Origin of the sequence: Sphingomonas sp. Sph1(2015), from assembly GCF_001970915.1 — a bacterium.
GTDB classification, from domain to species: Bacteria; Pseudomonadota; Alphaproteobacteria; order Sphingomonadales; family Sphingomonadaceae; genus Sphingomonas; species Sphingomonas parapaucimobilis.
The window spans coordinates 1-54596 of record NZ_MQUI01000025.1 but is presented as its reverse complement, the minus strand read 5'-3'; the positions used below and the strand labels follow the sequence as shown (position 1 = coordinate 54596).

61 protein-coding genes (1 of these 61 running past the window's edge) are annotated in these 54596 nt (G+C 67.5%); 39 read left to right on the top strand and 22 right to left on the bottom strand.

Annotated features, from left to right (window positions below):
- Positions 1-106, bottom strand: the beginning of a protein-coding gene (locus tag BSZ14_RS11615; RefSeq protein WP_076711038.1) for an esterase-like activity of phytase family protein. Its footprint begins 905 nt before the window's first position; 106 of the gene's 1011 nt are visible here — the first part of the coding sequence; the start codon lies at positions 104-106; its stop codon lies off the left edge, out of view.
- A gap of 178 nt (positions 107-284) precedes the next feature.
- Between BSZ14_RS11615 and BSZ14_RS11610 the strand changes: the two genes are divergently transcribed.
- Entirely contained in the window at positions 285-623 is a 339-nt protein-coding gene (locus BSZ14_RS11610; RefSeq protein WP_042487237.1) for a glycine zipper 2TM domain-containing protein, read from the top strand.
- A gap of 262 nt (positions 624-885) precedes the next feature.
- Here BSZ14_RS11610 and phbB read toward each other — a convergent pair whose 3' ends face one another.
- From phbB to BSZ14_RS11595, 3 genes are all read right to left on the bottom strand, one after another.
- The gene (gene phbB, locus BSZ14_RS11605; RefSeq protein WP_042487240.1) at positions 886-1608 is read right to left on the bottom strand and encodes an acetoacetyl-CoA reductase; all 723 of its coding nucleotides are present in this window, start codon (positions 1606-1608) and stop codon (positions 886-888) included.
- A gap of 84 nt (positions 1609-1692) precedes the next feature.
- Complete coding sequence (gene hemH, locus BSZ14_RS11600) at positions 1693-2706, bottom strand: ferrochelatase (RefSeq protein WP_042487242.1); 1014 nt, start codon at positions 2704-2706, stop codon at positions 1693-1695.
- On the bottom strand, positions 2706-4910 hold the full coding sequence (locus tag BSZ14_RS11595; RefSeq protein ID WP_076711037.1) for a xanthine dehydrogenase family protein molybdopterin-binding subunit: 2205 nt from the start codon (positions 4908-4910) through the stop codon (positions 2706-2708). The genes hemH and BSZ14_RS11595 overlap by 1 nt, the downstream gene beginning before the upstream one ends.
- Positions 4911-5223: 313 nt before the next feature.
- On the opposite strand from BSZ14_RS11595, the gene BSZ14_RS19655 reads away from it, so the two are divergent.
- The 6 genes from BSZ14_RS19655 to BSZ14_RS11570 all read left to right on the top strand — a co-directional run bounded on the left by BSZ14_RS19655 (position 5224) and on the right by BSZ14_RS11570 (position 10070).
- A complete protein-coding gene (locus BSZ14_RS19655) occupies positions 5224-5391 on the top strand; it encodes a hypothetical protein (RefSeq protein ID WP_158069203.1) in 168 nt (55 codons plus the stop codon).
- Positions 5388-6269 carry a prolipoprotein diacylglyceryl transferase gene (lgt, locus tag BSZ14_RS11590; RefSeq protein ID WP_076711036.1) on the top strand — a complete coding sequence of 294 codons (882 nt, stop codon included), beginning with the start codon at positions 5388-5390 and terminating at the stop codon, positions 6267-6269. The genes BSZ14_RS19655 and lgt overlap by 4 nt, the downstream gene beginning before the upstream one ends.
- Before the next feature lie 40 nt (positions 6270-6309).
- Positions 6310-7392 carry a class I SAM-dependent methyltransferase gene (locus tag BSZ14_RS11585; RefSeq protein ID WP_042487253.1) on the top strand — a complete coding sequence of 361 codons (1083 nt, stop codon included), beginning with the start codon at positions 6310-6312 and terminating at the stop codon, positions 7390-7392.
- Entirely contained in the window at positions 7389-7898 is a 510-nt protein-coding gene (locus BSZ14_RS11580) for a GNAT family N-acetyltransferase (RefSeq protein WP_076711035.1), read from the top strand. Before BSZ14_RS11585 ends, BSZ14_RS11580 begins: the two co-directional genes overlap by 4 nt.
- Positions 7895-8659 (top strand): peptidoglycan editing factor PgeF, encoded by a 765-nt coding sequence (gene pgeF, locus BSZ14_RS11575; RefSeq protein WP_076711034.1) that lies wholly within the window; start codon positions 7895-7897, stop codon positions 8657-8659. The genes BSZ14_RS11580 and pgeF overlap by 4 nt, the downstream gene beginning before the upstream one ends.
- A gap of 79 nt (positions 8660-8738) precedes the next feature.
- Positions 8739-10070 (top strand): cystathionine gamma-synthase family protein, encoded by a 1332-nt coding sequence (locus BSZ14_RS11570; protein WP_076711040.1) that lies wholly within the window; start codon positions 8739-8741, stop codon positions 10068-10070.
- Positions 10071-10074: 4 nt separating this feature from the next.
- Here the strand turns inward: BSZ14_RS11570 and BSZ14_RS11565 are convergent, their stop codons facing one another.
- Positions 10075-10647 carry a TetR/AcrR family transcriptional regulator gene (locus tag BSZ14_RS11565; RefSeq protein ID WP_042487263.1) on the bottom strand — a complete coding sequence of 191 codons (573 nt, stop codon included), beginning with the start codon at positions 10645-10647 and terminating at the stop codon, positions 10075-10077.
- 2 nt (positions 10648-10649) lie between these two features.
- Positions 10650-11111 carry a nuclear transport factor 2 family protein gene (locus BSZ14_RS11560; RefSeq protein ID WP_076711033.1) on the bottom strand — a complete coding sequence of 154 codons (462 nt, stop codon included), beginning with the start codon at positions 11109-11111 and terminating at the stop codon, positions 10650-10652.
- A gap of 251 nt (positions 11112-11362) precedes the next feature.
- Here BSZ14_RS11560 and BSZ14_RS11555 point away from each other — a divergent pair, with 251 nt between their 5' ends.
- On the top strand, positions 11363-11782 hold the full coding sequence (locus tag BSZ14_RS11555) for a globin family protein (RefSeq protein ID WP_076711032.1): 420 nt from the start codon (positions 11363-11365) through the stop codon (positions 11780-11782).
- Entirely contained in the window at positions 11782-12543 is a 762-nt protein-coding gene (locus BSZ14_RS11550; protein ID WP_042487272.1) for a methyl-accepting chemotaxis protein, read from the top strand. The genes BSZ14_RS11555 and BSZ14_RS11550 overlap by 1 nt, the downstream gene beginning before the upstream one ends.
- Positions 12544-12690: 147 nt before the next feature.
- On the opposite strand, the gene BSZ14_RS20205 is transcribed toward BSZ14_RS11550, so the two are convergent.
- Positions 12691-13545, bottom strand: a complete 855-nt coding sequence (locus BSZ14_RS20205; protein ID WP_042487276.1) for a cold-shock protein — start codon at positions 13543-13545, stop codon at positions 12691-12693.
- A 338-nt stretch (positions 13546-13883) separates the two neighbouring features.
- On the opposite strand from BSZ14_RS20205, the gene BSZ14_RS11540 reads away from it, so the two are divergent.
- From BSZ14_RS11540 to BSZ14_RS11505, 8 genes are all read left to right on the top strand, one after another.
- On the top strand, positions 13884-14504 hold the full coding sequence (locus BSZ14_RS11540) for a ribonuclease D (RefSeq protein WP_042487278.1): 621 nt from the start codon (positions 13884-13886) through the stop codon (positions 14502-14504).
- Between the two features lie 38 nt (positions 14505-14542).
- On the top strand, positions 14543-15169 hold the full coding sequence (gene lptC, locus BSZ14_RS11535) for an LPS export ABC transporter periplasmic protein LptC (protein ID WP_076711031.1): 627 nt from the start codon (positions 14543-14545) through the stop codon (positions 15167-15169).
- Between the two features lie 18 nt (positions 15170-15187).
- A complete protein-coding gene (locus tag BSZ14_RS11530; RefSeq protein WP_076711030.1) occupies positions 15188-15730 on the top strand; it encodes an LptA/OstA family protein in 543 nt (180 codons plus the stop codon).
- 66 nt (positions 15731-15796) lie between these two features.
- Positions 15797-16579: an LPS export ABC transporter ATP-binding protein gene (lptB, locus tag BSZ14_RS11525; protein ID WP_375244356.1), complete on the top strand. Its 783-nt coding sequence runs from the start codon at positions 15797-15799 to the stop codon at positions 16577-16579.
- Positions 16580-16639: 60 nt separating this feature from the next.
- Positions 16640-18124, top strand: a complete 1485-nt coding sequence (gene rpoN / locus BSZ14_RS11520) for an RNA polymerase factor sigma-54 (RefSeq protein WP_076711029.1) — start codon at positions 16640-16642, stop codon at positions 18122-18124.
- A gap of 71 nt (positions 18125-18195) precedes the next feature.
- Positions 18196-18567 carry a hypothetical protein gene (locus BSZ14_RS11515; RefSeq protein ID WP_076711028.1) on the top strand — a complete coding sequence of 124 codons (372 nt, stop codon included), beginning with the start codon at positions 18196-18198 and terminating at the stop codon, positions 18565-18567.
- A gap of 779 nt (positions 18568-19346) precedes the next feature.
- Positions 19347-19838: a MucR family transcriptional regulator gene (locus BSZ14_RS11510; RefSeq protein WP_076711027.1), complete on the top strand. Its 492-nt coding sequence runs from the start codon at positions 19347-19349 to the stop codon at positions 19836-19838.
- A gap of 309 nt (positions 19839-20147) precedes the next feature.
- Positions 20148-21116, top strand: coding sequence for an Abi family protein (locus BSZ14_RS11505; RefSeq protein ID WP_076711026.1), 969 nt, complete (start codon positions 20148-20150; stop codon positions 21114-21116).
- A gap of 27 nt (positions 21117-21143) precedes the next feature.
- On the opposite strand, the gene BSZ14_RS11500 is transcribed toward BSZ14_RS11505, so the two are convergent.
- The 13 genes from BSZ14_RS11500 to BSZ14_RS11440 form a co-directional block, all read right to left on the bottom strand.
- Positions 21144-22037 (bottom strand): flagellar motor protein MotB, encoded by an 894-nt coding sequence (locus tag BSZ14_RS11500; RefSeq protein ID WP_042487294.1) that lies wholly within the window; start codon positions 22035-22037, stop codon positions 21144-21146.
- Positions 22038-22040: 3 nt separating this feature from the next.
- Entirely contained in the window at positions 22041-22904 is an 864-nt protein-coding gene (gene motA / locus BSZ14_RS11495) for a flagellar motor stator protein MotA (protein ID WP_042487297.1), read from the bottom strand.
- Positions 22905-23005: 101 nt separating this feature from the next.
- The gene (locus tag BSZ14_RS11490) at positions 23006-23899 is read right to left on the bottom strand and encodes a flagellin N-terminal helical domain-containing protein (protein ID WP_042487300.1); all 894 of its coding nucleotides are present in this window, start codon (positions 23897-23899) and stop codon (positions 23006-23008) included.
- Positions 23900-23904: 5 nt separating this feature from the next.
- Positions 23905-25248 carry a flagellar hook-associated protein FlgK gene (flgK, locus tag BSZ14_RS11485; RefSeq protein ID WP_076711025.1) on the bottom strand — a complete coding sequence of 448 codons (1344 nt, stop codon included), beginning with the start codon at positions 25246-25248 and terminating at the stop codon, positions 23905-23907.
- A gap of 15 nt (positions 25249-25263) precedes the next feature.
- Positions 25264-25593 (bottom strand): rod-binding protein, encoded by a 330-nt coding sequence (locus BSZ14_RS19325; protein WP_083748219.1) that lies wholly within the window; start codon positions 25591-25593, stop codon positions 25264-25266.
- Complete coding sequence (locus tag BSZ14_RS11475) at positions 25590-26687, bottom strand: flagellar basal body P-ring protein FlgI (protein WP_042487306.1); 1098 nt, start codon at positions 26685-26687, stop codon at positions 25590-25592. Before BSZ14_RS11475 ends, BSZ14_RS19325 begins: the two co-directional genes overlap by 4 nt.
- 11 nt (positions 26688-26698) lie before the next feature.
- Complete coding sequence (locus BSZ14_RS11470) at positions 26699-27367, bottom strand: flagellar basal body L-ring protein FlgH (RefSeq protein WP_042487378.1); 669 nt, start codon at positions 27365-27367, stop codon at positions 26699-26701.
- Between the two features lie 74 nt (positions 27368-27441).
- Positions 27442-28230, bottom strand: coding sequence for a flagellar basal-body rod protein FlgG (gene flgG, locus BSZ14_RS11465; protein ID WP_042487309.1), 789 nt, complete (start codon positions 28228-28230; stop codon positions 27442-27444).
- A 13-nt stretch (positions 28231-28243) separates the two neighbouring features.
- Positions 28244-28999: a flagellar basal body rod protein FlgF gene (locus BSZ14_RS11460; RefSeq protein ID WP_076711024.1), complete on the bottom strand. Its 756-nt coding sequence runs from the start codon at positions 28997-28999 to the stop codon at positions 28244-28246.
- 30 nt (positions 29000-29029) lie between these two features.
- Positions 29030-30319, bottom strand: a complete 1290-nt coding sequence (locus BSZ14_RS11455) for a flagellar hook protein FlgE (RefSeq protein ID WP_076711023.1) — start codon at positions 30317-30319, stop codon at positions 29030-29032.
- Between the two features lie 29 nt (positions 30320-30348).
- Positions 30349-31044, bottom strand: a complete 696-nt coding sequence (locus BSZ14_RS11450) for a flagellar hook assembly protein FlgD (RefSeq protein ID WP_076711022.1) — start codon at positions 31042-31044, stop codon at positions 30349-30351.
- Between the two features lie 2 nt (positions 31045-31046).
- Positions 31047-31457, bottom strand: coding sequence for a flagellar basal body rod protein FlgC (gene flgC, locus BSZ14_RS11445; protein ID WP_076711021.1), 411 nt, complete (start codon positions 31455-31457; stop codon positions 31047-31049).
- Between the two features lie 3 nt (positions 31458-31460).
- Positions 31461-31805 carry a flagellar basal body rod protein FlgB gene (locus BSZ14_RS11440; RefSeq protein ID WP_076711020.1) on the bottom strand — a complete coding sequence of 115 codons (345 nt, stop codon included), beginning with the start codon at positions 31803-31805 and terminating at the stop codon, positions 31461-31463.
- A gap of 234 nt (positions 31806-32039) precedes the next feature.
- Here BSZ14_RS11440 and BSZ14_RS11435 point away from each other — a divergent pair, with 234 nt between their 5' ends.
- The 9 genes from BSZ14_RS11435 (at position 32040) to BSZ14_RS11395 (ending at position 39881) form a co-directional block, all read left to right on the top strand.
- Positions 32040-32735 (top strand): motility protein A, encoded by a 696-nt coding sequence (locus tag BSZ14_RS11435; RefSeq protein WP_076711019.1) that lies wholly within the window; start codon positions 32040-32042, stop codon positions 32733-32735.
- Complete coding sequence (locus BSZ14_RS11430; protein WP_241823731.1) at positions 32732-33283, top strand: hypothetical protein; 552 nt, start codon at positions 32732-32734, stop codon at positions 33281-33283. The genes BSZ14_RS11435 and BSZ14_RS11430 overlap by 4 nt, the downstream gene beginning before the upstream one ends.
- Complete coding sequence (locus tag BSZ14_RS11425; protein ID WP_076711018.1) at positions 33280-33777, top strand: flagella basal body P-ring formation protein FlgA; 498 nt, start codon at positions 33280-33282, stop codon at positions 33775-33777. The genes BSZ14_RS11430 and BSZ14_RS11425 overlap by 4 nt, the downstream gene beginning before the upstream one ends.
- 78 nt (positions 33778-33855) lie before the next feature.
- On the top strand, positions 33856-34173 hold the full coding sequence (gene flgM / locus BSZ14_RS11420; RefSeq protein WP_241823730.1) for a flagellar biosynthesis anti-sigma factor FlgM: 318 nt from the start codon (positions 33856-33858) through the stop codon (positions 34171-34173).
- A complete protein-coding gene (locus BSZ14_RS11415) occupies positions 34170-34481 on the top strand; it encodes a flagellar protein FlgN (protein ID WP_042487332.1) in 312 nt (103 codons plus the stop codon). Before flgM ends, BSZ14_RS11415 begins: the two co-directional genes overlap by 4 nt.
- Positions 34482-34701: 220 nt before the next feature.
- Positions 34702-35559, top strand: coding sequence for a flagellar biosynthesis protein FlgJ (locus BSZ14_RS11410; RefSeq protein WP_076711016.1), 858 nt, complete (start codon positions 34702-34704; stop codon positions 35557-35559).
- A gap of 3 nt (positions 35560-35562) precedes the next feature.
- On the top strand, positions 35563-37644 hold the full coding sequence (gene flhA, locus BSZ14_RS11405; protein ID WP_042487337.1) for a flagellar biosynthesis protein FlhA: 2082 nt from the start codon (positions 35563-35565) through the stop codon (positions 37642-37644).
- Positions 37641-38459, top strand: coding sequence for a sigma-70 family RNA polymerase sigma factor (locus BSZ14_RS11400; protein ID WP_076711015.1), 819 nt, complete (start codon positions 37641-37643; stop codon positions 38457-38459). Before flhA ends, BSZ14_RS11400 begins: the two co-directional genes overlap by 4 nt.
- 195 nt (positions 38460-38654) lie before the next feature.
- Positions 38655-39881 (top strand): ABC transporter permease, encoded by a 1227-nt coding sequence (locus BSZ14_RS11395; protein ID WP_076711014.1) that lies wholly within the window; start codon positions 38655-38657, stop codon positions 39879-39881.
- Positions 39882-40015: 134 nt separating this feature from the next.
- Here BSZ14_RS11395 and BSZ14_RS11390 read toward each other — a convergent pair whose 3' ends face one another.
- Together BSZ14_RS11390 and BSZ14_RS11385 are read right to left on the bottom strand one after the other, a co-directional pair.
- Positions 40016-40861: a flagellin N-terminal helical domain-containing protein gene (locus BSZ14_RS11390; RefSeq protein ID WP_076711013.1), complete on the bottom strand. Its 846-nt coding sequence runs from the start codon at positions 40859-40861 to the stop codon at positions 40016-40018.
- A gap of 213 nt (positions 40862-41074) precedes the next feature.
- A complete protein-coding gene (locus tag BSZ14_RS11385; protein ID WP_076711012.1) occupies positions 41075-41962 on the bottom strand; it encodes a flagellin N-terminal helical domain-containing protein in 888 nt (295 codons plus the stop codon).
- Between the two features lie 286 nt (positions 41963-42248).
- Between BSZ14_RS11385 and BSZ14_RS11380 the strand changes: the two genes are divergently transcribed.
- From BSZ14_RS11380 to fliP, 13 genes are read left to right on the top strand one after another with little or no spacing between them, the layout of a single operon-like run.
- Positions 42249-43532, top strand: a complete 1284-nt coding sequence (locus BSZ14_RS11380) for a sigma-54 interaction domain-containing protein (RefSeq protein WP_042487348.1) — start codon at positions 42249-42251, stop codon at positions 43530-43532.
- Positions 43529-43903 carry a flagellar hook-basal body complex protein FliE gene (gene fliE / locus BSZ14_RS11375; protein WP_007406156.1) on the top strand — a complete coding sequence of 125 codons (375 nt, stop codon included), beginning with the start codon at positions 43529-43531 and terminating at the stop codon, positions 43901-43903. Before BSZ14_RS11380 ends, fliE begins: the two co-directional genes overlap by 4 nt.
- A 1-nt stretch (position 43904) precedes the next feature.
- The gene (gene fliF / locus BSZ14_RS11370) at positions 43905-45719 is read left to right on the top strand and encodes a flagellar basal-body MS-ring/collar protein FliF (protein ID WP_042487351.1); all 1815 of its coding nucleotides are present in this window, start codon (positions 43905-43907) and stop codon (positions 45717-45719) included.
- Positions 45719-46732 carry a flagellar motor switch protein FliG gene (gene fliG, locus BSZ14_RS11365; protein ID WP_042487354.1) on the top strand — a complete coding sequence of 338 codons (1014 nt, stop codon included), beginning with the start codon at positions 45719-45721 and terminating at the stop codon, positions 46730-46732. The genes fliF and fliG overlap by 1 nt, the downstream gene beginning before the upstream one ends.
- Positions 46725-47522: a FliH/SctL family protein gene (locus tag BSZ14_RS11360; RefSeq protein ID WP_076711011.1), complete on the top strand. Its 798-nt coding sequence runs from the start codon at positions 46725-46727 to the stop codon at positions 47520-47522. The genes fliG and BSZ14_RS11360 overlap by 8 nt, the downstream gene beginning before the upstream one ends.
- Positions 47516-48865 carry a FliI/YscN family ATPase gene (locus BSZ14_RS11355; RefSeq protein WP_042487361.1) on the top strand — a complete coding sequence of 450 codons (1350 nt, stop codon included), beginning with the start codon at positions 47516-47518 and terminating at the stop codon, positions 48863-48865. The genes BSZ14_RS11360 and BSZ14_RS11355 overlap by 7 nt, the downstream gene beginning before the upstream one ends.
- Before the next feature lie 23 nt (positions 48866-48888).
- Positions 48889-49326, top strand: coding sequence for a hypothetical protein (locus BSZ14_RS11350; protein WP_042487364.1), 438 nt, complete (start codon positions 48889-48891; stop codon positions 49324-49326).
- Positions 49327-49336: 10 nt separating this feature from the next.
- Positions 49337-51193: a flagellar hook-length control protein FliK gene (locus BSZ14_RS11345; RefSeq protein WP_076711010.1), complete on the top strand. Its 1857-nt coding sequence runs from the start codon at positions 49337-49339 to the stop codon at positions 51191-51193.
- Positions 51194-51203: 10 nt separating this feature from the next.
- Positions 51204-51908: a flagellar basal body-associated FliL family protein gene (locus BSZ14_RS11340; RefSeq protein WP_076711009.1), complete on the top strand. Its 705-nt coding sequence runs from the start codon at positions 51204-51206 to the stop codon at positions 51906-51908.
- 3 nt (positions 51909-51911) lie between these two features.
- Positions 51912-52889, top strand: coding sequence for a flagellar motor switch protein FliM (locus BSZ14_RS11335; RefSeq protein WP_076711008.1), 978 nt, complete (start codon positions 51912-51914; stop codon positions 52887-52889).
- Positions 52886-53176, top strand: coding sequence for a flagellar motor switch protein FliN (gene fliN, locus BSZ14_RS11330; protein ID WP_042487397.1), 291 nt, complete (start codon positions 52886-52888; stop codon positions 53174-53176). Before BSZ14_RS11335 ends, fliN begins: the two co-directional genes overlap by 4 nt.
- 7 nt (positions 53177-53183) lie before the next feature.
- Positions 53184-53555: a FliO/MopB family protein gene (locus tag BSZ14_RS11325; RefSeq protein ID WP_042487399.1), complete on the top strand. Its 372-nt coding sequence runs from the start codon at positions 53184-53186 to the stop codon at positions 53553-53555.
- Positions 53552-54427, top strand: coding sequence for a flagellar type III secretion system pore protein FliP (fliP, locus tag BSZ14_RS11320; RefSeq protein WP_076711007.1), 876 nt, complete (start codon positions 53552-53554; stop codon positions 54425-54427). Before BSZ14_RS11325 ends, fliP begins: the two co-directional genes overlap by 4 nt.
- The last annotated feature ends 169 nt before the right edge of the window (positions 54428-54596 follow it).

Here is a 54596-nt window from a genome sequence, read left to right as displayed (position 1 = left end):
GGCGCACGTCCATCTGCGGCCTGCCCTCGAACAGCGGCAGGCGCTGCTCGCCCGACCATCCCGGCACCAGGGCCAATATCAACAGGCAGGACAACAGGATACGCATGCCGCCTCATAGGCGCTGCGGCGCAGCACGACAGCCCCTCGTCCGGGGCCGCCGTCCCGCTTTTGCATGAACGGCGGATAACGGCGGCATTCAGGAAACGCTCAACGCGAATCGGCCAGAAGCGGTGCAACGACGACGGACGGGACCGTCGATCGACACGAGTTTCGGGAGTGAGACCATGATGAAGACCCTGACCCTGGCGGCGACCGCAATGGCGATGATCGGTGGCGCCGTGCTGCCCGCGACCGCTGCCGATGCGCACCGCTATCGCCGGGCGCCTCATTCCGATCGCTATTATCGCGGCTATAACGACGGCGCGCGCGCCGAATATCAGGCCAGCAAGTGCCGCCGTTCGGGTACGACCGGCACGATCGTCGGCGCGGTGGCGGGCGGCCTGCTGGGCCGGACCATCGACACCGATGGCGACCGCACGCTGGGCACGCTGATCGGCGGTGCGGGTGGCGCATTGGCGGGCCGCGCGATCGAGCGGTCGGGCCGTCCGGGTTATTGCCGCTAAACAGTTCGGGCGGGCGGAGCCTGTATCTGCCCCACCCGCCCCCGTTTTCTCGCGTAGCGTATCGAGGCGGAACGCCGATCTCCCCCCGGAGGTCGGCGTTCTTGCTGCTACCTACCCCTGCCCCGAGGGGCGAATGTAACAAAACCTCCGTTCAGCCTGAGCGAAGTCGAAGGCCAAGGGACAAGACCTCGCCAAGTGGCAAACGTCTGGCGTGCGCTTCGACTTCGCTCAGCGCGAACGGCTTGTGAGGATGGTATCAGACTCAATACATATGCTGGCCGCCGTTGATCGACAGGGTCGAACCGGTGACGAAGCCCGCCTCGTCCGAGCAGAGGAAGGCGACGCCGCGCGCGATCTCATGCGCCTGGCCGAGCCGTCCGACCGGGATCTTGGCGACGATCTTCTCCAGCACGTCGGCGGGGACGGCGGCGACCATATCGGTGTCGATATAGCCCGGCGCGATCGCGTTCACGGTCACGCCGACCCGCGCGCCTTCCTGCGCCAGCGCCTTGGTGAAGCCATGGATGCCCGACTTGGCGGCGGCATAATTGACCTGGCCGTACTGGCCCGCCTGCCCGTTGATCGAACCGATATTGACGATCCGACCCCATTTGCGCTCGCGCATGCCGGGGAACACCGCCTTGGCCATGTTGAAGCAACCGCCCAGGTTGGTGTCCATGACCTCCTTCCACATCTGGTAGGTCATCTTCAGCAGCGTGCCGTCGCGGGTGATGCCCGCATTGTTGACGACGATGTCGACCGGGCCGAGGTCCTCGGCGACTTGTGCGACACCGGCCTGCACCGCGTCATAGTCGGCGACGTCCCATTTATAGGCCTTGATCCCGGTGCGCTCCGAGAATTCGCGCGCGCGCTCGTCATTGCCCGCATAGTTGGCGGCGACGATGATGCCCGCCTCCTTCAGCGCCAGGCTGATCGCCTCGCCAATACCGCGCGTACCACCCGTCACAATCGCGACCCGTGCCATTCAACCTCTCCCAAATGAGATTGTGGCTTAAAAGGGGCACACGCCATCCGCAATGGCGAACACCGGGTGAAACGCAATATTACGTTACGGCAACCAGCCCTGAAGCTCGCGTTCGATCAATCCGCGTAGCATCGCGACACCGACATCACTGTCGTTAAGGCACGGGAGATAGGCGAAATGGGTCCCGCCTGCCCCCTCGAAACTTTCGCGTCCGCGAATCGCCAGTTCTTCCAGCGTCTCGATACAGTCGGCGGAAAAGCCCGGTGCCAGGATTGCCACCTTGCGGATGCCGCGCCCCGGCAGCGATTCGAGCACCGTGTCGGTCGCGGGCTCCAGCCATTTAGCGCGCCCGAATCGCGACTGGAACGCGACCAGCAGTTCGCGGTCGCCCAGCGTATCCTTCATCGCCTCGCCCAGCAGCCGTGCGGTCTTGCGGCAATGGCAGTGATAGGGATCGCCCAGTTCCAGCGTCCGCTGCGGCATCCCGTGGAAGCTGGCGACCACCGCCTCGGGCTCGAAGTCGAGCGCGGCGAGTTGCCCCTGCAATTGGGTCTTCAGCGCATCGATATAGAGCGCATCGTCATAATAGGGCGGCAGGGTGCGGATCGCAGGCTGCCAGCGCATCGTCGCCAGATGCGCGAAGGCCCGGTCATTGGCGGTGGCGGTCGTCGCCGCGCAATATTGCGGATAGAGCGGGGCCAGCAGGATACGCTCGCATCCCGCCTCCTTCATCGCCTTCACCTGGTCGGCAATGGCGGGACGGCCATAGCGCATTGCCCAGTCGACCATCACGCCCGGCCCGAACGCATCCTTCAGCGCCACCGCCTGCGCGCGCGTGATCGCGGCCAGCGGCGAGCCATCCTCGCGCCACACCAGCGAATAGGCGTGGGCGGATTTCTTCGGCCGGGTGTTCAGGATGATGCCGCGCAGGATCGGCTGCCACAGCAAGGCCGGAATCTCGATGACACGGCGATCCGACAGGAACTCGCCCAGATAGCGCTTCACCGATTTCGGATCGGGCGCGTCGGGCGTGCCCAGATTCATCAGGAGCACGCCGATCTTGGGGCGCGGGACGGGGGGATGGTCGGGCGGCAGCATCAGGCGGACAACTCCATCGGCAGGCTTCGTATCCGTGGGAAGCCCGGCAGGGTGGCGAGCGCATTGGCGATGGCGGGCGCGACGGGCGGCACCGCCAGTTCGCCCACCCCGCCGGGGGCCTCGTCGGAGGACAGGATTTCGACCGTGATGTCGGGCGTATCGGCGAGTCGCGGCAGGTTCAGCGCACCCAGTCGCGACGGTGCGGCCCAGCCACGATCGAACCCGACCGCCCCGCCGCGCAAGGCGGCCAGGCCGAAGATCAGCCCGCCCTCGACCTGCTGGCGTACGATATCGGGGTTCACCACCCGACCGCAGTCGATGGCGGCGACCAGCCGGTCGACCACCGGCCGTCCGCTTTCGTCCCGGTGCGTCTCCGCCATCACCGCGACATAGCTGCCGCGAAAGCCATGCGCGGCGACGCCCTGCCCGCTACCGACCGCGCCGCCTTCCCAGCCGCCCAGCGAAGCCGCGGTCGACAGGCACCGCGCCAGCCGGGGCTGCTCCCCCAGCATCGCGATCCGCCACGCCAGCGGATCGGCCCCCGCCGCCCGCGCGCATTCGTCGATGAAGGATTCGGTGATGAAGCAGTTCGCGACATGTGCGCCCCCGCGCACATGGCCGGTCGGCAGGGGCAGCGCCGCCTCGTGATGATGCACCGCCAGCGCGGGGATCGCATAGGGCGGCACAGCCCCGCCCATCGCATAGGCGTCGCCTCCGCGCATCCCCCAGCGGACCAGCCCGGCGGGCATCACCCGCTCGGCCAGCGCCGCGCCGGTCGAGGGCGTCGCGATCCGACCGCGCCAACCGACCAGCTTGCCCTGCTCCAGCCGCGCGGTCATCCGGGCCATGGCGGGGGCACGATAAGCGTCGCGGCGCAGATCCTCGGTGCGCGACCATTGGACGTTGACCGGCCGCTTCAACCTGGCCGCGATCATCGCCGCCTGCGCCACCGCGTCCTGTTCCAGCCCCAGGCCGAAACCGCCGCCGATCGGCATGGCGTGGACGACCACCCGGTCCTCAGGGGTCGCCGCCGCCCGCGCCGCGACCTTGCGCGCGGCTTCGGGGGCCTGGGTCGGGACCCACAGCTCCAGCCTGCCATCCTGCCATGCCGCCACCGCCGCGCGCGGCTCGATCGCGGCATGGACGCCGGTGCCGACTCGGTAGCGCGCCTCGATCAGCCCCGGCCCCTCCAGCCCCGCCGCGACATCGCCGCGCGTCAGAACGGTGCGGCCTTCTTGCCTGAGCGCCGACTCCAGTCCCTGCACGATGGCCTGCGTCGTCGGCACCGCCCCGTCGCTGACGGCACGCGGGGCCGCCGCGTCGAGGCCCTTTTGCGCGACCCACCAGCTGCCGGCGGCGACCGCGACCCAGTCCTCGCCCTCGATCACCTCGACGACGCCCGGCACCTTCATCGTCGCCGCGCGGTCGATGCGGATGGCACGCGTGCGGCCCAGCGGCGCATGGCGCAGCGCGACGTGGAGCATGTCGGGCAGGCGGATGTCGGCGGTGAAATTGGCCGAGCCATCGAGTTTGGCGGGCGAATCGAGCCGGGGCACGTCCTTGCCCGCCAGCCGTCCGGCCCCGCCGCTGCCCAGCGGCAGGGGATGCGGCACCGTCTCGCCCGCCGCCGCTTCGGCCAGTTCGGCGAAGCGCAGCCGCTTGTCGCCATGGACGATGAAGCCGTCTTTGGCCTCGCACTCGCTCCAGTCCACACCCCAGCGCCGGGCGGCCGCCTGCGCCATCAGCGCGCGCGCGGTCGCGGCGGCGGCGCGGGCAGGCCCCTCGAACATACGCAGGCTGCTGGACCCGGCGGTCAGCATCACCCGGTCGCGCCGCAGCCATTCGTCGCGCAGGCCCTCCGGCAACCGGCCGAACGCCCCCTCGAACAGCGAATCGACCCCGACCGGATTGGCGTAGAGCGGGCTGATAGGGGCGGGCTCGACCGCGACGGTACGCCAGTCCGCGCCCAGTTCGTCGGCGACCACCTGGGCCAGCGTGGTGGCGATCCCCTGACCATGCTCGGCCTGCGGCACCGCGACGGTGACGATGCCGTCCCGCCCGATCTTCAGCCACGCCCCGAACGCCTGCTCGCCCGGCTCCACCGTCAGGCTGGGCGGGTAGGCGCGCGGCCACAGGCCCCAGGCGACGACCAAGCCAGCGCCAAGCCCTCCGCCGACCAAGATGTTGCGCCTGTTGTACTCCATCGCGGCCGAGCCTTAGCGGACAAGGGCGGGCAGGCAAGCGGGGGGTTTCGCTGTCTCAAAGCGAGGGGGTCGATTGTTCACGCGAAGCCGCGATGGCGCGAAGAAGGATGGTGCGCGCGGAGGCGCGGAGACGCGGAGGGGGACCGGCGACATGGGCGTCCCGCCGTCTCGATCGGCAGACCGTGTCGCTCACTATTAGGCAGACTGGCCTTGCGGCCGTGCCATATACCTCCGCGTCTCCGCGCCTCCGCGCGCACCATCCTTCTTCGCGGCTTTGCGACTTCGCGTAAATCCAAATCGGCGACCGTCCGGCATGGCCTTCGACTACGCTCAGGCTGAACGAAGGTTGGTGCGCATTCCCAAAAGCCCGTTCAGCCTGAGCGCAGTCGAAGGCCACGCCCCAACACGGCACCGAACCCATGGTCTTGGTGTTGTCGCAACGCCGCTCTATGAAGCAGGCCAGAAAGGGAAACGCATTTGATCCTCTCCATGCTTGCCGCCGCCGGGGGCCATATCCGGTTCGAGGATCTGGGGTTGCACCCGGATGTGTTCTCGATCGGCTTCTTCACGCTGCGCTGGTACAGCCTGGCCTATATCACCGGCATCCTGTTCGGCTGGTGGTATCTGGGCAAGATGCTCGACCGGCCCGGCGCGCCGATGTCGCGGGCGCATGCCGACGATCTGGTCTTCTACGCCACGCTGGGCATCATCCTGGGCGGCCGGATCGGCTATGTGATCTTCTACGCGCCCGAGATGTTCCTGCACCCGCTTCGCATCCTGCGGCTGTGGGACGGCGGCATGAGCTTTCACGGCGGCGCGATCGGCGTCGGCATCGGTGTCATCCTGTTCGCGCGCAAGCACAAGCTCAGCTGGCTGCGCATCCTCGACTATCTGGTCTGCGCCGCGCCGGTCGGGCTGTTCCTGGGCCGCCTCGCCAATTTCGTGAACGGCGAGCTGTGGGGCAAGCCGAGCGACGTGCCCTGGGCGATCATCTTCCCGCGCACCGTGCCCTTCGGCCTGCCCGATCCGGCGCGCCATCCCAGCCAGCTTTACGAGGCGGGCCTCGAAGGGCTGGTCCTGTTCGCGGTCATGAGCTTCGCCTTCTGGCGGACCAAGGCGCGTTACGATCCGGGCAAGCTGTCGGGCCTGTTCCTGCTGGGTTATGGCATTGCGCGCTTCATCGTCGAGTTCTTCCGCGAGCCGGACCAGCAACTGCGCGCCTTTGCGGAGATGACCGGGCTGCACATGGGCCAGTGGCTGTGCGTGCCGATGATCCTGGGCGGGCTGTACCTGATGAACTCGGCCAAGGCGCGCCGCGTCCGGGTCGAGCCGATCGCAGGCCCCGACAGCATTTCCTGACGGACTTGCAGCGGCGGGGTCGGGGCGGCAGAGCGGGGGCATGACCAACCCGCTGATCCCCCCCGCCGATCACAGGCCCGAACCTGAGGATGCGCTGCCCGAACGGCTCGCCCGCGCCATCGCGCTGGCTGGGCCGATCCCGGTGGCGCAGTTCATGGCCGCCGCCAATGCGCACTATTACGGCACGCGCGATCCGCTGGGCGCGGGCGGCGACTTCACCACCAGCCCCGAGATCAGCCAGATGTTCGGCGAGTTGGTCGGCCTGTGGTGCGCCGACCTGTGGGACCGGGCGGGACGGCCCGAGGTCCACTGGGTGGAGCTGGGGCCGGGGCGCGGCACGCTGGCGGCGGATGCCCGGCGCGCGATGGCCAAGGCGGGCTTCACGCCCAGCATCCATTTCGTCGAGACCAGCGCCACGCTGCGCACCGCACAAGGCCAGCGGGTCGCCGACGCCACCTGGCACGACACGGTCGAGACGCTCCCCACCGACCGCCCGCTGGTCGTCGTCGCCAACGAATTCTTCGACGCCCTTCCTATCCGCCAGCTCGTCCGTCGCGGCGATGGCTGGCACGAGCGGCTGGTCGCGGCGCAGGACCTGCTCTTCCTGCCGATCGCGGGGCCGCCGGTGCCGGGCGAGATCATCCCCGAATCCTTGCGCGACGCCGAAGCCGGGTCGGTGATCGAGGTCTCCCCGGCCAGCGTCGCGGTGATGCGCAGCCTGTCCGCACGGATCGCCGCGCAGGGCGGGGCCGCGCTGATCGTCGATTACGGCTATGAAGGCCCCGCCATCGCCGACACGCTGCAAGCGGTACGCGGCCATGCCTATGCCAATCCCTTCGACCGGCCGGGCGAGCAGGATTTGAGCGCGCATGTCGACTTCACGACGCTGGCCGCCGCCGCGCAAGGCAGCGGCCTTGCCGCCTTTGGTCCGGTGACGCAGCGCGACCTGCTCGGTGCGCTGGGCATCGACCAGCGCACCGCCAGCCTCGCCCGCGCGCATCCCGACCGTGCCGAGGCGCTGCTTGCCGATCGCAACCGGCTGATGCAGGACATGGGCACGCTGTTCCGCGCATTGGCGGTCGCCCGGCCCGACTGGCCGGTCCCTGCGGGCTATGGCGAATGATCGTCTATCGTGACGCCATGCCCGGCGACGGCGAGGCGCTGGCCGAGATGGCGCGCGCCGCCTTCACCGACACGTTCGGCCATCTCTACCCGCCCGCCGACCTGAACGCCTTTCTGGACGAAGCCTTTGGCCCCGAAGGCCTGCCTGCCCAGATCGGCGATCCCGACTTCACCATCCAACTGGCGGTCGAGGACGACAGGATCATCGGCTTCGCCAAGATCGGCCCGGTCGGCTTTCCCGGCGAATGGCCCGAGGATGCGGTCGAACTTTACCAGCTCTATGTCGCCTCCAGCCATCTGGGCGCGGGCGTCGGCCCCGTCCTGATGGACTGGACGATCGCCACCGCCCGGGCACGGGGCGCGAGCCAGCTGATCCTGTCGGTCTATGTCGACAATCACCGGGCCAAGGCCTTTTACGCACGCTACGGCTTTGTCGATATCGGCCGCTACGACTTCCCCGTGGGCGAGACGATCGACGAGGACCGGATCATGAGGCTGTCGCTATGACCATCGAAGCACTTCGGACACCCTTGCTGGCGTCCATCGCCCACGGTTTCCTCGGGCGACGCGGCGGGGTGTCGGCGGGCATCCATGGCGGGCTGAATGTCGGACTGGGCTCGCAGGACGACGCCGATTCGGTTGCCGAGAATCGCCGCCGCGCGCGCGACGCGGTGCTGCCCGGTTCGCGCCTCATCACCTGCTACCAGATCCATTCGGCCGAGGCGGTCACGGTGCTGACCCCGCCCGAGGACGATGTCCGCCCGCACGGCGATGCGCTGGTGACGGACCGGCCGGGGCTGCTGCTCGGCATCCTCACCGCCGACTGCGCGCCCGTGCTGTTCGCTGATGCGGAGGCAGGCGTTGTCGGGGCCGCCCATGCCGGGTGGAAGGGCGCGCTGGGCGGAATCACCGATGCGACCCTGCTCGCCATGGAAGCGCTGGGTGCCCGGCGCGAGCGGATCGCCGCCGCCATCGGCCCGTGCATCGCCCGCGCCAGCTATGAGGTCGACGCCGCCTTCCTCCGCCGATTCGCGCAAGCCGCTCCGGAGAATGAACGCTTCTTCGCCGACGGCACCCGCGCGGATCATTATCAGTTCGACCTGGAAGCCTATGTCGCCCATCGCCTGGCCGCCGCGGGCGTCGCGCGCGTCGCGGCGCTGGGCGAGGACACCTATGCGCAAGAGGACCGCTTCTTCAGCTTCCGCCGCGCCACCCATCGCGGCGAACCCTCTTATGGTCGCCAGATCTCGTTGATCGGCATCGGCTGAGCCTCGCCAAAGCCATTCGCCGCGTTATCCTGGCGGCATGGCCGCCGACAGGGCGGCACCTGTTCCCGAGGAGACCCACATGCCGACCGAATCCGATCTGACCGGCGTCCCGCCGCAAGACCCGGCCGCAACCGAGCGCAAGAGCGATGTGACCAGCATCGGCGACCGCAAGCTGAAGCCGTCCACGCTGATGATGGGCCACGGCTTCGACCCCGTGCTGTCGGAGGGTTCGCTGAAGCCGCCGATCTTCCTGACCTCGACCTTCGTCTTCCCCAATGCGGCGGCGGGCAAGCGGCATTTCGAGGGGGTGACCGGCAAGCGCCCCGGCGGCGCGGACGGGCTGGTCTATTCGCGCTTCAACGGGCCGAACCAGGAAATCCTGGAGGATCGCCTGGCCATCTGGGACGAGGCGGAGGACGCGCTGACCTTCTCCAGCGGCATGGCGGCGATCGCCACGCTGTTCCTGTCGATGGTCCAGCCGGGTGACGTCATCGTCCATTCCGGCCCGCTCTATGCCGCGACCGAGACGCTGATCGGGCGTATCCTGGGCCGGTTCGGCGTGCAGTGGCTCGACTTCCCCGCCGGTGCCACGCGCGAGGAGATCGACGCGGTGCTGACCAAGGCGGCGGCCATGGGCCGCGTGCCGCTGATCTATCTGGAAAGCCCCGCCAACCCGACCAACGCGCTGGTCGATATCGAGGCGGTGGCGGCCGCGCGCGATGCGGTCTTTGCCGATCACGCCGAGAAGCCGCCGATCGCGATCGACAACACCTTTCTGGGGCCGCTCTGGCAACGGCCGCTGAAGCATGGCGCCGATCTGGTCGTCTATTCGCTGACCAAATATGCGGGCGGCCATTCGGATCTGGTCGCGGGCGGCGTGCTGGGGTCGAAGGCGCACATCGCGACCATCCGGTCGATGCGCAACACCATTGGCACGATCTGCGACCCCAATACCGCCTGGATGCTGCTCCGCTCGCTGGAGACGCTGGAACTGCGGATGAGCCGCGCCGGCGAAAACGCCGCCAAGGTCTGCGCCTTCCTGCGGGACCACCCGAAGGTCGAGCGGGTTGGGTATCTCGGCTTTCTCGAAGGCACGCCCGGCCTGGAGCGTCAGGCGGACATTTATCGCCGCCACTGCACCGGCGGCGGATCGACCTTCTCGCTGTACCTGAAGGGCGGCGAGGCGGAATCCTTCCGCTTCCTAGACGCCTTGCGCATCGCCAAGCTGGCCGTCAGCCTCGGCGGCACCGAGACGCTGGCCAGCCATCCCGCTGCGATGACGCACCTCTCGGTCCCCGACGAACGCAAGGCGGCCTTGGGCATCACCGACAATCTGGTCCGCATCTCGATCGGCGTCGAGGATGCCGACGACCTGATCGCCGATTGCGAACAGGCGCTGGCGGCGATCTGATCGTTCAGGCGGCGGCGAGCGCGGTGTAGAGCCGCGCCGTCAGCCGCCCCAGCGTCGCGCGAAACAATGAGGGATCGTTCAGGGCGCGGGACAGCACCACCGCGCCCTGGATACCGCTGACCACATCCTGCGCCAGCGTGGCGGCATGATCCTCCGCCACGCCGCCGCGCACCAGCAGCGTCTGGAGCGCGGCGATCCAGCGCCGGAAATAGCCCGCGATCGGCTCCGCAAAGGGGTCGCGCGTCGCGCCCAGCCCCCATGCCCCGATCAGGCAGGCGCGCTGGCCGGAGCGGAAATAGCGATCGACCTCGACCATCATCGCATCGATTCCGGCGCGCGGATCGTCGGCCTGCTCCAGCGGGGTGAAGATCGCCGCGTCGAACCATCCCGCGACATCGGCCAGCACGGCGGCGGCCATCTCCTGTTTTCCGCCCGGAAAGAAGTGATACAGGCTGCCCCGCCCCAGCCCCGTCGCGGTGCCGATCAGCGACAGGCTGGCCCCCGCATAGCCATATTCGCGAAACACCTCGGCCAGCCCCGGCAGCGCGTCGGCGCGCTCGGCGATCATCCGCGCCATGGTCAGAGGCCCAGTTCGCTCAAGCCCGGATGATCCGCGGGACGCACGCCCAGCGGCCAGTGGAACAGCCGGTCGTCTTCGCGGATCGCCAGATCGTTGATCGACGCGATCCGCCGCCGCATCCGGCCATCCTCGGCAAAGTCCCAATTCTCATTGCCATAGGACCGGAACCACCGGCCCTGCGCGTCATGCCACTCATAGGCGAAGCGCACCGCGATCCGGCTGTCCTGATGCGCCCAAAGCTCCTTGATGAGTCGATACTCCAACTCGCGATCCCATTTGCCGCGAAGAAAGGCGACGATCGCATCATGCCCCGTCAGGAATCGGTCGCGATTCCGCCAGGGACAATCGGGCGTATAGGCCAGCGCCACGCGCTCGGGATCGCGGCTGTTCCAGGCATCTTCGGCCGCGCGCACCTTCTGCACGGCGGTTTCGGTGGTGAACGGTGGCAGGGGCGGGCGCATATTCACTTCCCTTTTCGACCAGAAAGACGAGTCTTTACCGATTGGTACAAGTCGAAAACAGCCAAGGCAAGCGGCATAAGGCCGGGGGACGCGGACAAATAATGGAACCGGCGGGTGGCGGGGTCCATCGCCCGTCGGCGCTTCATGGCCCTGATATCGCGATGGAAAAGCCGCCAGCACCTGGGTCTCGCACCGTGGCCGCTACAGGGGCCTTAAGGGTTCGTTTCCACTCCCGCGCATAGCGCGAACCAATGCTCACGGCCCATCAGATCGACCTTGTTCAGCACAGCTTCGCTACGATCCTTCCTCTCACGGACCAGGCCGCCGCCGAATTCTATCGCCGTCTTTTCGCGCTTGCCCCCGACACCCGCCCCCTGTTCGGCAACGATATGGAGCCACAGGGGCGCAAGCTGTTCCTGACATTGGCAACGGTGGTGGATGCGCTGGACCGGCTCGACACGGTCGTTCCGGTGGCGCGCGAACTGGCGATTCGGCATGTCGGCTATGGCGCGAAGCCCCATCATTACGAGGCCGTCGGATCGGCGCTGATCGAAACGCTGCGGGGCGGACTGGGCAGCGGTTTCGACCGCGATACCGAAGCCGCCTGGGGCGCGGCCTATGCCATTCTGTCCGGCACCATGCTGGCGGCTGCACGCCAGACATCGCACTGATGGCGCAACAGGCGTCGCCCGTCGCGCCAAGCCTGGATGCGCATCTGGGCAATATCGCGGACCGCCTGATCGACATTGCGGGCTGTGTCGCATCGGAAGCGGAAGCCGCAACCGCCAGCGTCCGGGGCATGAGCGATCAGGCCGAGCGTGTGGCGTCACTGGCGGCAAGCCTGGAGGCAGCAGCAGGCATCATGGCCGGAGCCGTCAGGCAGCAGGCCGAAGCCCTGGCGATGGCCCGCGAATCGCTCACGGCCAACAAGCTGGTCGTGGATACGCTGGACCAGTCTATCGGCCGCGTCGCCTCGATCAGTGCCACGATCGCCACCATCGCGCAGGAAAGCCGGATCCTGAGCCTGAATGCCCGAATCGAAGCCGCGCGTGCGGAATCGGGGGCCAGCGCCTTTGCCGTCGTCGCGACGGAGATGGCGGTGCTTGCGACCCGCACCAAGACGGCAACCGACGATATCGGGGCCAACGCGCTGGCTATCGCGCATGATATCGGCGCGGCCGGAGACATGGTGGCAGCCTATGAGATGCTGGTCAGCGAGCAGGACGAGCTGCTCACCCGTTCGCTCGACCACGCCGCCAGTCAAAGCGATGCCGCACGGGAACTGGCGACGATCACGGCCGAGGCGGTCGGCGCCATCGATCAGGCCGCCTCGGCCATCGGACGGGTCGGTGCCCATGCCGTGGCGGTCAAGGTTCTGGCCCGCCAGCTTTCGCGCTTGAGCCGTCGCGACGATCGCGAGACCGGCGGATAACCCCTCGCCCCTGTGAGCGACGAGAAGCCGCCACCCATTTCGATGCAGTTCTTCCTTGTGCCCGGACAAACGAAAAGGCCCGGCGTCGCATCGCTGCAACGCCGGGCCTCGACGCCCGAAAAGGGAGGCTTATTCAGCCGAGGAGGATCAGCCCTCGTTCTGCAGGTTGACCGCTGCGTACTTGCCGCGACGATCGACCTCGATCTCGAACTGCAGGCGATCGCCTTCGTTCAGCGAGCCCATGCCGGCGCGCTCGACGGCCGAGATGTGGACGAACGCGTCGGGCTGTCCGTCGTCGCGCTGAATGAAGCCGAAGCCCTTCATCGCGTTGAAGAACTTGACCGTGCCGGTCGCCTTCTCGCCGGTCAGCTGACGCTGGGGAGCGCCGCCGAAACCACCGGCCGCACCGCCGCGGGGACCGCGGTCACGGTCGCCGCCGAAGCCGCCTTCGCGCGGCTCGCGGGGAGGCGCACGATCGGTGACGGGAAGCGGCTCGCCTTCGATCTTCAGCTCGGTGGCCGAGATACGGCCGCCGCGATCGACGAGGGTGAAGCCGAGCGGCTGGCCTTCGGCCAGGCCGGTCAGGCCCGCCTGCTCGACGGCCGAGATGTGAACGAACACGTCTTCGCCGCCGTCATCGCGCACGACGAAGCCGAAGCCCTTCTGCGCGTTGAAGAACTTGACGACGCCCGTGCCTTCGCCAACGACCTGGGGGGGCATGCCGCCGCCGCCACGACCGCCGCCGAAGCCGCCACCGCCACCGCCACGGAAACCACCGCCGCCGCCGCCGCCGAAGCGATCACCGCCGCCGAAGCCGCCACGATCGCCACCACCGCCGAAGCGATCGCCGCCACCGAAACCGCCGCCGAAGCCGCCGCCGCCGAAGCGATCACCGCCGCCGAAGCCGCCGCCGAAGCCGCCTTCATCGCCGCCGCCGAAATTTTCCCGCTTGTCGCGGCCACGCGAGCCGCGATTGCCCCGGCTACCTCTATCGAAACTCATAAGCCCTGTTCGTCTTCCCGGTTCGCCCGCAAATCCTGTCCTCAAGAACCGTGCGCCGGACGAAGAGCGCGGATCTTTTGGCGCCAAACCTTTTGCGCCTAGTGGGGATGCATAACGCAGAAGGACAGCCATCGCGAACGAAATCGTGCGAACCCGTCTCGCTTTGGCGCGAACGAGGCAGATTACGTCGGAATTGTGGCCGAAACTCCACAACATCTTTGGCCGAATCGGCGAATCACCCGTCCGCCCCTGCGGGTCGTCAGGCGCGACCGCCTTTTCTCCGTCGCCCCGCCCGATCGCGGTTGAGGCTTGGCCCCGCCCCCGCTAGGGCAGGCAGCATGACCGTTCACCTGCACGAAGAAGACATTCCCGCCGATCTGTTCGCCCCCGGCGCGTCGATCGCCGTAGATACCGAGACGATGGGCCTCATCACCCCGCGCGACCGGCTGTGCGTCGTCCAGCTGTCGGACGGCGGCCCCGACGAGCATCTGGTCCGCTTCGCGCCCGACAGCGACTATGCCGCGCCGAACCTTCGCGCGCTGCTCGCCGATCCGGCCCGGCTGAAGCTCTATCATTTCGGGCGGTTCGATATCGCCGCGATCCGCCATTATCTGGGTGTCGTCGCCGCCCCGGTCTATTGCACCAAGATCGCCTCGCGGCTGATCCGCACCTATACCGACCGCCACGGCCTGAAGGAGCTGGTCCGCGAGCTGCTCGGCGTCGAGCTGTCCAAGGCGCAGCAGTCGTCGGACTGGGGGGCGCCCGAGCTGTCCGATGCGCAGCGCGAATATGCCGCGTCGGACGTGCGCTATCTGCACCGCATGAAGGTCGAACTCGACAAAAGGCTGGAGCGGGAAGGCCGGATGGAACTGGCGCAGGCCTGTTTCGATTTCCTGCCTGCACGTGCCGAGCTGGATCTGGCGGGCTGGCCCGAGGTCGATATCTTCGCCCACGCCTGAACCATTGACGCCTGATCCGGGCACGATAGGGAGCCATCATGTCCGAGATCGCCGACCGCGTCCGTACCCAGCGCCAGCACTGGGCCGCGCCGGGCAGCCGTCACGACCGTTTCGTGACGCTCGCACGCTGGCTGCTGCCCAGCGCGATCGGCGTGCTGACGGCGTTCCTGGTGATGGCGCCGATCTATTCGTCCAGCGAAGTGTCCTTCGTGCTCGACAAGAAGAAGGTCGAGGTCGCCAAGGAACGGATGAAGATCCAGGCGGCGCAGTATCGCGGCGTCGACGACAAGGGCCAGCCCTTCTCGCTGGATGCAGGCTCCGCGATCCAGCGCAGCTCGGCCGAGCCGGTGGTGCAGCTCAACAAGCTGTCCGCCGCCATCCGCCTGTCGGACGGCCCCGCCACGGTCAGCGCCAATTCGGGCCGCTATGACATGAGCACCGAGCAGGTGCAGCTGGACGGGCCGCTCGATTTCCGGTCGGCGGGCGGATACGACCTGCGCACGCATGACGCGACCATCGACCTGCAGCAGCGGACGCTGGTTTCGGGCGGCGCGGTGACCGGCCAGGTGCCGCAGGGCCATTTCAGCGCGAACAAGATGCGGGCGGACCTGGAAAATCGTACCGTCCGGCTGGAAGGCAACGCCCGCTTGCGCATCGTCCCGTAAAGCCCGAAATAGCCGTCCATGCACAAGCTCTTCGCCGCCGCGGCTCCGGCCCTTCTCGTCCTGGCAGTGTCCGCGGCCGCGCAGGTCAAGCACAACAGCCGCGCGCCCGTCGATTTCGGCGCCGACGTCATCGAATTGCAGGACAAGCAGAACCGCGCCGTCCTGTCGGGCAACGTCTCGCTGCGCCAGGCGGAGATGACGCTGACGGCGGCGCGGATGACGGTGTTCTATACGGGGCAGGTGCTGGGCGGAAAGCCGCAGGTGTCGCGCTTCGACGCCTCGGGCGGCGTCGTCGTCAAGCGTCCCGACCAGACCGCGCGCAGCAATTATGCGATCTACGACCTCAACCGCCGGGTCATCACCATGCTGGGCAACGTCACGCTGACCCAGGGCGGCAATACGGTGAATGGCGGGCGGCTGACGCTGAACCTCGATACCGGCCGCGCGGTCATCGACGGCTCGTCGGTGGCGGGCGGCGCGTCCTCGGGCACGGGCAGCGCGGTCACGCGGGCGCCGTCGGGCCGGGTCACGGGCACCTTCTCGGTCCCCGATCGCAACTGAGGCGTGACGCGGGGGCGTGCCCCGCGCTAACGTGCCGCCAGCTAAGGAAAGAACGGGCCGATGGACATGGAAACCCCGATTCGCGAGGCAAGTCATCGCAACGCGCCCGTCTCGGAGCCGCCGGTCGCCCATGGCCTGCAGGTCGTGTCGATCGCCAAGAGCTATGACAAGCGCGTCGTCCTGACCGACGTGTCGGTGTCGGTCGGGCGCGGCGAGGTGATCGGGCTGCTCGGCCCCAACGGCGCGGGCAAGACGACCTGCTTCTACTCGGTCATGGGGCTGGTGAAGCCCGATTCGGGCCGCATCATGCTGGACGGCGAGGATATTACCGGCCTGCCCATGTATCGCCGCGCGATCCTGGGCCTGGGCTATCTGCCGCAGGAAACCTCGATCTTTCGCGGGTTGTCGATCGAGAAGAATATCCTGACCGTGCTCGAACTGGCCGAGCCGGACCCGGCCGAGCGCGCGCGCAAGCTCGACAAGCTGCTCGAGGAATTCGGCCTGACCCGCCTGCGCGCCGCGCCCGCCATGGCGCTGTCGGGCGGTGAGCGCCGCCGGGCCGAGATCGCCCGCGCGCTGGCCGCCGACCCGTCGATCATGCTGCTCGACGAGCCGTTCGCGGGCATCGACCCGATCTCGATCGCCGATATCCGCGATCTGGTGAAGGACCTGAAGCGGCGCGATATCGGCGTGCTGATCACCGACCATAATGTCCGCGAGACGCTGGACATCGTCGACCGCGCCTACATCATCTATGACGGGCGCGTGCTGTTCAGCGGTTCGCCGGAGGAACTGGTCGCCGACGCCAATGTCCGCCGCCTGTATCTGGGCGAGGGCTTTTCGCTCTGACCGCATGAGGACACCGCGTCGATCCGCTCCTGATGGCATGACCGGCGTGGACAGGGTGCCGTGAGCCTCGCGCCGCGCCTCGACATCCGCCAGTCGCAATCGCTGGTGATGACGCCGCAGCTTCAGCAGGCCATCAAGCTGCTGACGCTGTCGAATCTGGAGGTCGAGGCGTTCATCGCCGAGGAGGTGGAGAAGAACCCCCTGCTCGACGCCAGCGCGGTGCGGGAAGTGGCGACACCCGAACGCCCCGAGCGCGAGGCACCCGCCGGGGCCGACGAACTGGTCGCCGGGACGGCGCCCTCGGAGGACCGGGGCCTCGACCTGGATTACGCGACCGAGAGCCATCAGCAGGACAGTGTCGCCGATGGCGGCACGGGACCGGATGGCGGCCTGTCGCTGAACGGGACGAATGGCAGCGGCGGGCTGGGCGGCGAGGACGGGCCGGACTGGGATTCGCTGGCCAATGACGCGCCCAGCCTGGCCGAGCATCTGGAGGCGCAGGTTGCGCTGATCCTGTCGGGCACCGAGCTGACCATCGCCGCGCATATCATCGACCAGCTGGACGAGGCGGGCTATCTGACCGTGCCGCTGGACGAGATCGCCGGGCGGCTGGGCGTACCCCTCGCCATGGTCGAGGCAGTGCTGAAGGTGGTGCAGGGGCTGGACCCGACAGGCGTCGGCGCGCGCGATCTGGCCGAATGCCTGGCGCTGCAAGCCAAGGAGGTCGACCGCTACGACCCGTGTATGGCCAAGCTGATCGCCCATCTCGACCTGCTGGCACGCGGGGAACTGGTGCGGTTGAAACGCATCTGCGGCGTCGATGACGAGGACATGGCGGACATGATCCGCGAGCTGCGCGGCTATGATCCCAAGCCCGGCTGCCGTTATGGCGGCGAGCCGTCCCAGGCGGTGGTGCCCGACCTGTTCGTCACCCGGACCAAGGCCGGTTGGGGCATCGAGCTGAACACCGCCACCCTGCCCCGCGTGCTGGTCAATCGCCGCTATTACCAGGAACTGCGCCACGGCCCGCAGGACAAGGGGTCCAAGGCCTGGCTCGCCGACTGCCTCGCCAGCGCCAACTGGCTGATGAAGGCGCTCGACCAGCGACAGCGGACGATCATCCGTGTCGCCACCGAGATCGTGAAGCAGCAGGAGGCGTTCTTCCTGCACGGCGTCGCGCATCTGAAGCCGCTGACGCTCGCCCGAGTCGCCGAGGCGATCGGAATGCATGAATCGACCGTCAGCCGCGTGACGAGCAACAAATATCTCAGCTGCGCGCGCGGCCTGTTCGAACTGAAATTCTTCTTCACCAGCGGCATCGCGGCGGCGGACGGTGGCGACGCCGTTTCGGCGGAGGCGGTGAAGAGTGCGATCAAGGCGCTGATCGCGAACGAGGGCGCCAAGATCCTGTCGGACGACACGCTGGTCGAGCTGCTCCAGGCCAAGGGCTTCGACATCGCCCGGCGAACGGTCGCCAAATATCGGGAGTCGCTGGGGATTGGCAGCTCGGTCCAGCGTCGCCGCGCCCGTGCCCTGGCGGGGTGACGTCGCGCATGGCTTGAACGTCCATCGACGTGTATTACATCAAACATACACAAGATTGCGAGGCCAGGCCGATGGGCAAGAAGAAGCACAAGAAGAAGCAGAAAAAGGCCAGGCTGGACGAGCAGCCCGGCACGTCCTCCGGATCCTCGTCCCTGCACCGGATCGGTCAGGCACTGCTCGACCAGGCACGCAGTCCGGCCGGGCGGCAATTGCTCGCCACCGGGCTGATCGTCGCGGCCTCGGCGCTGGCGCGAGAAACCACGCGGCGGCCGAACGACGGCGCGGCCCCGTCCCCAGAGCCAGCCAGTCCCGAAACGCCCCCACCGCAACAGGAAGGCGGAACCACCAAATCGGGCATATCCGAGGTCGTCGCCTTTGCTGGCATGGCGCTATCGGCGCTGGATCAATTCATCCATCGCCCGCCATCCGACAACAAAGGCTGAAACCGCTTTTCGGGGCGGGACGGGTCCGTGGGGCCTCTCCCGTCTTCTGCCTGATACCATGGTCATCGGGTTCAGCCCCTCGCCTTCGACTTCGCCCAGGCGGCACGGAGCGGGCAAGGGGTCTGGATATCCTAACCCGTTTCGCCTGGGCAAAGTCGAAGGCCGCGATATTGCCCATCCCCGGACGATGATCGAAAATGTCGCTCGACATGGGCGGCAAAACGGGGGGAGCGAAGCGATCGCTCAACCCCCGGCACCGACGCGCGATGCCGGTTTTCCCGGCGGCTTCCACTCCTGCTTATAACTATCGTTGAAGCGCGACGATGGTACAGCCTAGGCCGATGCACGGCGGAAGCAAGACAAAAAAAGGGCCGGTCTTGCGACCAGCCCATGAAAGTTTTTAGGAGAGGATGCCTGAAAGGCCCGCTCTCTATGCCGAGGCCGTACGATTTACACAAATGCAACCTCATTAATTTTGGTTGCATATTTTGCATCTGCCTATCTGTGTGCTTGGCAGCGTGCCCGCCAAGGCGATTTGCGGGTCCCGTTCTGCAATATAGGTGGACCACAATCCGTATGTTCCCCCTGTTTATATTCTGCCGCCTAGGTTTATCCCGTTCGATCTCCGGACGATTTTAGGCCGCTGATCGATGCCGGGCATCAACATCGGTCAAATATAAAATCGGTCATAAACCATCTAAATTCGGTCCGATGCTGCACAGAAAGGTTGACCTCCCGTGATTGACGGCTAGGTCACGGGGAAACAACAGGAGCGTATCATGGCCGACGACCCTATCGATGTGAATGCCGTAGAACTGGCAACTGAGCTGACCATTGCGTGGTTGGGCAATCCCAATACCCGCACCTCGTCGGAAGAGGTTCCGGCGTTCCTCCACAAGATGCACGAGACCGTGTCTTCGCTTCTGGGCAGCACGCCACAGGCGAGCGACGTCGAAGCGCCGACCGAATATGTTCCGGCCGTCTCGGTTCGCAAGTCGCTGGCGTCGAAGGATCACATCGTTTCGATGATTGACGGCAAGCCCTACAAGACGCTGCGCCGTCACCTGGCCACCCATGGCCTGACGCCGGAGGAATATCGTGAGCGTTACGGCCTGAAGCCCGACTATCCGATGGTCGCCGAGAGCTATTCGGAAAGCCGCCGTGCGATGGCCAAGAAGATCGGCCTGGGCCGCAAGCCCGGCCCGCGCAACGCCACGGCTACCCCCGCCCCGCGCAAGACGCGCAAGGGCGAGGCCGCCGACGGCGAGTAATCGCGTCGCGATCGACCGATCGCAAGACCCGTCCGACGTCCTCGCTCTTCTCCCGGAGCAAGGCCATCGGACGGGTTTTGTTTTGTACGAAGCTAGGGTTTGCGGCCAATCCGTTCGAAGCGGTAAGGAGCTTGGCAAGCGCGGCAAAGCCGGCTCCCAAAAGGCGGATGGCCCCAATGATGGCAACGAGCGATATTTTTCAACGCTGGGTTGAATTTCGCCCCTCATGCGTCTATATCGCTAAGCAACATGGCCGCCCCCTCTGTTGCCTCTGGCATCAAGGGACGGCCTTCTTCATATAAGGGGCTGATGCTTGCCCCCTATACCAAACCTCATCTCAGTTTTGGCGATCAGCTTACGCTTCTCCGCGAGCGAGGTTTGGACGTTACCGATGCCGCCAAGGCCGAGCATCATCTTCAGCGAATAGGCTATGGGCGCCTTGCCCCCTATTGGGAACCGTTCCAGCAGCGCATCCCCAACCCGGCCGACGCTACCAAAACGATACGGCTTGATGCTTTCCAGACTGGTTCCGAGTTTCGCCACGCGGTCGATCTGTACCTATTCGACAAGCGGCTTCGCCTGCTTTTCCTCGACGTCATCGAGCGGATCGAAGTCGCCTTGCGTGTGGACCTTGCCCATGCCCTGGGGCGGCGCGATCCATGGGCGCATCGCTTCCCCGTCCATCTGGACACCCATCGAGCGAACGAGGTCATGCCAACCGGCCAGCCCGGGACGCGTCATCAAAGCTGGTTGACCAAGGTCGATCAGGCCGCCACCCGGTCGCGCGAAGCCTGGGTCGTGGAGTTCCGCGCAACCTATAGTTCGCCGCTACCGATCTGGATGGCGGTCGAAACCTGGGATTTCGGCACCTTGTCCTGGCTTCTCGAAATGGCCCATCCGCAAGATCGCGCCACCATTGCCCGGCGCTACGCATTGCTGCCTAACGTCTTGGTCAGCTGGATCAGGACGTTGGCGCTGATCCGTAATATTTCGGCCCACCACGCCCGGTTATGGAATGCCGGCATCGTCCACCAGCCGAAGGTGCCTCAGGGTCCGGAAACCGCTGCCGTGCACCATATTGGCGGGGATATTGCACGGCGAACCCGAGTCTATGGCGCGACGGTCATAGCCCACTATCTCGCCCGGCGAATCGCGGCCGGGACATCCTGGGGTTCGCGCATGAAGGAGCATTGGCTGGACTTTCCCGTCATGCCTCATGCCAACCCCGCTCAGGCGGGCTTTTTGCCGGGATGGGACCGGGAAGCGATCTGGGACTGAAGAACCCTAGGTCGAAATGCTCGCCCCCTATTGCCCGAACACACCCTTGCGATAGAGCAGCGTAATCGCCACGCGGCGGTTGCGCGGGTCGGCTGGATTGCCCGCGATCATCGGTTCGCGGTCGGCCACGCCCTCGATCCGCTCGAACCGTGATTCGGGCAGGCCACCGGCGGCCAGGCGACGGCGGGTCGCCTCGGCGCGGCTGGAGGAGAGCAGCCAGTTGTTCATCGCGCGCGGATCGCCGTAAGGCACGCTGTCGGTGTGGCCGCGGATCATGATCGTGTTGGGCACATCGGCGACCGTCTTGGCGATGGTGCCGATCAGATCGGACGCCGCCGGGGTCAGGTTCGTGGTGCCGGTCGCGAACATCGAATAATCGGCATTGTCGACCAGGTCGATGCGCAGGCCGTCATCGGTCGGGATGAATCGCACCTGCTGCGCCAGTTTGCGGAGCTGGGGCGTGACCTGCATCTTCTTCAACAGTTCGCGCTTGATCGCGTCGAACGTCTTCTTGTCCTGCACGACGGCATTGGGATTGCGCAGCGAGCCCTTGTCGCCGGTCCCGGCCTTTTCGCCGCCGCCCTCCATCACCTTGGGAATGATGACCTGAAGGCGGCCGCTGGCGGCCGTCTGCTGCTGGCGGCCTGCGCCGGGTCCACCGTTCAGCACGCCGCCGCCGATGCCTGTCGACTTGGTGTCGATCAGCGTCGGCGCGAAATAGTCGGCGATGCCCTTGCGCTGCTTCTCGGTGGTCGCGCCCAGCAGCCAGAGCAGCAGGAAGAACGCCATCATCGCCGTCACGAAGTCGGCATAGGCCACTTTCCACGCACCGCCATGATGCCCGCCATGGCCATCGGCGATGATCTTCTTGACGATGACGATCTTGGGCGGCTCGTTCTTGCCATGCGGTGCGCGGGCCATGGCTTACTTGCCCCGCAGGCCGTCGAACACCTCGGCGAAGCCGGGCTGGTCCTTGTGCTTGATACCCGAGCGGGCCGCCTCGATGACCAAAGGCTGGGGATGGCCGTGGAGCGAGGCGATGATGATCTGCTTGACCACGTGATAGATGGCGGCGTCGGCATCGATCACCTGCTTCAGGCGCCCCGCGAACGGGTTGACGATGCCATAGGCCAAGAGCACGCCCATGAAGGTGCCGACCAGCGCCGAGCCGATCATGCCGCCCAGCACGCTCGGCGGCTTGTCGATCGAGCCCATGGTCTTCACGATGCCGAGCACGGCCGCGACGATGCCGAGCGCGGGCAGCGAGTCGGCCAGGCTCTGCAGCGTGCCCTGTGGCCCCTCGACCTCGTGGTGATGGGTCTTGATCGCATTGTCCATGACCTCCTCGACCGCATGGACGTCGAGCGTTCCCGACGACACGACGACCAGGCGCAACGTGTCGGCGATCAGGTTGACAAGCGTATGGTCGGCGACCAGGCGGGGATATTCGGCGAAGACCGAGGAGGACTTGGGGTCCTCGACATGCGGCTCCAGCGCGATCGGGCCTTCGGTGCGCAGCATCTTCATCAGCTTGGACACGAGGAAGATGACGTCGAGATAGTCCTGCTTCTTGTATTTCGGACCCTTGAAGATCTTGCCCATCGCGCCGCCCAGCGCCTTCAGCTCGGCGCCGCTATTGCCGATGACCAGCGCACCGACGGCCGCGCCGCCGATGATGAGCATTTCGTGGGGGATCGCCTCGAACACGGGGCCGAGCTTGCCGCCGGTGATGGCGAACCCGCCGAACACCATGCCGAGCAGGATGACTAGGCCGATGGCAGGAAACATGGTGAACCGATTCTCCCGAAGACCGGCCGCAGCGCCCGTCAGATCACCGGCCTAGCCTGGTAAGGTCAAAATACAGTTACCGGGCCGATGCCCGGCCGCGATCATTTCAGATAATCGAACAGCGACAGGCTGGTCAGCTTGGTGAAGCTGGCCTGGGTCGCCTGAAGCACGGTCATCGTCTGTTGCAACTGCGTGATGGTCGTGACCGGATCGGCATCCTCGATACTGGAGCGCAACTGCGCCCGGTCGGTGCTGGCGGCCCGTTGCAGCCCCTGCTGCAACTCGACCCGCGCCTCGCGCGCGCCGACCGAGGCCTGCACGGTCGCGACATTGTCGTTGGCCGCCTTCAGCTTGTCCATCGCGTCCTTGATCGTCGCGCTGGCATCGCCACCCGACTTGAGCGCGGTGACGAGCGTGTTGAGGACGTTCAGCGTGTCGTCGTTCGCGCCCGCCTTGAACACGCGGTCGGCGCCGACCGAGACGTCGACGCTCTGGCCATCGGCGATCGGGATGTCGGACACATTGGCCTGCGAATAGGCGTAGCGGCCATTGACCATCGTCACCGCATCGGTGCCCGCCGCCGCACCGAACAGGGGCAGGCCGCGCGAGTCCTTGGAATTGGCAAGGCCCAGCAGCGCGTCGCGGATCGAGGCGATCTGGTCGCCCACGCTCGACCGATTGGCCGCGTTCAGGGTGCCGTTCGCCGCCTGGGTGGTCAGCTCCAACGCCTTCTGCACCTGGTTGCCGATCTGGCCCAGCGTCGTATCGGCCTGTTGCAGCAACGAGCCCGCCAGCGTCAGATTGGTCTTGTACACCGCATCGTCGGCGTCGCGGCGATCAAACTCGGCAACCTGGGCGGCGGCGGCGGCGTCGTCCGACGGGTTGATCAGCTTCTTGCCGGTCGAGATCTGGACCTGCAACGCATTCGCCTTGCCGGTCAGCTCGGTCATCCGCCGCGAGGCGGTGTCGTAGAAGACGCTGGTGGAAATCTGCATGACCGTTACCGCAGCTCGAGAATGGATTGGAAGGTTTCGCGTGCCGCCTGGATCACCCGGCTGGTCGCCGAATAGGCCTGCTGGAAACGCATCAGCGTCACCGCTTCCGAGTCGAGCGTGACACCCGAGGCCGCCGACAGCGTGGCCTTGGCCCCGTCGCTGATCGCGGACTGCGCATCGGCGACGGTCTGGCGCTGTTTCAGCGTGGTCGCGTTGTCGGTGACGATCTGGGTCAGCTTGCCTTCGAACCCGACCGACCCGCGCACGCTTTCCAGCGCGGCCAGATTGTCGGCGTTGCGCGAGCCCTGATTGCCCTTCGCCGCCGCGATCTTCGATCCGTCGGTCAGCAACAGGCTCATCTGCGCGGTGCCCGCCGTCAGGCCGAACATCGCCGTGCCGGTCGCGCCGGTCAGGTCCTGGCCGCCGGCCTGGAGGCCGTTCACCGTCTCGACGAAATTCTTGGCCACCTGGTTGAAGGCGCCGCGTGTCGCGTTGATCCGTTCGGCCCCGTCCAGCATCCCCGCCATCGCGCCGCCGCTGGGCACGAAGTCGCTGATCTGCCCCTGCAAGGCGACATGGAAGGACACGCCGCCATCGGCGCCGCGCTGATAGGTGACGGACCCGGTGGAGTCGGTCGCCGCCAGGATCGGACCCGCCCGGTCGCCGAGCCGCACCGTCGCGCGGCCGAGTTCGTCGGTCGTGCTGGTGATGTCGGACAGCGCGCTCATCTTGGTCAGGATCTGGTCGCGCTGGTCGGTCAGCTGCGCCGCGGCCGCCGTGCCCGGCTGGGTCCGGCCAAGCCCTTCGTTGACGCGGACCAGCGAGGTGGCCAGCGAGGACAGATCGTGTGCCGCCTGCCGCGCCTGACCGTCGAAATCGGCGTTGATCTGGTCGAAGGCCGAGTCGGTCGCGCTGAACGCCGTCGCGGTCGAACGCGCGGTCTCCAGCATGGTGGCGCGCAGCGCGGTCGAGGTCGGCTCGGCCGACAGGGTGCGCGCGGCGGTGAAAAAGGCGGTGAGGCGCGTCTGGACCTGATCGCCGGTCATCGTGCCTTCGATCCGGTTCAGCCAGGTCACGCCCGTCGTGGTGCGCGACAGGTCGGCGGTGGCCGAGCGGACCGCGGCGCTGGCATAGACGTCGGTGGCGCGCGCAATGCCCAGCACCATGACGCCCGAGCCCGCCGAGACCTTGTTCGCCGCGAGGCCCGCGGCGGGCGAGATCTCCTGCATCGTGACCGACCGGCGCGAATAGCCGTCCGTTCCGACATTGGCGATATTCTCACCAACGGCGGTCAGCGCGGTCTGATATGCGCGGACGCCCGAAGCGCCGATAGAGAGCAGGTCGCTCATGGTTACTGCGGTACGTTATGTCTGGTTAACGACAGGTTGAGATTTCGCGAGGAATGCGGTCACGGCCTTGCCTATGCCCAGCGGGGCCTGGGTGGCCATCGTCTGGGCGATCTGCTGGTCCTGCATGTCCCGGAACGTGTCCAGCGCCTTGGAGTCGAACATGGTTTCGCTCAGCTTGGTCTGGCGCATCGCCTTCAGCATCATGCCGGTGAAGATCGCCTCGAACTGGGTGCCCGCCTTGTCCAGATTGGCGCCGGTCGACAGGCGGCGGGTGTCGGTGGACACCGTGCCCGCGATCGCGGAGGCCGCCGTCGCGGGCGAAGTGGGTGCGATGCTCTGGGTCACAGGACGATCAACTCCGCCTTGAGCGCGCCGGCTTCCTTCAGCGCTTCGAGAATGGCGACCAGGTCGGACGGGGCCGCGCCGATCGCGTTCACCGCCTTCACGATATCGGCCAGCTTGGGACCGGGGGCCAGGACGAACATCGGGCGACGCTCCTCCTCGACCGAGACACCGGACTTCTGCGTCACCGCCGTCTGGCCGCCGCTCAAGGGGCCGGGCTGGCTGACGCGCTGCTGCTCGTCGATCTTCACGGTCAGCTTGCCGTGCGTCACCGCCGCCGGGCCGACCCGGACCGCCGAATTGATGACGACGGTGCCGGTGCGGGCGTTGACGATGACCTTGGCGGGCGGCTCGGCCGAGGTGACGTTCAGATTCTCGATCTCGGACATCAGCGTGGCGCGGACATCGGCCCCCATCGGCGCGCGGACCGCGACCGAGACGGCGTCCATCGCCTGCGCGGTGCCCATGCCCAGGCGCGCATTGATCGCCTGGGCGACATTCTGCGCGGTGGTGAAGTCGGCACGCGCCAGGTTGAAGGTCAGGCCGGGCGCGGTGTCGAAGCCGGTGGCGACCGCGCGCTCGACCGTCGCCCCTTCGGGAATGCGACCGACCGAGGGGATGTTGACCACGATCTTCGATCCGTCGGCCCCTTCGGCACCCAGACCGCCGACCGCCAGATTCCCTTGCGCCATCGCATAGATCTGGCCGTCCGCGCCCTGGAGCGGGGTCATGATCAGGCTGCCGCCGCGAAGCGACTTGGCCTTGCCCATCGAGGCGACGGTGATGTCCAGCTTCTGCCCCGGCTTGGCGAAGGGCGGCAGTTCGGCCGTGACCATCACCACCGCGGCATTCTTCATGCCCGGATTGGCATTGGGCGGCAGTTGCAGCCCGAAGCGCGAGACCACGGCCTTCAGCGACTGGACGGTATATTCCAGATTGTCGTCACCCGTGCCCGGCAGACCGACGACGACGCCGTATCCGGTCAGCTGGTTGGTACGGATGCCCTGGAACCCGCCCAGGTCCTTGATCCGGTCGGCCGAGGCCGGCCCTGCGATCGCGAAGGTGGCGAGGAGCGCGAGGAGGAAGCGGAGGATCATGTGCTGGTGCCTCAGAACGGGCTGACGGCCTGGAAGAAGCGGCTCAGCCAGCCCTGGCGGCTGGCGCGGGCGACGTCGCCCTTGCCGGTATAGGCGATCTGCGCATCGGCGACGCGGGTCGACTCGACACGATTGTCGATGCCGACATCGGCCATGCGGACCAGCCCCTTGATCTGGATGAACTCGTCGCCGCGGTTCAGCGTCACGCGCTTCTGCCCCTGAACCAGCATCGTGCCGTTCGGGAACACCTGGGCGACGGTCACGCTGATCTCGCCGGACAGCGAGTTGGACTGGTCGGCCGCACCCGATCCGTTGAAGTTGCGGCTGCCGCTCATGCCGATATCAGTCGACTTGAGCAGCCGCCCCAGCGGCCCGGTGGTCGGCGGGGCCAGGCCCAGATCGCCCTTCGAGCCGAGCTTGGAATTGGCCGACTTGGACGCCGCCGTCCGCTCGACGAGGATGATGGTCAGCGGATCGCCGACCTTGCGCGCGCGCCACCCTTCGTAGAGCGCGGCATAGCCGTCCGACACCTGGAAGATGCCGCCATTGGGCTGGGCGGGCTGCGCCACCGGCTGCATCGGCATCGGCGCGGGGCGCACGGTCGTGAAGTCCTCGACGGGCTTCTTGCGGCCGAACAGGCTGGCATGGGCGGGCGCGGGGATCAGCGCGACGACGACCATGGTGCCCGCCGCCGCCGACAGCGCCAGCTCGGTCCAATAGTCGAAACGCAGGGTGGGAAAGCGGATGGTCATCATCACAGATTCTGGTTCGCGTACTGGAGCATCTCGTCGGTCGACTTGATCATCTTCGAGTTGACCTCATAGGCGCGCTGGGTCTCGATCATGTCGACCAGCTCCTCGACGACGTTGACGTTCGAGCCTTCGAGCATGCCCTGACGGATCTGGCCGCGCCCTTCGAGGCCCGCGACACCCATGTTCGCGACGCCCGAGGCGGCGGTCTCGGTCAGGTAATTGTCGCCCTTGGACTGGAGCCCAGCCGAATTGGGGAAGCTGGCGATCTGGATCTGGCCGATCTGGGCCGGTGCGGTCTGGCCCGGCAGGGTCGCCGAGACGGTGCCGTCGGTGCCGATCGTGATCTGGGTCGTGCCTTCGGGGATCGTGATGCCCGGCATCACCTGATACCCCTCGGCCGTGACCAGCAGCCCTTCGGCCGAGCGCGAGAAATTGCCCGCGCGGGTATAGCCGAGCGTGCCGCCAGGCATCTGCACCTGGAAGAAGCCGTCACCGTCCAGCGCCAGGTCGAGGCTGTTGTTGGTGGTCTGCATCGACCCTTGCGTGTTGATGCGCGCGGTGCCCTGGATCCGCACGCCGGTGCCCAGGTTCAGGCCGGTCGCATATTTGCTCTCGGTCGAGCTGGCGGCGCCGGGCGCGGTGATCGTCTGATAGGCCAGCGTCTCGAACGCGGCGCGATCGCGCTTGAACCCGGTCGTGTTGACGTTGGCCAGGTTGTTCGAGATGACCCGCATGCGCATATCCTGGGCATCGAGCCCGGTGCGTGCGACGTGCAAAGCGGCGGAAGACATGTCTCTTTAATCCTCAGCTCGGCAGACGCATCAGCGATGCGCTGTTCTCATCCAACGACTTGGCCTCTTTCATGAGGTTGGCCTGCACCTCGTAGCTGCGCTGGTTCTCGATCATGTCGACCAGCGTCTGGGTCATGTTGACGTTCGACCCTTCCAGCGCGCCCGACTGGACGGTGGCGTCCATGTCCTGCGGCATCGCGCCGCCGCCCTTGACGCGCAGCAGGTTGTCCAGACCCTTCACGGTCTGCGTGCCGCGCGTATCGGCCAGCTTGATGCGGTCGATCACCTGGGGCTGGGTATCCGGCCCGGCGCCCAGCGGGATGATCGACAGCGTGCCGTCGGGGGCGACGGTCATCGCATTGTACGGCGGCACCGTGACCGGGCCGTTCTGGCCGATCACCGGATAGCCGTCGCCGGTCTGCAGCACGCCCGAGGCCGTGACCTCCAGGTCGCCGCGACGGGTATAGGCTTCCGAACCGTCGGGGGCCTGCACCGCCAGCCACGCGCTCGACGTCGCGATCGCGATGTCCAGTGCGTTGCCGGTGTGCTGGATCGTGCCCGGCGCGCGGTCTGCGTCGGTCACTTCCTCGGCGGTGGGCATCCGCGCCTCGAACGCCGCGCCGCCGCCCTTCAGGTCGATGCGGTCGAACACGACGCGGTCGGCGCGGAACCCGATCGTCGAGGCATTGGCCATGTTGTTGGCGATCGCGGTCTGCGCCGCCATATGCGCCCGCATGCCCGTCGATGCCGTATAGACCAGCTTGTCCATCGCGGTTCCCCGTTAGCCCCCGGCGTTCGCTTAGCTGCGGATGTTGAAGATGGTCTGCGAGATCTGGCTCGACGTATCGAGCGCCTTCGCATTCGCCTGGAAATTGCGCTGTGCGGCGATCAGCTGGACCAGTTCCTCGGTGATGTCGACGTTCGACCCCTCGATGGTGCTCGACCGGATCGCGCCGAAAGCCCCTTCATTGGCGGTGCCGAACTTGGCCTCGCCCGACTTGCCGGTCGCTTCCCAATAGCTGTTCCCCTCCTGGCGCAGGCCCGGCATGTTGACGAAGGTCGCCACCGCCACCTTGCCCAGATTGGCGGTCTCGCCGTTCGTGAAGGACGCCGTGACCAGGCCGTTCTCGCTGACCGACACGCCCGACAACAGGCCGACCGCCTTGCCGTCCTGGGTGCGCGAGGCGACCGAGAAGATCGAACCCGACTGCGACGAGCCGGTATAGTCGATCGTCAGCGGCTGTGCGTTGATCGAGGTGCGCGGGGTGTAGTTGTCGAACTTGGTCGGCCCCAGGGGCGACTTCAGGTTGCCGCCCGAGTCGAAGGTCATCTCGACCGGACCGGTCGAGCCGCTGCGCGTCATCTGCTGGTCGTTGACATAGCTGTAGACCAGCCACGTGCTGCTGCCGTCGGCGGGCTGGATCGGCTTGTTGTTGGCATCCAGCGGCAACGGCTTGCGGACATAATAGTTGGTCAGCGTCATGGCGTTGCCCGACGTGTCGTAGATCTTGGTCTGGGTCGTGTTGTTGTACGTGCCCATGTTGGTCCGGTCGAACGCCGCCGTCGGCGCGACCGCGGTGCTCGACAGGTTGATGTCCAGCGTGACGTTCTTGGTCGACACCGGCGTGCCGCTGGTCGGCGGCAGCTGCAGGCTGGTCAGGCCGTCATTGCCGAACGAGGTGACGTTGCCGTCCTTGTCGACCGGGAACACCTGCATCCGGTTGCCCTGGGTGTCGGTGACATAGTTGTTGGTGTCGACCTGGAACGAGCCGTTGCGGGTATATTGCAGCGTGCCGATCGTGCCGCCCGACTGCACCGTGAAGAAGCCGTCGCCCGAGATGGCGAGGTCCAGCGCGTTCGACGTGCTGGTGTAATTGCCTTCCTTGAACTCCTGCCGGTTGGCCTTGACCACCGTGCCGGAGCCGACCTGCTTGAACGGGTCGGTCGAGAAATTGGCCGCCATCACGTCGGCGAATTCGGCACGGCTCTTCTTGAAGCCGTTGGTGCCGACGTTCGCGAGATTGTGCGAGATGACCGACATGTCGGTCTGCGAAGCCTGAAGGCCGCTGAGCGAGGTGTAGAAGGACATGGGCTATCTTCCTGGTGCGTAAGGGGGGATCAGCCGACCGAGCGGACGGCGGAAAGCTGGACCTGGCCGAGACCGGCGACGGTCAGGACGGGGGCGCCGGTGCTGGGCATCGAGACCGACTGGACCGGCGCCCAGACGAGCGAGCGGCTGCCGACGGTGGTGTTGCCGTTCGACGCCGAGACCGAGATGGTGAAGGGACCCGAACCGGCTTCCTTGCCGTCAGGGGTCTTGCCGTCCCAGTCATAGCCGACGGTGCCGCCCTTCTGGGTGCCGAGCGACATCTGCTTGACGACCGCGCCCTGCGCGTCCGAAATCGTGACCGACACGTCCGACGCCGCGCCGTCCAGCTCGACCTGGCCCGCCAGCCCGCCGCTGGCGCGGCCATAGGCGGTGGTGCCCTGGGTCAGCACGGTCTTGCCGACATAGTTCATCGCGTCCGACGGGGTCGTCGCGTTCAGCTTGGTCGCGATCGAGGCCAGGGTGGTGTTCATCTCGGAGATGCCCGCCACGCTGGAGAATTGCGCCATCTGGGCGACCATCTGGGTGTTGTCCATCGGCGCGAACGGGTCCTGGTTCTTCAACTGCGCGGTCAGCAGCTGCAGGAAATCGCCCTGGCCCAGCGTCGTGGCCGATTTCTTGGCCGGGGTCGTGGTCGTCGTGGTGGTTGCCCCGGCACGCTTGATGCCCAGGCTGTCCAGCGTCGACGTCATCGCGGTGGAGGTCATGATCAGCGGCCCAGCTTGAGGGTGTCGAGGATCAGCGACTTGGCGGTCTGCATCACTTCGACATTGTTCTGATAGGTGCGCGAGGTCTCCATCATGTCGACCAGCTCGCGGGTTTCGTCGACCGCCGCCTCGAAGACGTTGCCGTCCTTGTCGGCCAGCGGGTTGTTGGGATCGTGGCGCTTGGTGGGATCTTCGCCCGCCTTCACGATCTTTTCGACATCGACGGTGGACAGGCCGGTCGCGGCGTCGAAGCTGGTGCGGAACACCGGCTTCAGCGTCTTGTACGCGGTGTCGGCCGACCCGGCGATACCGCCGGCATTGGCCAGGTTCGACGCGGTGGTGTTCATCCGCACCAGCTGCGCCGACATGGCGCGACCGGCGACCTGGAAGATGGAAAGCGGTCCGTTCGGCATCGCTTATTCGCCCTTCAGCGCACGGGTGATGGTGGAGATGCGACCGTTCAGGAACGACAGCGTCGTCTGATACTGGACGGCGTTCTCGGCGAAGGCGGTCTGTTCCTGGTTGAGTTCGACGGTGTTGCCGTCGAGCGAGGTCTGGATCGGCACGCGGTACTTCATCGCATCCGCGATGCCCCGATCCTGCCCGCCCTCGACCGAGGCGAGCGCCGCCTTGAAATCGATGTCGCGTGCCTTGAAACCCGGGGTCGAGGCGTTGGCGATGTTCGACGCCAGCACACCCATGCGCCGCGCCCGCACTTCCAGTGCGGCACCGTGTACTCCGAAAAGCGTTTCTGCGGCCATCGTTCAACCTCCTTTCCCACGCGGGACTTCGCGATGGCCGGACCCTCGCAATGACCGTGCCAAGTGCCTGACCAGAGGGGTATCGGGCGGGGCGGCAGGGCGGCGGCAGGCCCGGACGGCAAGCGGTTGCCGGTTTTTGCCGGTCGGCGGCAACCCGGCGGCAGCGCACCTCGCCCCCGCTTTCCGCCCCCTTGCCTTGGGGGCAGTTGGCCCGGTCTTTGCGTGGGTGCGCGCATGACTGCATTTCCTCCGCTTCATCAGTTCTTCGACGCCGCGGCGCTCGCCATCGTGCTGGGCGGAACGCTGATCGCGACGCTCCTGCGCACGCCCTGGCGCGATGCCGGGCGGGCGATGCGCGCGCTGGCGGTGCTGCCGCGGCGGCCCTTTTCCGCCGATCCGCTGGTCGAGCAGATCGCCCACCTGTCGCGCATGGCGAAGCGCCAGGGTGTCCTGGCGCTCGACCGCTCGGTCATCACCGATCCCGACATGGCCGAGGCGGTCGCCGCGATCGTCGATGGCGAAGGGGGCGAAGCCGTGGCCGCCCGCCTGAACCTCGCGCGCGCCGCGCGGGTCGAGCGGCATGTCGCCACCGCCGATGTCTGGACGGGCGCCGCCGAGATCGCGCCCGCCATGGGCATGGTCGGCACGCTGATCGGCCTGGCGGCCATGTTCGCGACGATGAACGATCCGCAGCGTATCGGTGGCGCCATGGCGATCGCCCTGCTCGCCACGCTCTATGGTGCGCTGTTCGCCAACCTGGTGGCGCAGCCGATCGCGACGCGCCTGCGTCGCGCGGCGCGGATCGAGGCGTTCGAGCGGACCCGGATCGTCACGCCGCTGGCCGCCCTGGCCACGCGCGAGGCCCCGCGCCCGTCGCGCGGGTCGACCTCACCCCCCAAGTCCGGCCCCAATCTGGTCAGCGTCGCATGACCGAGCCCTTTTTCCCCGAGACGCCGCCCGCGCGGCCGATCTGGCTGATCACGCTGGCCGACCTGGCGCTGTTGCTGATCGGCTTCCTCGTCCTGGTCCAGGCGACCGGGGCGGAGCGCCGCCCCGCCCTGCTCAACGGCCTGCGCGCGCAATTCGGCAGCAGCGACCATGTCGATCAGGCTTTGCGCCTGCCCCCTCCCCCGCCGCCCGCCATGCCGGTGGCGACAGCCGCGCTGAACTTCGCCGCCGGATCGGCCGAGCCGGTCGAGCCCGATGCGTTGTTCGCCCCCTGGGCGCGCGAGGCGCTGGCCGATCCGCGCGTCCGCCTGTCCATCGTCGGTTCGACCGATGGCAGCGCCGCCGATGTCGATCCCGTCACCCATAGCGCGGTCGTGCTGGCCGCCGATCGCGCCCGCACTGCGGCCGCGCTGATCGGTCCGGCCGCCGCCGACCGTTTGATCCTGTCCACCGCCGGAAAGCCAGGCCCACGCGTCGCGTTGGTCACCCTGGTCTTTGCCGGTGAGCCTTCACGGAGACCCTCACGATGATCCTGTCCCTGCTTCTGGCCGGCGCCGCCGGTTTCCAGGATGTCGCCGCGCTCGACGCCGCCGTCACCGCCTTTACCGGCCGTCCGGTCGGGGTGGAGGGTGGCCCCCGTTCACCGATCGACAACCGGCTGAAGCTGGCCCAATGCCCGACGGTCGCACTGTCCTGGCGCACGGAGGCGCATGACGCGGTGGTCGTCACTTGCTCCAGCCCGCAATGGCGCATCTTCGTGCCGGTCCTCTCCGCCCCCAAGCCCGCCCCGGAGCCGCGCATGATGGCCGCCGTGGCGGTGAAGGCCGAACCCGTTATCAAGCGCGGCGACCCGGTCGTGATCGAAGCGGGATCGGAGGGCTTTTCCATCACGAGGGAAGGGATCGCCATGGCCGATGCGGCGCCCGGCGGGCATTTCCCGGTGCGTATCGAATCCGCCCGCCAGCCGATCCAGGCCGTGGCGCTGGCCAGCGGTCGCGCCACCCTGCCCGGCTGGTCCGAATGAGGGGCGCGGGCGCGGCGGAAAACGGGGAAAAAGCGTAAATTCGCGCTAAAGAATCTCCGGCCCCGGCCGTTATACCCCATGTCAGCGGAACCAGAGGGTGCGGGCATGGTGGAAGTAACAAGGCTGAGTGCCGGGGAAGCGAGGGTCGGGCGGGTCGCCGCCGTGACGCGTCCCAACGCGCTCGCTGGAGCCGCCAGCCCCGCACAGCCCCCGGTCAAGGCGAACGACATGAGCGGCGTCAGCAACATGGCCCGCACCCTGGCTGCGCAGCCGCCGGTCGACATGGACCGGGTCGCCCAGATCAAGAAGGCCATCGCCAATGGCGATTTTCCGATCCTGCCGGCGACCATCGCCGACCAGATGATCGCGCTGAAGCTGGACTGGAATGGTAAATGACACGCCGTGACGCCCTGATCCGGGTCATCGAGGCCCTCCACCGCGAAATCGCGGCGCTGAAGGTCAACGACGTGGTCGCGCTGGAACGCGCGACGACCGAGAAGCTGGCCGCGATCGAGGAGGTCGCCGCCCTCGGCACCGGTCCCGCAGGCCCCGAACTGCGCGAGCTGGCCGACGAGGCCAACCGACTGAACGAGACCTGCCGCATCTACGTCAACCTGATGGCGGCCAATGTCCGCCGCCGGTTGCAGACGCTGACCGGCGACTCCGGCATGGGCTATCGCCCCGCCATGCGCGCCTATGCCTGATTGCCGCTTGCCGGGCGGCAACGGCTTGCCGCTTTGCCGGACCAGCGGCCGCGGCACCGGCGAAGCGAGAGGCATCCCCCGAACAACCGATTAGACGAAGCCCGGTTTTCCGGGCTTTTTTATTGCCCTCCGGTCATTCCTGTCGTCTCCCTGACGGCACCGTCAGGAATTGGCACGCCCCTTGCTGAGTATGGCCCGAACAAGGGCTTTTTACCGCAGCATGACCGTCCAACCCGTCTCCCACGCCAGAATCCAATCGGCCATCGCGCTGGCATCCAGCCGCACGGGCGTCGATTTCGGCTATCTGCTCGGCCAGGCGAAGCTGGAGTCCGGCCTGAACGCCAATGCCCGCGCGGGCACCTCCTCCGCCTCGGGACTCTATCAGTTCGTCGAGCAGAGCTGGCTGGCGGTCGTGAAGAAGCATGGCGCGGAGCACGGCCTGGGCTGGGCCGCCGATGCGATCGGCCAGTCGGGCGGACGCTATTATGTCTCGGGCGGCGCGCGCTCGGCGGTGATGGGCCTGCGCAACGATCCGACCGCCGCCTCGCTGATGGCCGCCGAACACGCTTCGGACAACAAGTCCGCGCTGGAATCGACGCTGGGCCGCGAGGCGGGCGGCACCGACCTGTACATGGCCCATTTCCTGGGGCTGGGCGGCGCGACCAAGTTCCTGAGCACGATGGCCAGCAACCCGCAGGCCAGCGGCGCTTCCCTGTTCCCCGCCGCCGCCCGCGCCAACCGTTCGGTCTTCTACGCCTCGAACGGCCAGCCGCGCTCGCTCGCGGACATTTACGACCGTTTCTCGGCCAAGCTGGCCGGCACCAAGGCCGACAGCGACGAGACACGTGCCGCCAACCTGCAATTCGCCGCTCAGGCGCTCGCGCTCCAGGGCATGAACGGCGACGCAACGGTCGTCACCGGCAACAACGAAAGCGCCGCCGATGCGATCGCCTGGGCCAACAGCACCATGAACCAGCTGGGGATGCGCGGCGCCACCGCGACTGGCGACAGCGTGCTGCGGCCCAAGCCCGATCATGCGCGGCTGGCTTACATGATGCTCGCACGGATGGGTGGCTAAGCGATGGGCAAGCTCTTCTCCAGCGGCCGCACCATGGCCCTGCCCGCCGCGATCCTGCTGCTGGTGCTGGTCATGGTCGTGCCGATCCCGCCCGCGCTGCTCGACATCTTCTTCGTCGCCAATATCGCGATCAGCCTGGCCGTCCTGATGGTCGCGCTGAACGCCGAGAAGCCGCTCGACTTCTCGGCGTTCCCGACCGTCCTGCTGTTCGCGACCCTGTTCCGCCTGGGCCTCAACGTCGCCTCGACCCGCATCGTGCTGGTCCACGGCCATGAGGGGGAGAGCGCGGCGGGTCATGTGATCGAGGCGTTCGGCACCTTCCTGATCGGCGGCGACTATGTCGTGGGTCTCTTCGTCTTCGCGATCCTGATGATCATCAACCTGATCGTCGTGACCAAGGGCGCCGGGCGCGTGTCGGAAGTCTCCGCGCGCTTCACCCTGGACGCCTTGCCCGGCAAGCAGATGGCGATCGACGCCGATCTGAACGCCGGGCTCATCACGCCCGACCAGGCCAAGGCGCGCCGCGTCGAGGTGTCGACCGAGGCCGATTTCTACGGTTCGATGGACGGTTCGTCCAAGTTCGTGAAGGGCGACGCGGTCGCCGCCATGCTGATCCTGGCGGCCAATGTCATCGGCGGCCTGATCCTGGGTCCGGTCAGCCATGGCATGGGGATCGCCGACGCGGCCAAGACCTATATCCTGCTCGCCATCGGCGACGCGCTGGTCGCGCAGCTCCCCTCGCTGATGCTGTCGATCGCCGCCGCCGCCATCGTGACGCGCGTGTCGTCGGACAAGGATCTGGCGGGCCAGATCGGGTCGCAGTTCGGCGCGTCCAAGACCTGGATCCCGGTCGCCGCGATCCTGGGCCTGCTGGGCGTGCTGCCCGGCATGCCGCATCTGGTGCTGCTGCCCGCCGCCGCGATCGCCGGTTTCACCGCCTGGAAGCTGCGCCAGATCGAGAAGCGCCCGGTCATCGCCCCCGCCGCCCCCGCGCCCGAGCCGGTCGACCCCTCGCGTATCGGCTGGGACGAGGTCATCGACGGGATGCAGGTGCATATCGACATCGGCTACGGCCTGGTGCCGCTGGTCGACGAGCGTCGCGGTGCGCCGCTGATGGCCCGCATCACCGGCGTCCGCCGCCAGCTGTCCAAGGATCTGGGCTTCGTCGTGCCGCAGGCCCGCGTCCGCGACGACATCAACCTGGCCCCCTATAGCTATCGCATCATCATCAACGGCGTCGTCGCCGCCGAGGATCAGGTCTCGCCCGACGAGATGCTGGCGCTCGACACCGGCCAGGCGTTCGGCGCGCTGAACGGCAAGCCGGTCAAGGACCCGACCTTCGGCCTGCCCGCGACCTGGATCCTGAAGGGCGACGCCGATGCCGCCACCGGCATGGGCTACCTCGTGGTCGATCCGGGCACCGTCATGGCGACGCACCTGAACCACATCCTGTCCTCGAACGCCGCCGAGCTGCTCGGCCCCGACGAGGTCCAGTCGCTGCTCGACGGGCTGAAGGAGCGCGCCGCGCAACTCGCCGCCTCGCTCAGCCCGAACCCGCTGCCGCTCACCACCCTGACCCAGGTTCTCAAGGGCCTTCTTTCGGAGAATATCACCTTGAAGGAGTTCCGCCGCATCGCCAGCGCGATCGCCGTGGCGGCCCAGAAGACGCTCGACGCCGAAGACATTGTCGAGCTGATCCGGCCGCAGCTGGGCGCGCTGATCATCCAGAAGCTGTGCGGGATGCGTGAACCGCTGCGCGTCATGACGCTGGACGGCCAGCTCGAAGGGCTGCTGGGCCAGGCCATGCGCGCCGACACAGCGCGCCGCCATGTGATCGAACCCGATCTGGGCCGCCGCATCACCGAGGCGCTGACCCAGGCCGCCCAGCCGCTGATCGCCGAGGCCAAGCCCTTCGCGCTGGTCGTGCAGCCGGGCGTGCGCATCGCGATGCGCAAGCTGGTCCGCACCTGCCTGCCCGACACGCCCGTCCTCTCCTTCTTCGAAGTGCCCGAGGACAAGGCGGTCGAAGTCGTCGCCGTCATCGGCTCTCCCCATCATCCCCAGCAACAGGCGTTGGCCGCATGAGCGCACATCCCCTGATCGGCGCGTTCATGGACGCGCAGACCTTCAACCCGGCCAATTTCGATCCCGCGCTGGCCAATCCCACGGTCACCGACCAGCCGCTGACCTATCGCCCCGCGCCGCGGCGCGCCGGAATGCCGGGCGGCGATGCGAATACGGTGATCCGCCAGCACCTGCCGCTGGTCCGGCGCATCGCGTGGCATGTGCACGGGTCCATGTCGAGCATGATCGAGGTCGAGGATCTGGTGCAGGTCGGCCTGGTCGCGCTGGTCGAGGCCGCCGCCTCGTTCGAGGAGCGCGGCGTCGAGTTCGGCCATTATCTGAAGTCGCGGCTGCGCGGCGCGATGATCGACGAGCTTCGCCGTCAGGCGACGACGACGCGCGGCGCGATGCGTCGCCGCCGCCAATATCACGAGGCGGTCAACACCCTGTCGCAGACCGAGGGCCAGGTTCCCGCCGACGAGGCGGTCGCCGAAAAGCTGGGCATCACGGTCGAGCGGCTGCGCGCCGACTACAAGACCGCCGAGGCCGTGCGCATGGAGGCGATCGACGATGTCTATGCCGACGACCTGCCCTGGTTCGCCGACGACACGCCCGACGCCTTCGAGCAGCTGGCCGAAAGCGACCTGCGCGACGCGCTGATCGCCGCCATCTCCGCGCTCCCCGAGCGCGAGGCGATGGTGATCCAGCTTTATTATGTCGAGGAACTCAACCTGGAGGAAATCGGCCAGGTGCTCGGCGTCGGCGCCGCCCGAGTCTGCCAGATCAAGAGCGCGGCGCATGCCCGCCTGAAAAAGGCCCTCGCCAGCCAGCGTTGATATCATCCTCCCCGGCACGGGGAGGTGGCAGGGCGCAAGCCCTGACGGAGGGGGATTTCCTCATAGGACGTCCCCAGCGGCACGCCCCCTCCACCAGCTTCGCTGGTCCCCCTGCCCGTGCCGGGGAGGATTGCAATGACGATTCCCGATCGTCCCAACTTGCTTTAAGCGCATCCCCGATGACCGGGGACGCCGATGCTCGCACGCCATGAACGCCATCTGATCGGCCGCTATCTGTGGCCGGGTGCGGGTGGGCGGCTGGTCCTGCTGGTCGCGGGCATCGGCTGCACCGGCGTCATGATCGGCGTCGCCGCGCTGGTGCTGGTCATCGCGGTGATGAACGGCGCGCAGACCAAATTGGCCGAGAGCGTCGCGCCGGTCGACGGACATCTCAGCGTCACCGTGCCTGCCGGTGCGGCACTGACCGAGGCGCAGGTCGCCGCCACCATCGCCCGCATCCCCGGCGTCGTCCGCACCGAGCCGATCCGCGAGATCACCGCCGGTCTGTCGATCGACGGCCGGATTACCCCTATCAAGCTCCAGGGCCGCGATCCCCGCACACTCTATAGACTGGTGCCGACGATGCGCGCGGCGCTGGCGCACAGTATCGATCCCGCGAGTGCGGTGGCGATCGGCCAGACCGCCGCGCTGCAACTGGGCCTGTTCCCCGGCGACCGGATCGCGATCGGCCGGGTCGTCCTCGGCCCCGACCGCACCCTGTCGCTCGACCTGACCCCGGCGCGGGTCGCGGCCTTCTATCCCGATGACGACAAGGGCAGCGACCAGGTGACGCTATATGCCCCGCTCGATTCGCTGCCCATCCTGCAGGACGACTCGGTCGTCACCCGCCGCGTTGCGGTGGTGCTGACCGACGTCACGCAGGAAGCGGCCGTGACGGCGGCGATCCGGCGGCGGCTGGGTCCGGGCTATCCGATCACCAGCTGGCAACAGGCGAATCGCGCGCTGCTCGCCGCGCTCGTCACCGAGAAGATCGGCATGACGATCGCGGTCGGGCTGGTCACGCTGGTCGCGCTGTTCAATATCCTGTCGTCGATGACCCTGCTCGCACGGGCCAAGCGGCGCGAGATCGCGATCCTGCGCACCATGGGCGTGACGGCGCGCAGCATCATGCGGATCTTCGCCACCGTGGGCAGCATCATCGCGCTGATCGGGGCGGGCATCGGCCTGTCGCTGGCCGCCGCACTTCTGACCCAGCGCGGTGCGATCGTCGCCGCCGTACGCCACCTGTCGCCCGCGCGGCAGGCCGAATGGGACGTGTTCCTGTCGCTGCCGATCGGGATTTCGGTGCGCGAGCTGGCGGTGATCGCCCTGAGCGTGATCGCGGGCGCGGTGCTGGCCAGCCTGTATCCGGCCTGGCGCGCGGGGCGGACCTCGCCCGCTTTGGTGCTGCGCGCCGATTGAGCCGATACGAGTAAACCCCGGCGGCATCGCTGCCGCCGGGGTTTGTCCTGCAAACCGGTCCGTGAGGATCTCTCGGCCGGTCGGCCCCGCCACCCGAGTGGGGGCGCGGTGCCGGGGCGCTCAGGATCCGGGAATTACTGTCCGAGCAGCTTGAGCACGCCCTGCTGCGACTGGTTGGCCTGGCTCAACATCGCGGTCGAGGCCTGGCTCAGGATCTGGGCCTTGGCGAGCGCGGTGGTTTCGGCCGAGAAATCGGTGTCCTCGATGCGGCTGCGCGCGTCCGTCAGGTTGGTGACGTTCGAGGTCAGGTTGTTGACCGCCGACTGGAGCCGGTTCTGCGTGGCACCCAGGCCCGCGCGGATGTTGGCGACCTTGCCGATGGCCTTGTCAAAGCTCTCCAACGTCGCGGCCGTGGCAATGGTGCTGGGGCCGGTGGCCGGATCGACCACGGCGATCGCGCTGTTGATATCGGTGTCGGTGGTCAGGTTGCTGAAGGTCATGGTGATGGCGTCGCTGGTGTTCGCGCCCGCCTGAATCTTCACCGCCCCGGCAGTACCTGCCGAACCGTCGAGCAGCTTCTGGCCGTTGAACTGGGTGTTGAACAGGATGTTCGACACCTGCGACGCCAGCGCGTTTTGCTCGGAGGTGATGTTCGCCTTGTCGTTGGTCGAATAGATGCCGTTGGCCTTCTGCACCGCCAGTTCGCGCATCCGCTGGAGCATGTTGCTCACCTCGTCCAGCGCGCCTTCGGCGGTCTGCGCCATCGAGATGCCGTCGTTCGAGTTGCGGATCGCCTGGTTCATGCCGCGCACCTGCGAGGTCATCGAGGCGGCGATGGCGAGGCCGGCGGCGTCGTCCTTCGCGGAATTGATTCGCTTGCCGGTCGACAGGCGCTGCATCGACACGTTCAGCGCTTCCGAAGCGGCGCCGTTGGCGCTCGATGCGCGTAACGCCGAAATATTACTGGCGATAACCGTCATGGTCGTTCTCCAAAGCCGGAGCTCTCCGCCGCCCCCAAGGCGAAGGTCGAGCTGCCAAGACGGGTAACGACCGCTTGAGGCAGGGCTTTAGAGAAAAGAGTCGGATGGGCGCGTTTTTTCGGGCGGAGCCCCCCGACACCTTATTATAAGGCATCGGGGGGTCCACCTTCCGCGACCGAGGGGAAAACCGCGGTCGGCATTCGCCCAGGGCGATTAGCCGAGGAGCTTCAGCACGCCCTGCTGCGACTGGTTGGCCTGGCTCAGCATCGCGGTCGACGCCTGGCTCAGGATCTGCGCCTTGGCGAGCGCAGTGGTTTCTTCCGAGAAGTCCGTGTCCGAGATGCGGCTCTTCGCTTCGGCGAGGTTCGTCATGTTCGACGTCGCGCTGTTGACGGCCGACTGGAGGCGGTTCTGGGTCGCACCCAGGCCAGCCCGGATCGACGACACGTCGGCGATCGCCTTGTCATAGTCGCCCAGCGCGGGATCGGCCTTCAGTGCGGTAGCATCGGTTGTAGCGGTAGAGGAGAAGTCCACGATGAGACCCAGCTGCGAACCCTTCGCAGGGGCTGCCGAAGCGCCAGTCGTCGCCGCCACATAAGTAGCGGTCATGTCGCGAAGCGTGATGTTGACCGTATCCTTGTCAGAAGCACCAGTCTGGATCTTCACGTCGGCCGCGGCAGCCGTCGTGTCGAAGAGGGTCTGACCGTTGAACTTCGTATTCGAGATCACCGACTTGATCTGCGCGGCCAACGAGGTCTGCTCGTTGGTGATGTTCGTCTTGTCGGCGGTCGAATAGGTGCCGTTCGACGACTGGACCTTCAGCTCGCGCATACGCTGGAGCATGTTGCCGACTTCGTTCAGCGCGCCTTCCGCCGTCTGCGCCAGCGAGATGCCGTCATTCGCGTTGCGGATGCCCTGCGCCATGCCCTTGATCTGCGCGGTCATCGAGTCGCTGATGGCGAGACCGGCGGCGTCGTCCTTCGCCGAGTTGATGCGGTTGCCGGTCGACAGGCGCTGCATCGAGGTGCTCAGGGCCAGCGAGGCCGAGGTCGACGCGGCGGTTGCACGCATAGCACTGATATTGCTGGCAATAACGGTCATGTGATGTCTCCAAATCTGCTCGGCGATCCGTCTGTGTCCCCTCTGGACCACCGTGCCGCCGAGTGGAGTAACGGCCGCTTTCCGGCAGGCTTTAGCCGGTTCCATGCAAAATTTTGCCGGGGCGCTTGCCGGAATTGCCGGAACGGTCGCGCGCGCGGCCGGGCGTCGCCCGCACACGTGTGGGCACGCATCGCGCCCGGAAAAAACTTGCCGTTCGGGTTGCCGCATTAACCACGGTTTTACCAAACAGGGGCCATTGCGGAGTCACGAAAGGACTCCACGCCAGATGTCGTCGATTCACCCCTCCGCTGCGCTCGTTAAGCAGAAATATGCGCTGATCTCCGGGCTGCGCGCCCAGGGCATGGCCATTGCCGAGCAGGGCGCGGCCGCCCAGGCCGGGGACCTGTTCCTCGTCACCGACGGCGACGTGGTCGAGCATCCGGCACGCACCGTCGTCGTGTCCGACGGTCCGGTCCCCGCCATCACCCCGGCGATCGGCGGCCACCCGGCCCGCGTGACCTATTCCGCCGCCGAAGCAGGCGTCGGCAACAGCTTCGTCCGCGCCCTGCTGGCAGGCTCGGCCATGCCGACCGCCGCCGACCCGGAAAGCCTGGCGCTCTTCACCCTGGCCGAGCGCGTGGCCCAGGCGGACATCACCGTCCTGATCAACGGCCCGACCGGCACCGGCAAGGAAGTCGTGGCCCGCGCCATCCATGCGCAGTCGACCCGCGCCAACAAGCCCTTCGTCGCGATCAACTGCGCCGCGCTCCCGGAGTCGATGCTGGAGGCGCTGCTCTTCGGCCACCAGAAGGGTGCGTTCACCGGCGCGGCGCAGGCGGGCGAAGGTTTCTTCCGCGCGGCGGACGGCGGCACGCTGCTGCTCGACGAGATTGCCGAGATGCCGCTCCAGCTCCAGGCCAAGCTGCTCCGCGTCCTTCAGGAGCGCGAGGTGATCCCGCTCGGCGCGTCGATGCCGCAGTCGGTCGACGTCCGCGTCATCGCCTGCGCCAACCGCGACCTCCAGGCCGAAGTGGCCGCCGGCCGGTTCCGCGCCGACTTGTACTATCGCCTGTCGGTCTTCCCGCTGACCACCAAGCCGCTGTGCGAGCGTCGCATGGACATCCCCGCGCTCGCCGCGACGATGATCCTGCGCCACGCCGCCGGTCGCACCGCCATTCCGTGGCCCAGCGCGGCGGCGATCGACAAGCTGGCCATGCACAACTGGCCTGGCAATGTCCGCGAGCTGGAAAACGTCATCCAGCGCGCGCTGCTGTTCGCCGGTGGCGCGACGATCGAGCCCGAGCATATCGTGTTCGACCGTCCGATGGTCGCCAACGACCTGGACGACGAGCCGCTGACCGTGACGACCGCGGAAGCGACGCTCGGCAAGGTCGTGCAGATGAGCGAATTCGCCGCGATCCGCGAGATGCTGGCCGCATGCGGCGGCAATCGGGTCGAGACCGCCAAGCGCCTGGGCATTTCGGAGCGCACGCTGCGCTATCGCCTCGCCAAGGCGCGCGAACAGGGCGAGGAGATCATCCGACCCTCTAGCCGGGCCGTGATGGCATGAGCGTCGGTGGTGTCGGCGGTGCGATGAGCGTCGACCGGGTGATGGCGCTTCGTGCCCAGATCCTGGAACGCAATCAGGCACTCAAGGCGGCAAGCCAGGCCGGTGCCAACCAGGCGGCACAGGCCGCCCAGACTCAGCCGGTCGCTCCGCCGACCAGCTTTGCCGATACGCTCGAGTCCGCGCTGAAGGGCGTGAACGAAGGCCAGCAACAGGCCGCCCGCCTGTCCGAATCCTACGAACGCGGCGAAACGGTCGACATCGCCAAGGTGATGATGGCCCGCCAGCAGGCATCGGTCGGGTTCGAGGCGACCCTGCAGGTCCGTAACAAACTCCTGTCCGCCTATAAGGACATCATGAGCATGCCGGTGTAAGATGAGCACTGCCCTCACCCCCGCATCGACCAATCCCGCACCGGCCCTGCCGCCGCTGCCGGAAAAGTTCGCCAACCCGCTTCGCCAGATCAAGTCGGTGATGGCGCAGCCCGCCGTCCGCCGTTCCGCGCCGATGGCGATGCTGATCGGACTGATCGCCGCCGCCGCGCTCGCCTGGATGGCGCTGTCCAGCGCGCCGCAGAAGACGCTGTTCGACAATCTGTCGGACGCGGACAAGCAGGCGGTGACGACCGCGCTGTCCGCCGCGAACATCAAGAGCAAGATCAACGACGGCACCGGCGCGCTGACCGTGAACGAGGAGGATTATTCCCGGGCACGGATGCTGCTGGCGGGCCAGGGCCTGCCCAAGCAGGCCCCCGGCGGCTATGCGATCCTCGACCAGTTGCCTATGGGCGTCAGCCGCGCGGTCGAGGGCGAACGCCTTCGCCAGGCGCGCGAGAGCGAACTGGCGCGCTCGATCGAGGAGATCGACGCGGTGGCCGAGGCGCGCGTGCACCTGGCGACGCCTGACGCCTCGCCCTTCATCCGCGACAAGTCCTCGCCGTCGGCCTCGGTGGTGCTGAAGCTGAACGCCGGGCGCTCGCTGTCGGAATCGCAGGTCCAGTCGATCGTCAACCTCGTCGCTTCGTCGGTGCCGGGCATGAAGCCCGAGGACGTGACCGTGGTCGACCAGATGGGTGGCCTGCTGTCCAAGAAGGGCGCGGACGGCGCGACCGGCGATGATCGCCGCATCGATTTCCAGCGCCGCCTGGAGGAGAAGTACCGCACCCAGCTGATCCAGCTGCTGACCCCGCTGGTGGGTGCTGGCAACTTCACCGCAGAGGTGCAGGCCGACGTCAATTTGGACGAGACCAGCGCGACCAGCGAGCGCTATGACAAGGACGGCGCGCTGCGCGCCGAAACCGGCAACTGGACCGGCAACCAGAAGGATCCGACCACGCCGGGCGGCATTCCGGGTGCGCTGTCCAACACGCCGCCGCCCGCCAGCACGCTGCAACAGCCGCAGCCCGCAAACGGCGCGAACGGTGCGCCGCCCGCCGATGGCAAGCCGGTAGCCGGTGGCCCGGGTCTGAACCCCGAGAAGCAGTCCGACGCCTTCCAGCGCGCCTATGACCTGAACAAGGAAGTGTCGGTGACGCGCGCCACGCCGGGTTCGATCAAGCGGCTGACCGTGGCCGTCCTGCTGCGCGACCCCGCCACCGGCAAGCGCAGCCAGATGGAGATCACCCAGATTTCCGACCTGGTGAAGTCGGCGGTCGGCTTCGACCAGCAGCGCAACGACAATGTCACCGTCATCAGCCGCAAGTTCGCCGACCCAGGCCTCGACGACAAGCGCGCCTGGTACGACAATAGCTGGCTACCCATCGTGGCGCGCAATGCGACCGCACTCTTGATCGCGCTGCTGGTCCTGTTGCTCGGCGTGCGTCCGCTGGTGAAGGCCATGTCGAAGAAGAAGGACGATGCCCAGGGCAAGGCCCTGCCGATGGGGGCCGCCGACGGCGCGACCGAAGGGGCCGGCAATGTGCTGCTCGGCGCCGATGGTCAGCCGGTGATCGGCCCCGACGGCCAGCCCGTGCGCATCGGCCCCGATGGCCAGCCCATGTGGGTCGGCGCGGACGGCCAGCCCATGGCCGGCATGATCGGCCAGCAGCCGCCCGCCGTGACGCTGGACGAGATCGAAGAGACCAACAATTTCGACGAGCGGATCACCAAGGTACGTGGCTTCACTCGCGACAACCCGGCGCGCGCCGCGCTCGCCGTGCGTGACATGATCCGTTCGGAGGCGCAGCAATAATGGCCTCCGCCGAAGAAGGGCGCGTCTATTCGGGGGTCGAACGCGCTGCGGTCCTGATGATGCTGGTCGGCGAGGAAGAAGCCGCTGCCATCCTCCAGAAGCTGGAACCCGATGAAGTGCGCGAGCTGGGCAAGGCGATGTATTCGATCGCCGATGTCAGCGAGCAGGATGTCGGCTTCGTGCTCGACGATTTCGTCGGCTGTGCCCGCGCCCGCGCCTCGATCGCGTTCCAGCCCAAGCCGATCGTCGAGAATGTCATGAACCGTGCGCTCGGCCCCGAGCGCGCCAGCAGCGTCCTGTCGCGCATCGTGCCCGCCGAGGCGCAGTGCGAGATCGAGATGCTCGGCTGGCTGGATCCGATCGACATCGCCAAGATCGTCGAGAAGGAACATCCGCAGATCGGCGCGGTCCTGATCGCCAATTGCGATCCGGCCGTGGCGGGCAAGGTGCTGGAACTGCTGCCCGATGCGATGCAGCCCGACATCCTGCACCGTGTCGCCCGGCTGGGTCCGGTGACGCCGCAGGCGATCGAGACGCTGAACAGCGTGCTCAAGCGCTGGAGCGAAGGCGGCAGCGGCGGCCAGGGCCTGGCCATGGGCGGTTCGCGCGAGGCGGCCAAGATCCTGTCGAGCGCGCGCAAGGCGACCGAGCAGCGGGTCATGCCCAAGCTGTTCAAGATCGACCGCGACGTCGCCAAGCAGATCGAGGAGGCGCTGTTCATCTTCGACAACCTGCTCGACATGGACGACAAGAATCTCGGCACGCTCATCCGCAATGTCGATGGCGAGGTGCTCACCCGCGCGCTCAAGGGCGCGGACGAGGCGGCGCGCGAACGGTTCCTGGGCTGCATGTCGGCGCGTGCGGCGGCGGGTATCCGCGACGAGATCGAATCGCGCGGTCCGATGAAGCTGTCCGAAGTGCTCGAAGCGCAGAAGTCGATGATCACCACCGCCCGCAACCTGGCCAAGGAAGGCACGATCATGATGGGCGGAGGCGAGGACGATTATGTCTGATTTCGTCGCTGGTTTCTCCGCGCGCCAGAATGCGGCGGCCGCCGCGCTGCAACAGGCGTTCGCGCCCCCCGGCGGCTTTGCGCCATCGGGCATGCCGGGCCTGAACATCGACCTGGGTTCCGGGCCGATCTCGTTCCGCCCGCAGGCACCGACCGGCGGGCTGGGCGCGACGGCGGCCGACAATGCCGCCCCCGGCCAGCCGCGCCATTTCCATCCCGCCAGCCGCGATCACGATCCGACCGAAGGCTGGGATCCCTTTGCCGCGTGCGAGGATCCCGTCGAACCGACGGTCGATCCGCTCGCCGCCGCCCATGCCTCGGGTCATGCCGAGGGTTATGCCGAAGGGCTGGCCGCCGCCCAGCGTCAGTTCCAGGCGCAGGCCGAGGCCGAGGCACGCGACGGCCGGATGGTCGATTCCATCGCCGAGGCGCTGTCGGCCCGCGTCGATCGCCAGGCATTGGCCGAACAGCTGCGCCAGACCGTGCTGATGCTGGTCGGCAAGCTGGTCGGAGAGATCGGCGTCGATGCCGACCGGCTGACCGGCCGGATCGAGGCGGCGATGGACCTGCTGTCCGATGCCAAGGAAGCCGCGATGCTGCGCGTCCATCCCGATGACGTGGCGCTGCTGGCCGAGCGCCTGCCGCAGACCGTGTTCCCCGTCGGCGATCCGAATGTGGAGCGCGGCGGCTTCGTCCTCGAAAGCGCCTCGACCATCGTCGAGGACGGCCCCTCGCTATGGCTCGACCAGCTCGCCGCCGCGATCGACAAGGTTCCCGTTCCCCAATGCTGAACCGTTTCACGACCGATTATCTGGAAACGCTGTCCCAGGCGGATTTCGCGCCGCGCCCGGTCGTGGCGGGTCGGCTGGCCTCCTATGACGGGCTGCTGATGGAAGCGGTCGGACTGTCGCTGCCGGTCGGCACCGTCTGCACGATTGGAGAGAGGGGCGGCGAGAAGGACGGGCACTGCGTCGAGGCCGAGGTGATCGGTTTCCGCAACGGCCGCACGCTGATGATGAATCTGGGCGGCCCCGCCCCCCTGCTCCCGCGCGCCCCGGTGCGCCCGCTCGGCCCTCCGGGCGAGGCGGAAGTGGGCGCGGCGATGCTGGGCCGCGTGGTCGACGGGTCGGGCAAGCCGATCGATGGCCTGGGTCCCATTCGCGGCGCCAGCCACTGGCCGCTGGCGGGCAAGATGCAGTCGCCGCTCGACCGGGGCCGCGTGCTGGAGCCGATGGACGTCGGCGTGCGCGCGATCAACGGGCTGCTGACCATTGGTCAGGGTCAGCGCGTCGGCATCATGGCGGGGTCGGGCGTCGGCAAGTCGGTGCTGCTGGGCATGATGGTCCGCGCGGCCCGCGCCGACGTCATCGTCATCGGCCTGATCGGCGAGCGTAGCCGCGAAGTCGCCGACTTCCTCGAGACCAAGGTCGCGGGCGCGGCCCGCGCACGATCGGTCGTGGTTGCGGTGCCGGCCAACCATTCGCCGGTGTTGCGTATCCGGGGTGCCTTGCGCGCCACCGCCATTGCCGAGGCGTTCCGCGCCGAGGGCAAGAAGGTGCTGCTCATCATGGATTCGCTGACCCGCGTCGCCCATGCCGGGCGCGAGATCGGGCTGGCGCTGGGCGAACCCGCCTCGGCCCGCGGCTATCCGCCTTCGGCCATCGCCATGCTGCCCAACCTCATCGAGCGGGCGGGGGCGGATGCGCACGGGACCGGATCGATCACCGCCATCTATACCGTGCTGGCGGACGGCGACGACGGCAACGACCCGGTCGTCGACTCGGCGCGGTCGATCCTCGACGGGCATATCGTGCTCAACCGCCATCTAGCCGAGCGCGGCGTCTATCCCGCCATCGACATCGGCCCCTCGGTCAGCCGCGTGATGACCGACATTGTCGGCCGTCCGCATGCCCAGGCCGCGCGGACGCTGCGCCGTCATCTGGCGACGTACGAGGAGAATCGCGATCTCGTCCTGATGGGTGCGTATCGCGCGGGCGCGGACCCGGCGATCGACGCCGCCATCGCCTGCCACCCGGCGGTGATGGAATATATCCGGCAGGACGCCGACGAGGTCGTGCCGCTCGACCATGCGGTCGAGGAGCTGGTGGGCATTTTCGGCCAGCCGATCGGCTGATCCGTTTTCAAGGGGGGACACGAATGGCATCGCGGCAACAGACGATGCTGACCCGGCTTCACCGGGTCCGCACGCTGCAACTCAACCTGACCATGGCCGACGAGGCGCGCGCGCAGGAGCGGGTCGCCTCCGAACACCAGCTGTCGCAGCGTATCGGCCAGCTGATCGAGGCGGTGACGCCTGCCCCGGCCGTCACCGCGTCCGCCGCGTCGCTGATGGCGAAGGCGCATTTCCGCCACCGCCTGCTTGAATCGGCCGATGCCGCAACGGCGCGCATCCAGGTGGCCGAGCATCGCGCCGCCCAGGCGGGCGAACAGACCAGGGCGGCCAAGCGCGACCAGACCGCCGTCGAGAAGCTGATGGATCGCGCACGCCTGGCCGCGATCCGCGCAGAGATGCGCGCGCTGGAGGACATGCCCGCCAGCGGCGGTGCGCGTCGCAACCGGCACGATCCTTGCTGACAGACCTGTCATGATGCCCTCCATCTCCTCGCTGACGCCCTCCGGCACCGCTTCCGCCCGCTTGGGTGCCGGGGCCGGCGCGGGCGATCCGATGGCCTCCGCCTTCGCGATGCTCTTCGCGCTGATGCCCGGCATGGGCGATACGTCGGGTTCGGACAGCGCCGAGGGCGCGCCCCGGTCGGACGGCGACCCGGCCAAGGACGGCAGCCCAACCGAAAAGGACGGCAAGGACGTGCCGAGCGAGGCCGCGGCCTTGCCGGTGATGCCGTTTGCGATCCCGCCCCTCTCGCTCGCCCCCCTCGAACCCGTCGCGTCGCCGGTTGCCGCGTCCGGCCGCTCGCCCGCGCCGATCACCACGCTTCTGGCGGCCATGCCGACCCTGCCGGACGCCGGGTCCGCGCCAACGACCGCGCCGCTCGCCAGCGCCGCCGCGCCCGATCCGAGCACGATGCCGGTCGCAACGGGCCAGCCGATCACCTTCGATCCTCTCAAGGGAACGATGCCGGTCCCCACCGCCATGACGCCAGTCGCTGCGAACAGCCCGGTCACCTTCGATCCCCTTAAGGGCATGATGCCGGTCCCGACCGCCATGACGCCGGTCGCTGCGAACGGCCCGGTCACCTTCGATCCCCTCAAGGGAACGATGCCAGTCCCCACCGCCATGACGCCGGTCGCTGCGGATGACGGGATGCCCGAATTGCAGGTCACGGCCCGCCCCGCTGCGCCGCTGACGATGACGATGACCGTGCCGGGCGTTCGGGTCACGACACCATCCTCCGCGTCGCCGGTCGTGGCGGCTGCAAGGTCGGATCCGGCCGTTCCTTCCGGAACGCGCCTTGATCCCGTCGCCATGATCGCCGGCGGCACGCCCCCAGGCACGGAGGCCGTGACCGCGCAAGCGACGCCGGTCCCTGCGATCCCCCGTGACGCGGAGCCAAATGCTCCGATAACGACACAGGCGAAGGCGTCCCTGCCCATTGCTGCACGTGACACGGCGCAAGCCGCCTCGGTCTCGCCAGTCCCTGAAGCGACGCCCCCCTCGACCGAGCAAGTCGTCCGCACCACCGCGTCCGGCATTCCGCTGGTGATTCGCGGCGACTCCTCGCCGACGGTCTTGCCCATCGACGCCGCGCCCATGGCTAAGGCGAACGATGGCACCCCCCCCATATCCCCCCGGCAGGACACCCCTCTCCGCTTTGCGGTGACGAACGGGTCGGCGCCCGTCGTGGCGCCCCTGCCGATTCAGGCCCCTGCCCCGATCATCCAGGCGGGCCAGAGCGCGCCCGCCATCCAGCTTTTCGGAACCGCGATGCGCGGCGAGCAGAGTTTGGACCTACGCACCGATCGCCGCAAGGACGAGCCTGCGCTGTCGGTCGATCTCGCAACGCTGACCCGCGCCGATTCGCTCACCGCCGCGCCGGTCGTCGCGACCACGGGGGCCGGGCAGGCCCCGCTCGACATGACGCACCATCACTGGCCGCAGGGGATGATCGACCGCATCGACCGGATGCGTGAGGACGCCGCGACCGCCGATACCCGTATCCAGCTGTCGCCCGACGCGCTGGGCGGCATCGCGGTGACCCTGCGGCACGAGGAAGGCACGACACATATCCGCTTCACCGCCGACCAGGCGCAGACCGCGTCCCTGCTCGCCGACGCCCAGCCGACGCTGGCGCGACTCGCCGAGGAGAAGGGGATGCGCCTGGGCCAGACGGCGGTCGATATGGGCCAGTCGGGCATGGGCGGCGATCGACAGGCGCCGCCGCGTCGCCCCGACTCCGTCGTGCCGACCCGCCCCGCCTTTGTGGGTGCCACCGATTCCAGCGACGCCGGGGACCCGGCCGCCGCCTCCACCCGAATCGCCTGAGGACTGAGCCATGAGTGACACCAAGGAAACCAACGAAAAGGCGCCCAAGAAGAAGGGCAAGCTGGGCAAGATCATCGTGATGGTGGTCGGCGTGCTCGTCCTGCTGGGCGGGGGCGTGGGCGCCGGGCTGTATGCCGCCAATTCCGGCCTGATCGGCGGCGGCGGCCATGCCAAGGGAGACAATGGCGAGGCCGAGGCCGAAGCCAAGCATCCCGGCCCCAAGCTGGTGCCCAAGTCCGAGCAGAAGCGCGCCGGAGCCGAGGGTGAAGGCGGCGAGGGCGGCGAAGGCGGTCATGGCGGCGGCGAAGGCGGCGGCGAGGGCGGCCATGGCGAAGGCGGCGGCGAGGCCAAGGAAAACAAGGGCATGCCGACCCCGGTGGGCGATGGCGGCGAACGCTATGCGTCCAATTATTACGAGCTGCCCAAGGACTTCACCTCGAACATGCGCGACTCGGTGCATATCATCCAGGTGGGGCTGGCCATCTCGACTCCCTATGACGACACGGTCATCAACAACCTGAAGACCAACGACCTGGCGGTCCGCTCGGCCATCCTGATGACCCTGGGCGACGCCAATGAGGAAATGGTGTTTTCCAGCGAGGGCAAGCGCCAGCTGCAACGCAAGCTGGTCGACTCGATCAACGAGATTCTGCGGCAGAAGGAGGGATTCGGAGGCGTCGCTAACGTCTACTTTACCAATTTCGTTGTTCAGTGAGGCATGGTTAACGCCGCCCCCCAGGTTGAACGCCGCGAACGCGGTCGTGAACAGGTCGCCGATCACGGCGTGCTGGGCACGACCAAGCTCAATCCGTTCGGCGACCTGCATACGATGCAGCATCTGTCCGCGCGTCTCGCGCGGTCGCTGCGGGGGCTGTTCGAATCCCTTCTGCGCGAGGAACTGCGCTGCTGGGCGGAGCCGCTGGTCGTCCAGCGCTTCGCCGACTACCGGGCCGAGCGCGGCGACGGCCTGAGCGCGTGGTTGCCCATGACGATGACCTCGCCCAGCGGCATCACCTCCGACGCCCAGGCGCTGATCGTCATCGACGGCGCGTTCAGCCTGGCGCTGATCGACCTGTTGTTCGGCGGCAACGGTGCCGTGCCCGACGTCCTGCCGCCCGAATTCTCCCCCGCCGCCGAGGCGATGGTGCGCCAGCTGGGCGACATGATGGCCGCGCCGCTTCGCGGTGCCTGGGAATCGCTCGCCCGGATCGATTTCCGCGCCGGTCATCCCGAAGCCTCGCCCGCCATGCTGTCGGGGATCGAGGGCGACGACGCGATGATCGTCACCCGCTTCGGCATCGACGGGCGCAACCGCCGTCCGACCATGATCGACATCCTCTATCCGGTCAGCGCGTTGAAGCCGCACGGCTCCGCTTTGACCGGCAAGGTCGTCGACAAGCAGGCCGAGGTCGATCCCACCTGGCGCGGCGACCTGACCCGCGCGGTGATGACGGTGCGCTTCCCCGTCCGCTCGGTGCTCGCCGAACCCGTCGTGTCGCTCAGCCGCCTGATGGAGCTGAAGATCGGCGACGTGATCCCGATCAGTTTCGGCCCGGAAGTGCCGGTGATGGTCGGCGGCGACCTGCTCGGCATGGGCACGGTCGGCACCGCCAATGGCCGCGCCGCCGTCCAGCTTACCTCGCTCAACCGGTCCATCGAAGGACTGGCCCGCGCTCACGAAGGATTCGAAGAATGAACGATATGGCCGGGGGCTTCCCCGTCGACACATCGGTCGCGGCCAATTTCCGGCTGCTCCAGGATGTCGACGTCAAGCTGACCGTGGAGATCGGCTCGACCCAGCTGTCGCTGCGCGAGCTGCTGGCGCTGTCCGAATCGAGCGTGATCGAGCTGGACCGCCAGGCCAATGAGCTGCTCGACGTGCTGGTCAACGGCACGCTGATCGGGCGCGGCGAAGTGGTGACGGTCGGCGACCGGTTCGGCGTGCGCCTGACCGAGCTGGTCAACCCCGACAAGCGCGGCTGATCCATTCATGCTCTGGTCCTATATCCTGAAGCTGGTCATCCTGCTGCCGCTGATCTGCGGGTTGATGATCGGTTGCCTCTATCTCTGGCGCCGTCTGGAAAGCCGGATGCCGGGCAGGCCCGCCACGCGGCTGATCCATGTGCGCGAGACGATGATGATCTCGCCCGGCCTGCGCCTGGCGGTCATCGAGTTCGAGGGGCGCAACCTGCTCGTCTCGGTTGGGCGCGGCGGCGTCCAGCTGGTCGACAAGGTCGAGGGCAACGGGGTCGAGGGCAACGGGACCAGCCCGGCCGCGCCGAACCCGGCTCCGCTGACGCCGACCACCCCGCGCCGTCCCGATTTCGTCTCGCGCTTCGCCCCCAAGAAATTCGACCAATGAGCATTTCCGTGACCCGCCGGGGCACCGGCCCCGCGCTGATCCGTGCGCAGGACCGTGATGTGCCGAAGCGCAGCCTGAAGCCGTTGTGGATCCTGCTCGCCCTGCTGCTGGCGCTGGTCATCGCGATGCCCGCCTTTGCCCAGGCCGTCCCGGCGCCCGCCGCAGCCCCGGCACCCGGCGTCGGCGACGCGGTGGACCGCGCGCTGGGCCAGCTGGGCGGTGGTGCCAATGGCGGCTCGGGCTCGCTGAGCTTGTCGCTCCAGGTCCTCATCATCATGGGCCTGCTGACGATCCTGCCGGGCATCATCCTGATGATGACCAGCTTTACCCGGATCGTCATCGTGCTCGCCATCCTGCGCCAGGCGCTGGGCCTGCAGCAGACGCCGCCCAACCAGGTGCTGATCGGCCTGTCGGTCTTCCTGTCGCTGTTCATCATGGCCCCGACGATCAGCCAGATGAACACCAATGCGATCGAACCCTATGCGCAAGGCCGCCTGCCCGGCACCGAGATGATCAAGGCCGCCGGTGCGCCGCTCCACGCCTTCATGGCCAAGCAGACGCGGGTGAAGGACGTGTCGATGTTCGCTGAAATGGCGAAGTCGGGCCCCTATGCCAGCCCCAAGGACATTCCCTATGCCGTGCTGCTCCCCGCCTTCGTCACTTCGGAACTGAAGACCGCGTTCCAGATCGGCTTCCTGATCTTCCTGCCCTTCATCGTCATCGATCTGGTCGTCGCCACCGTGCTCATGGCGCTGGGCATGATGATGCTGTCGCCCTCGATCATATCCCTGCCCTTCAAGCTGTTGCTGTTCGTGCTGGTCGATGGCTGGGCGCTGACCATGGGCAGCCTGGCGAACAGTTTCGCGACGTAGAACGCCTATTCCCTCTCCCCTGGACAGGGGAGAGGGAAGATCAGAGTTGAAAGCGATCAGCATTGCACGGTTTTAGCCCCTCCCCTTCAGGGGAGGGGTTGGGGTGGGGCATCGCCATGGGCGTTTCGCTTGCGGAAGCGCCCCACCCCCGGCCCCTCCCCTGAAGGGG

Coding starts and splice junctions, on each gene's coding strand:
- BSZ14_RS11610 (WP_042487237.1), top strand. CDS start 285: ATGATGAAGACCCTGACCCTGGCGGCGACCGCAATGGCGATGATCGGT.
- phbB (WP_042487240.1), bottom strand. CDS start 1,608: ATGGCACGGGTCGCGATTGTGACGGGTGGTACGCGCGGTATTGGCGAG.
- hemH (WP_042487242.1), bottom strand. CDS start 2,706: ATGCTGCCGCCCGACCATCCCCCCGTCCCGCGCCCCAAGATCGGCGTG.
- BSZ14_RS11595 (WP_076711037.1), bottom strand. CDS start 4,910: ATGGAGTACAACAGGCGCAACATCTTGGTCGGCGGAGGGCTTGGCGCT.
- BSZ14_RS19655 (WP_158069203.1), top strand. CDS start 5,224: ATGGCCTTCGACTACGCTCAGGCTGAACGAAGGTTGGTGCGCATTCCC.
- BSZ14_RS11585 (WP_042487253.1), top strand. CDS start 6,310: ATGACCAACCCGCTGATCCCCCCCGCCGATCACAGGCCCGAACCTGAG.
- BSZ14_RS11580 (WP_076711035.1), top strand. CDS start 7,389: ATGATCGTCTATCGTGACGCCATGCCCGGCGACGGCGAGGCGCTGGCC.
- pgeF (WP_076711034.1), top strand. CDS start 7,895: ATGACCATCGAAGCACTTCGGACACCCTTGCTGGCGTCCATCGCCCAC.
- BSZ14_RS11570 (WP_076711040.1), top strand. CDS start 8,739: ATGCCGACCGAATCCGATCTGACCGGCGTCCCGCCGCAAGACCCGGCC.
- BSZ14_RS11565 (WP_042487263.1), bottom strand. CDS start 10,647: ATGGCGCGGATGATCGCCGAGCGCGCCGACGCGCTGCCGGGGCTGGCC.
- BSZ14_RS11560 (WP_076711033.1), bottom strand. CDS start 11,111: ATGCGCCCGCCCCTGCCACCGTTCACCACCGAAACCGCCGTGCAGAAG.
- BSZ14_RS11555 (WP_076711032.1), top strand. CDS start 11,363: ATGCTCACGGCCCATCAGATCGACCTTGTTCAGCACAGCTTCGCTACG.
- BSZ14_RS11550 (WP_042487272.1), top strand. CDS start 11,782: ATGGCGCAACAGGCGTCGCCCGTCGCGCCAAGCCTGGATGCGCATCTG.
- BSZ14_RS20205 (WP_042487276.1), bottom strand. CDS start 13,545: ATGAGTTTCGATAGAGGTAGCCGGGGCAATCGCGGCTCGCGTGGCCGC.
- BSZ14_RS11540 (WP_042487278.1), top strand. CDS start 13,884: ATGACCGTTCACCTGCACGAAGAAGACATTCCCGCCGATCTGTTCGCC.
- lptC (WP_076711031.1), top strand. CDS start 14,543: ATGTCCGAGATCGCCGACCGCGTCCGTACCCAGCGCCAGCACTGGGCC.
- BSZ14_RS11530 (WP_076711030.1), top strand. CDS start 15,188: ATGCACAAGCTCTTCGCCGCCGCGGCTCCGGCCCTTCTCGTCCTGGCA.
- lptB (WP_375244356.1), top strand. CDS start 15,797: ATGGAAACCCCGATTCGCGAGGCAAGTCATCGCAACGCGCCCGTCTCG.
- BSZ14_RS11515 (WP_076711028.1), top strand. CDS start 18,196: ATGGGCAAGAAGAAGCACAAGAAGAAGCAGAAAAAGGCCAGGCTGGAC.
- BSZ14_RS11510 (WP_076711027.1), top strand. CDS start 19,347: ATGGCCGACGACCCTATCGATGTGAATGCCGTAGAACTGGCAACTGAG.
- BSZ14_RS11505 (WP_076711026.1), top strand. CDS start 20,148: ATGCTTGCCCCCTATACCAAACCTCATCTCAGTTTTGGCGATCAGCTT.
- BSZ14_RS11500 (WP_042487294.1), bottom strand. CDS start 22,037: ATGGCCCGCGCACCGCATGGCAAGAACGAGCCGCCCAAGATCGTCATC.
- motA (WP_042487297.1), bottom strand. CDS start 22,904: ATGTTTCCTGCCATCGGCCTAGTCATCCTGCTCGGCATGGTGTTCGGC.
- BSZ14_RS11490 (WP_042487300.1), bottom strand. CDS start 23,899: ATGCAGATTTCCACCAGCGTCTTCTACGACACCGCCTCGCGGCGGATG.
- flgK (WP_076711025.1), bottom strand. CDS start 25,248: ATGAGCGACCTGCTCTCTATCGGCGCTTCGGGCGTCCGCGCATATCAG.
- BSZ14_RS11475 (WP_042487306.1), bottom strand. CDS start 26,687: ATGATCCTCCGCTTCCTCCTCGCGCTCCTCGCCACCTTCGCGATCGCA.
- BSZ14_RS11470 (WP_042487378.1), bottom strand. CDS start 27,367: ATGGTCGTCGTCGCGCTGATCCCCGCGCCCGCCCATGCCAGCCTGTTC.
- flgG (WP_042487309.1), bottom strand. CDS start 28,230: ATGTCTTCCGCCGCTTTGCACGTCGCACGCACCGGGCTCGATGCCCAG.
- BSZ14_RS11460 (WP_076711024.1), bottom strand. CDS start 28,999: ATGGACAAGCTGGTCTATACGGCATCGACGGGCATGCGGGCGCATATG.
- BSZ14_RS11455 (WP_076711023.1), bottom strand. CDS start 30,319: ATGTCCTTCTACACCTCGCTCAGCGGCCTTCAGGCTTCGCAGACCGAC.
- BSZ14_RS11450 (WP_076711022.1), bottom strand. CDS start 31,044: ATGACCTCCACCGCGATGACGTCGACGCTGGACAGCCTGGGCATCAAG.
- flgC (WP_076711021.1), bottom strand. CDS start 31,457: ATGCCGAACGGACCGCTTTCCATCTTCCAGGTCGCCGGTCGCGCCATG.
- BSZ14_RS11440 (WP_076711020.1), bottom strand. CDS start 31,805: ATGGCCGCAGAAACGCTTTTCGGAGTACACGGTGCCGCACTGGAAGTG.
- BSZ14_RS11435 (WP_076711019.1), top strand. CDS start 32,040: ATGACTGCATTTCCTCCGCTTCATCAGTTCTTCGACGCCGCGGCGCTC.
- BSZ14_RS11430 (WP_241823731.1), top strand. CDS start 32,732: ATGACCGAGCCCTTTTTCCCCGAGACGCCGCCCGCGCGGCCGATCTGG.
- BSZ14_RS11425 (WP_076711018.1), top strand. CDS start 33,280: ATGATCCTGTCCCTGCTTCTGGCCGGCGCCGCCGGTTTCCAGGATGTC.
- flgM (WP_241823730.1), top strand. CDS start 33,856: ATGTCAGCGGAACCAGAGGGTGCGGGCATGGTGGAAGTAACAAGGCTG.
- BSZ14_RS11415 (WP_042487332.1), top strand. CDS start 34,170: ATGACACGCCGTGACGCCCTGATCCGGGTCATCGAGGCCCTCCACCGC.
- BSZ14_RS11410 (WP_076711016.1), top strand. CDS start 34,702: ATGACCGTCCAACCCGTCTCCCACGCCAGAATCCAATCGGCCATCGCG.
- flhA (WP_042487337.1), top strand. CDS start 35,563: ATGGGCAAGCTCTTCTCCAGCGGCCGCACCATGGCCCTGCCCGCCGCG.
- BSZ14_RS11400 (WP_076711015.1), top strand. CDS start 37,641: ATGAGCGCACATCCCCTGATCGGCGCGTTCATGGACGCGCAGACCTTC.
- BSZ14_RS11395 (WP_076711014.1), top strand. CDS start 38,655: ATGCTCGCACGCCATGAACGCCATCTGATCGGCCGCTATCTGTGGCCG.
- BSZ14_RS11390 (WP_076711013.1), bottom strand. CDS start 40,861: ATGACGGTTATCGCCAGTAATATTTCGGCGTTACGCGCATCGAGCGCC.
- BSZ14_RS11385 (WP_076711012.1), bottom strand. CDS start 41,962: ATGACCGTTATTGCCAGCAATATCAGTGCTATGCGTGCAACCGCCGCG.
- BSZ14_RS11380 (WP_042487348.1), top strand. CDS start 42,249: ATGTCGTCGATTCACCCCTCCGCTGCGCTCGTTAAGCAGAAATATGCG.
- fliE (WP_007406156.1), top strand. CDS start 43,529: ATGAGCGTCGGTGGTGTCGGCGGTGCGATGAGCGTCGACCGGGTGATG.
- fliF (WP_042487351.1), top strand. CDS start 43,905: ATGAGCACTGCCCTCACCCCCGCATCGACCAATCCCGCACCGGCCCTG.
- fliG (WP_042487354.1), top strand. CDS start 45,719: ATGGCCTCCGCCGAAGAAGGGCGCGTCTATTCGGGGGTCGAACGCGCT.
- BSZ14_RS11360 (WP_076711011.1), top strand. CDS start 46,725: ATGTCTGATTTCGTCGCTGGTTTCTCCGCGCGCCAGAATGCGGCGGCC.
- BSZ14_RS11355 (WP_042487361.1), top strand. CDS start 47,516: ATGCTGAACCGTTTCACGACCGATTATCTGGAAACGCTGTCCCAGGCG.
- BSZ14_RS11350 (WP_042487364.1), top strand. CDS start 48,889: ATGGCATCGCGGCAACAGACGATGCTGACCCGGCTTCACCGGGTCCGC.
- BSZ14_RS11345 (WP_076711010.1), top strand. CDS start 49,337: ATGATGCCCTCCATCTCCTCGCTGACGCCCTCCGGCACCGCTTCCGCC.
- BSZ14_RS11340 (WP_076711009.1), top strand. CDS start 51,204: ATGAGTGACACCAAGGAAACCAACGAAAAGGCGCCCAAGAAGAAGGGC.
- BSZ14_RS11335 (WP_076711008.1), top strand. CDS start 51,912: ATGGTTAACGCCGCCCCCCAGGTTGAACGCCGCGAACGCGGTCGTGAA.
- fliN (WP_042487397.1), top strand. CDS start 52,886: ATGAACGATATGGCCGGGGGCTTCCCCGTCGACACATCGGTCGCGGCC.
- BSZ14_RS11325 (WP_042487399.1), top strand. CDS start 53,184: ATGCTCTGGTCCTATATCCTGAAGCTGGTCATCCTGCTGCCGCTGATC.
- fliP (WP_076711007.1), top strand. CDS start 53,552: ATGAGCATTTCCGTGACCCGCCGGGGCACCGGCCCCGCGCTGATCCGT.